The sequence below is a fragment of the Paraburkholderia metrosideri genome (assembly GCF_904848625.1).
GTDB classification, from domain to species: Bacteria; Pseudomonadota; Gammaproteobacteria; order Burkholderiales; family Burkholderiaceae; genus Paraburkholderia; species Paraburkholderia metrosideri.
Genome location: NZ_CAJHCP010000001.1, coordinates 572499 through 630169 on the forward strand (window position 1 = coordinate 572499; position 57671 = coordinate 630169).

General features: G+C 61.5%; 46 protein-coding genes and 1 pseudogene (1 of these 47 only partly in view). 26 read left to right on the top strand and 21 right to left on the bottom strand.

Annotated elements, in window-relative coordinates; translation table 11 throughout:
- The 3 genes from LMG28727_RS02445 to LMG28727_RS02455 all read left to right on the top strand — a co-directional run.
- Positions 1 to 309, top strand: the 3' end of a protein-coding gene (locus LMG28727_RS02445) for an MFS transporter (RefSeq protein WP_201640707.1). 1059 nt of this gene lie to the left of the window's left edge; 309 of the gene's 1368 nt are visible here — the last part of the coding sequence; its start codon lies beyond the left edge, outside the window; the stop codon is at positions 307 to 309.
- Positions 310 to 469: 160 nt separating this feature from the next.
- Complete coding sequence (locus LMG28727_RS02450) at positions 470 to 931, top strand: SRPBCC family protein (protein ID WP_201640708.1); 462 nt, start codon at positions 470 to 472, stop codon at positions 929 to 931.
- Positions 915 to 1301: an ArsR/SmtB family transcription factor gene (locus tag LMG28727_RS02455; protein ID WP_201640709.1), complete on the top strand. Its 387-nt coding sequence runs from the start codon at positions 915 to 917 to the stop codon at positions 1299 to 1301. The genes LMG28727_RS02450 and LMG28727_RS02455 overlap by 17 nt, the downstream gene beginning before the upstream one ends.
- Positions 1302 to 1388: 87 nt before the next feature.
- Here LMG28727_RS02455 and LMG28727_RS02460 read toward each other — a convergent pair whose 3' ends face one another.
- A complete protein-coding gene (locus LMG28727_RS02460) occupies positions 1389 to 2555 on the bottom strand; it encodes a porin (RefSeq protein ID WP_201640710.1) in 1167 nt (388 codons plus the stop codon).
- Between the two features lie 291 nt (positions 2556 to 2846).
- Here LMG28727_RS02460 and aldA point away from each other — a divergent pair, with 291 nt between their 5' ends.
- The 4 genes from aldA to LMG28727_RS02480 all read left to right on the top strand — a co-directional run bounded on the left by aldA (position 2847) and on the right by LMG28727_RS02480 (position 8704).
- Entirely contained in the window at positions 2847 to 4271 is a 1425-nt protein-coding gene (gene aldA, locus LMG28727_RS02465; protein WP_201640711.1) for an aldehyde dehydrogenase, read from the top strand.
- Positions 4272 to 4442: 171 nt separating this feature from the next.
- Positions 4443 to 5765, top strand: a complete 1323-nt coding sequence (locus LMG28727_RS02470; RefSeq protein ID WP_201640712.1) for an MFS transporter — start codon at positions 4443 to 4445, stop codon at positions 5763 to 5765.
- Entirely contained in the window at positions 5766 to 6983 is a 1218-nt protein-coding gene (locus LMG28727_RS02475) for a mandelate racemase/muconate lactonizing enzyme family protein (RefSeq protein ID WP_201640713.1), read from the top strand.
- 59 nt (positions 6984 to 7042) lie between these two features.
- Positions 7043 to 8704, top strand: coding sequence for a GMC family oxidoreductase (locus LMG28727_RS02480; protein WP_201640714.1), 1662 nt, complete (start codon positions 7043 to 7045; stop codon positions 8702 to 8704).
- An 88-nt stretch (positions 8705 to 8792) separates the two neighbouring features.
- On the opposite strand, the gene LMG28727_RS02485 is transcribed toward LMG28727_RS02480, so the two are convergent.
- From LMG28727_RS02485 to LMG28727_RS02500, 4 genes are all read right to left on the bottom strand, one after another.
- Positions 8793 to 9752, bottom strand: coding sequence for a LysR substrate-binding domain-containing protein (locus LMG28727_RS02485; RefSeq protein WP_201640816.1), 960 nt, complete (start codon positions 9750 to 9752; stop codon positions 8793 to 8795).
- 193 nt (positions 9753 to 9945) lie between these two features.
- Positions 9946 to 11424 carry a phenylacetaldehyde dehydrogenase StyD gene (styD, locus tag LMG28727_RS02490; RefSeq protein ID WP_201640715.1) on the bottom strand — a complete coding sequence of 493 codons (1479 nt, stop codon included), beginning with the start codon at positions 11422 to 11424 and terminating at the stop codon, positions 9946 to 9948.
- Positions 11425 to 11448: 24 nt separating this feature from the next.
- Positions 11449 to 12531 (bottom strand): hypothetical protein, encoded by a 1083-nt coding sequence (locus LMG28727_RS02495; RefSeq protein WP_201640716.1) that lies wholly within the window; start codon positions 12529 to 12531, stop codon positions 11449 to 11451.
- On the bottom strand, positions 12512 to 14497 hold the full coding sequence (locus LMG28727_RS02500) for a primary-amine oxidase (RefSeq protein ID WP_201640717.1): 1986 nt from the start codon (positions 14495 to 14497) through the stop codon (positions 12512 to 12514). Before LMG28727_RS02500 ends, LMG28727_RS02495 begins: the two co-directional genes overlap by 20 nt.
- Before the next feature lie 202 nt (positions 14498 to 14699).
- Here LMG28727_RS02500 and LMG28727_RS02505 point away from each other — a divergent pair, with 202 nt between their 5' ends.
- The 3 genes from LMG28727_RS02505 to LMG28727_RS02515 all read left to right on the top strand — a co-directional run bounded on the left by LMG28727_RS02505 (position 14700) and on the right by LMG28727_RS02515 (position 18737).
- Positions 14700 to 15695, top strand: a complete 996-nt coding sequence (locus LMG28727_RS02505) for an AraC family transcriptional regulator (RefSeq protein WP_201640718.1) — start codon at positions 14700 to 14702, stop codon at positions 15693 to 15695.
- A 309-nt stretch (positions 15696 to 16004) separates the two neighbouring features.
- Positions 16005 to 17456: an APC family permease gene (locus tag LMG28727_RS02510; RefSeq protein WP_201640719.1), complete on the top strand. Its 1452-nt coding sequence runs from the start codon at positions 16005 to 16007 to the stop codon at positions 17454 to 17456.
- 66 nt (positions 17457 to 17522) lie between these two features.
- Entirely contained in the window at positions 17523 to 18737 is a 1215-nt protein-coding gene (locus tag LMG28727_RS02515; RefSeq protein ID WP_201640720.1) for a porin, read from the top strand.
- A 65-nt stretch (positions 18738 to 18802) separates the two neighbouring features.
- Here the strand turns inward: LMG28727_RS02515 and LMG28727_RS02520 are convergent, their stop codons facing one another.
- Both LMG28727_RS02520 and tam read right to left on the bottom strand, forming a co-directional pair.
- Complete coding sequence (locus LMG28727_RS02520; RefSeq protein ID WP_201640721.1) at positions 18803 to 19168, bottom strand: hypothetical protein; 366 nt, start codon at positions 19166 to 19168, stop codon at positions 18803 to 18805.
- 163 nt (positions 19169 to 19331) lie between these two features.
- Entirely contained in the window at positions 19332 to 20126 is a 795-nt protein-coding gene (tam, locus tag LMG28727_RS02525; protein WP_201640722.1) for a trans-aconitate 2-methyltransferase, read from the bottom strand.
- Positions 20127 to 20270: 144 nt separating this feature from the next.
- Here tam and LMG28727_RS02530 point away from each other — a divergent pair, with 144 nt between their 5' ends.
- The 3 genes from LMG28727_RS02530 to LMG28727_RS02540 all read left to right on the top strand — a co-directional run bounded on the left by LMG28727_RS02530 (position 20271) and on the right by LMG28727_RS02540 (position 22444).
- The gene (locus LMG28727_RS02530) at positions 20271 to 21170 is read left to right on the top strand and encodes a LysR family transcriptional regulator (RefSeq protein WP_201640723.1); all 900 of its coding nucleotides are present in this window, start codon (positions 20271 to 20273) and stop codon (positions 21168 to 21170) included.
- A gap of 141 nt (positions 21171 to 21311) precedes the next feature.
- Complete coding sequence (locus tag LMG28727_RS02535; RefSeq protein ID WP_201640724.1) at positions 21312 to 21935, top strand: glutathione S-transferase family protein; 624 nt, start codon at positions 21312 to 21314, stop codon at positions 21933 to 21935.
- A gap of 227 nt (positions 21936 to 22162) precedes the next feature.
- A complete protein-coding gene (locus LMG28727_RS02540; RefSeq protein ID WP_236591561.1) occupies positions 22163 to 22444 on the top strand; it encodes a hypothetical protein in 282 nt (93 codons plus the stop codon).
- Between the two features lie 67 nt (positions 22445 to 22511).
- Here the strand turns inward: LMG28727_RS02540 and LMG28727_RS02545 are convergent, their stop codons facing one another.
- The gene (locus tag LMG28727_RS02545) at positions 22512 to 22871 is read right to left on the bottom strand and encodes a darcynin family protein (RefSeq protein WP_201640726.1); all 360 of its coding nucleotides are present in this window, start codon (positions 22869 to 22871) and stop codon (positions 22512 to 22514) included.
- Between the two features lie 115 nt (positions 22872 to 22986).
- Between LMG28727_RS02545 and LMG28727_RS02550 the strand changes: the two genes are divergently transcribed.
- Entirely contained in the window at positions 22987 to 23625 is a 639-nt protein-coding gene (locus LMG28727_RS02550) for a TetR/AcrR family transcriptional regulator (RefSeq protein WP_201640727.1), read from the top strand.
- Between the two features lie 81 nt (positions 23626 to 23706).
- On the opposite strand, the gene fabV is transcribed toward LMG28727_RS02550, so the two are convergent.
- Positions 23707 to 24903 carry an enoyl-ACP reductase FabV gene (fabV, locus tag LMG28727_RS02555; RefSeq protein WP_201640728.1) on the bottom strand — a complete coding sequence of 399 codons (1197 nt, stop codon included), beginning with the start codon at positions 24901 to 24903 and terminating at the stop codon, positions 23707 to 23709.
- A 160-nt stretch (positions 24904 to 25063) separates the two neighbouring features.
- Here fabV and LMG28727_RS02560 point away from each other — a divergent pair, with 160 nt between their 5' ends.
- Positions 25064 to 27598: a penicillin-binding protein 1A gene (locus tag LMG28727_RS02560; protein WP_201640729.1), complete on the top strand. Its 2535-nt coding sequence runs from the start codon at positions 25064 to 25066 to the stop codon at positions 27596 to 27598.
- A gap of 273 nt (positions 27599 to 27871) precedes the next feature.
- Here the strand turns inward: LMG28727_RS02560 and LMG28727_RS02565 are convergent, their stop codons facing one another.
- A complete protein-coding gene (locus LMG28727_RS02565) occupies positions 27872 to 29224 on the bottom strand; it encodes an MFS transporter (protein ID WP_201640730.1) in 1353 nt (450 codons plus the stop codon).
- A gap of 113 nt (positions 29225 to 29337) precedes the next feature.
- Positions 29338 to 31215, bottom strand: a complete 1878-nt coding sequence (locus tag LMG28727_RS02570) for a glycoside hydrolase family 15 protein (RefSeq protein ID WP_201640731.1) — start codon at positions 31213 to 31215, stop codon at positions 29338 to 29340.
- Positions 31216 to 31628: 413 nt separating this feature from the next.
- Here LMG28727_RS02570 and LMG28727_RS02575 point away from each other — a divergent pair, with 413 nt between their 5' ends.
- Positions 31629 to 31916, top strand: coding sequence for a hypothetical protein (locus LMG28727_RS02575; protein WP_201640817.1), 288 nt, complete (start codon positions 31629 to 31631; stop codon positions 31914 to 31916).
- 51 nt (positions 31917 to 31967) lie between these two features.
- Here LMG28727_RS02575 and LMG28727_RS02580 read toward each other — a convergent pair whose 3' ends face one another.
- The 6 genes from LMG28727_RS02580 to LMG28727_RS02605 all read right to left on the bottom strand — a co-directional run bounded on the left by LMG28727_RS02580 (position 31968) and on the right by LMG28727_RS02605 (position 38469).
- A complete protein-coding gene (locus LMG28727_RS02580) occupies positions 31968 to 33164 on the bottom strand; it encodes a porin (RefSeq protein ID WP_201640732.1) in 1197 nt (398 codons plus the stop codon).
- Positions 33165 to 33244: 80 nt separating this feature from the next.
- Positions 33245 to 34573, bottom strand: a complete 1329-nt coding sequence (locus LMG28727_RS02585) for a cytochrome c (protein ID WP_201640733.1) — start codon at positions 34571 to 34573, stop codon at positions 33245 to 33247.
- A 10-nt stretch (positions 34574 to 34583) separates the two neighbouring features.
- Entirely contained in the window at positions 34584 to 36188 is a 1605-nt protein-coding gene (locus LMG28727_RS02590) for a GMC family oxidoreductase (RefSeq protein WP_201640734.1), read from the bottom strand.
- A gap of 42 nt (positions 36189 to 36230) precedes the next feature.
- Positions 36231 to 36830, bottom strand: a complete 600-nt coding sequence (locus LMG28727_RS02595) for a sorbitol dehydrogenase family protein (protein WP_201640735.1) — start codon at positions 36828 to 36830, stop codon at positions 36231 to 36233.
- A gap of 507 nt (positions 36831 to 37337) precedes the next feature.
- Positions 37338 to 37784, bottom strand: a complete 447-nt coding sequence (locus tag LMG28727_RS02600) for a cupin domain-containing protein (protein WP_201640736.1) — start codon at positions 37782 to 37784, stop codon at positions 37338 to 37340.
- Positions 37785 to 37788: 4 nt separating this feature from the next.
- The gene (locus LMG28727_RS02605) at positions 37789 to 38469 is read right to left on the bottom strand and encodes an FMN-dependent NADH-azoreductase (protein WP_201640737.1); all 681 of its coding nucleotides are present in this window, start codon (positions 38467 to 38469) and stop codon (positions 37789 to 37791) included.
- A gap of 234 nt (positions 38470 to 38703) precedes the next feature.
- On the opposite strand from LMG28727_RS02605, the gene LMG28727_RS02610 reads away from it, so the two are divergent.
- The 4 genes from LMG28727_RS02610 to LMG28727_RS02625 all read left to right on the top strand — a co-directional run bounded on the left by LMG28727_RS02610 (position 38704) and on the right by LMG28727_RS02625 (position 43745).
- Positions 38704 to 39141, top strand: a complete 438-nt coding sequence (locus LMG28727_RS02610) for a MarR family winged helix-turn-helix transcriptional regulator (protein ID WP_201640738.1) — start codon at positions 38704 to 38706, stop codon at positions 39139 to 39141.
- A 99-nt stretch (positions 39142 to 39240) separates the two neighbouring features.
- On the top strand, positions 39241 to 40755 hold the full coding sequence (locus LMG28727_RS02615) for an efflux transporter outer membrane subunit (RefSeq protein ID WP_201640739.1): 1515 nt from the start codon (positions 39241 to 39243) through the stop codon (positions 40753 to 40755).
- Between the two features lie 43 nt (positions 40756 to 40798).
- Positions 40799 to 42064 (top strand): HlyD family efflux transporter periplasmic adaptor subunit, encoded by a 1266-nt coding sequence (locus LMG28727_RS02620; protein ID WP_236591562.1) that lies wholly within the window; start codon positions 40799 to 40801, stop codon positions 42062 to 42064.
- Positions 42065 to 42182: 118 nt separating this feature from the next.
- Entirely contained in the window at positions 42183 to 43745 is a 1563-nt protein-coding gene (locus LMG28727_RS02625) for a DHA2 family efflux MFS transporter permease subunit (RefSeq protein ID WP_201640740.1), read from the top strand.
- A 28-nt stretch (positions 43746 to 43773) separates the two neighbouring features.
- On the opposite strand, the gene LMG28727_RS02630 is transcribed toward LMG28727_RS02625, so the two are convergent.
- Complete coding sequence (locus tag LMG28727_RS02630) at positions 43774 to 44853, bottom strand: DNA-binding protein (protein WP_201640741.1); 1080 nt, start codon at positions 44851 to 44853, stop codon at positions 43774 to 43776.
- A 176-nt stretch (positions 44854 to 45029) separates the two neighbouring features.
- On the opposite strand from LMG28727_RS02630, the gene LMG28727_RS02635 reads away from it, so the two are divergent.
- Both LMG28727_RS02635 and LMG28727_RS02640 read left to right on the top strand, forming a co-directional pair.
- On the top strand, positions 45030 to 46250 hold the full coding sequence (locus tag LMG28727_RS02635; RefSeq protein ID WP_236591563.1) for a tyrosine-type recombinase/integrase: 1221 nt from the start codon (positions 45030 to 45032) through the stop codon (positions 46248 to 46250).
- 134 nt (positions 46251 to 46384) lie between these two features.
- Complete coding sequence (locus tag LMG28727_RS02640) at positions 46385 to 46945, top strand: hypothetical protein (RefSeq protein ID WP_236591564.1); 561 nt, start codon at positions 46385 to 46387, stop codon at positions 46943 to 46945.
- Between the two features lie 91 nt (positions 46946 to 47036).
- On the opposite strand, the pseudogene lptD reads toward LMG28727_RS02640, so the two are convergent.
- A pseudogene (gene lptD, locus LMG28727_RS02645) lies at positions 47037 to 47201 on the bottom strand (LPS assembly protein LptD); the annotation flags it as partial.
- Positions 47202 to 47461: 260 nt separating this feature from the next.
- Between lptD and bamA the strand changes: the two are divergent.
- From bamA to LMG28727_RS02665, 4 genes are all read left to right on the top strand, one after another.
- Entirely contained in the window at positions 47462 to 49831 is a 2370-nt protein-coding gene (bamA, locus tag LMG28727_RS02650) for an outer membrane protein assembly factor BamA (protein WP_201640742.1), read from the top strand.
- Positions 49832 to 50306: 475 nt separating this feature from the next.
- Positions 50307 to 50891: a DUF2760 domain-containing protein gene (locus LMG28727_RS02655; protein ID WP_201640743.1), complete on the top strand. Its 585-nt coding sequence runs from the start codon at positions 50307 to 50309 to the stop codon at positions 50889 to 50891.
- On the top strand, positions 50888 to 52735 hold the full coding sequence (locus LMG28727_RS02660) for an Hsp70 family protein (RefSeq protein WP_201640744.1): 1848 nt from the start codon (positions 50888 to 50890) through the stop codon (positions 52733 to 52735). The genes LMG28727_RS02655 and LMG28727_RS02660 overlap by 4 nt, the downstream gene beginning before the upstream one ends.
- On the top strand, positions 52732 to 55656 hold the full coding sequence (locus LMG28727_RS02665; protein ID WP_201640745.1) for an Hsp70 family protein: 2925 nt from the start codon (positions 52732 to 52734) through the stop codon (positions 55654 to 55656). The genes LMG28727_RS02660 and LMG28727_RS02665 overlap by 4 nt, the downstream gene beginning before the upstream one ends.
- A 52-nt stretch (positions 55657 to 55708) precedes the next feature.
- Here LMG28727_RS02665 and LMG28727_RS33960 read toward each other — a convergent pair whose 3' ends face one another.
- Positions 55709 to 56158, bottom strand: coding sequence for a hypothetical protein (locus LMG28727_RS33960; protein ID WP_236591565.1), 450 nt, complete (start codon positions 56156 to 56158; stop codon positions 55709 to 55711).
- Between the two features lie 207 nt (positions 56159 to 56365).
- Positions 56366 to 57358 (bottom strand): diguanylate cyclase, encoded by a 993-nt coding sequence (locus tag LMG28727_RS02675; RefSeq protein WP_201640746.1) that lies wholly within the window; start codon positions 57356 to 57358, stop codon positions 56366 to 56368.
- Positions 57359 to 57671: the final 313 nt, after the last annotated feature.

A 57671-nucleotide genomic window follows, 5' to 3' on the forward strand; every position in this document is an offset into this window, starting at 1 on the left:
GCGCTGCTGTTGTGCATGTACGTGGCGTTTGGCCTCGGCAATGGCGCAACCTTCCAGTTGGTGCCGCATCGTTGGGCGGGTCGCACCGGCTTGATGTCGGGCATCGTCGGCGCAGCGGGCGGCATCGGCGGGTTTTATTTGCCGGTCGTGATGGGTATCGCGAAGGAAAGCACCGGCAGTTATCAGATGGGCTTCGCGACGTTCGGCGCACTGGCCGCATGCGCGTTTGTGGCGATCGTCGCGCTGCGCCGTCCGTGGATGGCGTGGTCGATGCACACGGGCGTGGTGCATGCGCATGCTACGGAGTGAGACGTTGACACGTGTGACGGGTGCGTGATTTGCGCCGCTAGTCCTGTGGCGCGAGCCGGAACGGCCACAAGGGCTCGCGGCGCACACTCGAAGATCAATATGCAGTCAATTCCTTGCATATCGGCAGTCGCTCTCCTAATATGCAGTCAGGAGGCTGCATATGACCACATCGACCGATCGGATTGAAAAGCAGATTCTGTTGAAAGCGCCACGCGCCAGAGTGTGGCGCGCGCTGTCCAATGCCGAGGAATTCGGCACGTGGTTCGGCGTGAATTTCACCGGCAAGCAGTTCGTCGCGGGGCAGCCGGTACAGGGCACGCTCACGTATTCCGGATATGAACATATCGTCGTATCCGTCGCTATCGAACGGGTCGAGCCGGAACATCACCTGTCGTGGCGCTGGCATCCGGCCGCGATCGATCCATCGTATGACTACGCGTCGGAGCCGACCACGCTGGTCGTGTTCGAACTGACCGAGGTCGACTCAGGCACGTTGCTGCGAGTCGTCGAGTCGGGCTTCGACCGCATTCCCGCTTCACGCCGTGAAGACGCGTTCCGGATGAATAACGGCGGCTGGGACCATCAGATCGTCAACATCGAAAAGCATGTCGCCAACGGTTAAAACTGCTTCTGGCCGGTCCACCGGTGGCCAGTCCATCGGCAAACTGAATCCGTCGGCGCTGCGAAAATCCGCGCCGATCTTTGCAGCACTTGGCGACGAAACGCGTCTACGGCTGATCGCCGTATTGTGCGCGGGCACGGCCATGTCGATCGCGCAACTGACGGCCGGCACGGACATCACGCGACAATCGGTGACGCAGCATTTGCAGGTGCTGGCCAACGCGGGACTGGTGCGGGACGTGAAGGTGGGACGTGAGCGTCTGTGGGAATTCGAAGCCGCTCACCTCGACGACGCACGTCGCGCGCTCGATGTGATCTCGCAGCAGTGGGACCACGCGTTGTCGCGATTGAAGGCGATGGTGGAGGAGTGAGGCAGACTTAGGCAGACTCGGGCAGACCCAAATGAAACCGGTCTGCCCCGACCGGCGCGCTTTTCACACGCGCCGTGTTCGAATGCGTCAGAACTTGTGACGCAGCGCGACGCGCACAGCAACCTGGGTATCCGTCGATGACGGCGCCTGGGTGCCCGGAATAAACGCGTTGTCGAGAATCGACTGGGTCGAGTCGCCCGCGACCTTCTGATACACGCCCTGCACATAGACGTCGGTGCGCTTGCTGATGTTGTAGTCCGCCATCAGACCCACCGAGTGAATCTTCGGTTTGACGTTACCCGACGAAGCGTCGTAGTTCACCAGCGAGTACACATACTGCGCGCCGACAAAGAACGCCGGCGTGAGCTGGTATTTGCCGTTCACCTCGAAGTTCTGGTACCTCAGCGTATTCAGTTGGCCGCCCTCTGCGACGAGCGGCAGGCCGATGTAGCCATTGCCGGTCGGGTCGTTGTAGGTCGAGTTGGTGTACGCAAAACCCGCGGTTGCCGAGCCGAACGTGTAATTGATACCACCGCCAAATATCCGCATGCGTCCGGCGATAAAACTCGCGTCGTTTGCGGTGATCGCGCCCGTAGAGCCCACGCCCGGATTGTTCGCCTGCAGATAGGCCGCCGCGACCAGCAGGCCGCCGTTCACATACTGACCGCCGAAGCTGTATGCGCGGTTGTTCGCGAAGTTGGTGTCGTTGCTGAAGCTGTACACGCCGCCAAACTGGAAGCCCGCGATGTTCGGGCTCGCGTATTTAACGCTATTGCCAAGCCGGAATGAGTTGTCGGTGTTGTCGTTGTCGTACGGATGCGCAAACAGGTAACCAGCCCAGTTGCCGTTCGCCGTGGTCTGCGCAAGGTAATCGACCACCGAATCGTACTGCCGGCCGAGCGTCAGTGTGCCGTAACTGTCGTTACTCAGACCCACATAAGCCTGCCGCCCGAACAGCCGGCCACCCTGGCCGAGCTTTCCTGACCCGACGTCGAAGCCGTTTTCGAGCTGGAACACGGCCTTGTTGCCGCCGCCCAGATCTTCAGAACCCTTCATGCCCCAGCGGCTGCCTTGCGCATAGCCGCTTGCCATTTCCCAGACGGCGCCGCCTTTGACGTTATTCGTGTAGTCGATCCCTTCGTCGAGCACGCCGTACAGGGTCACGCTGCTTTGCGCAAAGGCGGACGTGGCCGCCAGCGACGCGAGCGTCGTGAATGCAGCGAGGGTGGCGCGGGCAAGTTGGTTCTTTTTCATCGAGAGCTCCAGATGTTGGTATGAGCGGCCCTTTGCGGCTTGAGCTGGCCTGATCCGGATCGAATCTGGCGGGCCGCTGCTTTTTTACGAAGCCCGGATTTTGCATATCGAGATGGGTTTCACGTATGAGGCAAATCCCTGGATAAACATGATTTTTTCGAATGTTTGTCCAGAAAATTATTCGCTTGTGGCCCGCGGTGCCGAGGAGAAAAATTCCAATCATTCCCCTTTGGCATGAAATCGAGTGCCAGGGACCATGCGGTTTTTGCACCCAGCATCTCAGGAGACGACATGCGACTCGATCGGAATTTTGCTAACGGCCGGTTTATTGAACCGGCAAGCGACGAGCTCATCGCCGTCTACAACCCGGCCACAGGGGCCGCCATTGCGCACGTCACGGGCGCGACGCAGGCCGAGGCGATTGCAGCCGTCGACGCTGCAGCCGTTGCACAAAAGGGTTGGCGCAAACTGCCTTCCGCCGAGCGCGCGGTCTATCTGCACAAACTCGCCGACGCGCTGACCGAATGCGCGCCGAGCATCGGCGCAGCGCTCGCGCTGGAGTCGGGAAAAAGCGTCGCGGACGCGACCAACGAGGCGATTTACGCCGGCCAGATCACCCGCTATCACGCTGAGTGGGCGCGCCGCATTGAAGGCGAAGTGATTCCGAGCGATACGCGCGACGAAAATCTCGTGCTGCATCGCGAGCCGATCGGCGTAGTGGCCTGCCTGATTCCGTTCAACTATCCGGTCTATACGTTCATGCGCAAGGTCGCGCCTGCGTTGATCGCCGGTAATACGGTGGTGGTGCGCCCGAGCAACAACACCCCGACCTCCGCATTCGAAATCGCCAAAGCCGTCGAGAAAGCCGGTTTGCCTGCGGGCGTCGTGAACATTCTCGCGATGAATCATGCAACCGCCGAAGCACTGTGCACGCATCCGAAGATCGGCATGATTACGCTGACCGGCAGCGTCGGTGCCGGTCGCAAAGTGCTCGATTACTGCAAGGCGAACATTGCGAAGCCGTCGCTCGAACTGGGCGGCAAGACGCCCGCGATCATCGAAGCGGATGCCGATCTGCAAAAAGCCGCGCGTGAACTCGTCGCGTCGAAAACCACCCACTGTGGCCAGCTTTGCACGGCCATCGAACGTGTTTATGTGCATGAAAGCGTGCATGACCGTTTCGTCGCGCTGCTGAAACAGCAGATGAGCGCGGTGGAATTTGGCGACCGCAGCGAACAGCCTTCGCTGATGGGACCGCTCGTCAACGAAGCATCGCGTCAAGCGATTCACGCAATGGTGAAACGCGCTATCGCAGAAGGCGCGAAGCTCGAAACCGGCGGCAAGCTGCCGTCGGGTGAGGGCTTTTTCTATCCGGCCACGTTGCTAACGAATTGCCATCAGGACATGGAGATCATCCAGGAAGAAACCTTCGGCCCGATCATGCCGGTCGTCAAATACAGCACGCTCGACGAGGCGCTGGAGATGGCGAACGACCACCAGTTCGGTTTGTCGTCGGTGCTGTATACGGAGAACTATCGCGGGGCGATGAAGGTCGCCAACGGCATCGAGGCAGGCGAGTTGTACGTGAACCGCACGCCTGCCGATCCGTATCAAGGCTTCCACGCCGGTTGGAAACGCTCGGGTCTCGGCGGCGACGACGGCAAGCACGGCATGCTCGAATTCACGCAGACCCGTCTCGTCGTCATGAAGTACTGAAAGCATTGAAGTACTGAAGTTCAAAACCGAAGCGGCGCGCGTCGCACTTACATCACAAAAATCCCGGCGCGCGCTCTTTTCAATCCCTGAAAACGCAGCCTGCGTGCTGCCAATCCAAAACAAAACACATTGGAGACCCGGCCTTTCGCTGCGTCTCTCAGGAGCGCTCACGTGTCGTCACAGCCCGTTCAAACCCATGCAGCGTCCGCATTAGGCGACGCACAAGCCGCGTTGGACAAAACCAAGGCGCAACGCTATATCCAGTTGATGCTGCTGGTGCTCGCCGCCGGCGCAATCTATCCGATCCTGTATCTGCGGCAGGTTTATCAGCCGACGATGCTCGAAGTGTTCCACATTACCGATAGTCAACTGGGCTATCTGTATTCGTCGCTGGGCACCATTTTTCTGCTGAGTTATCTGCCGAGCGGCTGGCTGGCCGACCGGATTGCACCGCGTCTGCTGATCTGCTTCTCGCTGATCGCGACAGGCCTGCTGGGGCTGCTGTATTCGACCGCACCGTCGTTTCACATCCTGATGCTGATCTTCGGCGGCTGGGGTGTGTCGACGGGATTGACGTTCTGGGCGGCTGTGATCAAGCGCGTGACGATGATCGCCGGTTCGCAGGAGCAGGGCCGTTTCTTCGGCCTGCTCGACGGCGGACGCGGGCTGATCGAAGCGATGCTCGCCACCATCGCCATCACGCTGTTTGCGTGGGTCACGCAGACTAAAGGCGAGCCGGTCGCAGTCGGCTTCAAGATGGTCGTCTACCTGTACGCGTTTCTTTGCATTGCACTGGGCGTCGTGCTCGCGCTGGTCAAAGATCCACAAGGTACGCAAGACGCAGTGGCCAATCGCTCGGCGCGCCAACGCAGCAACGTGCTGGTCGAATTGAAAGCACTCGCGTCCATTCCCGAGTTGTGGCTCGTCGCGGCCATCGTGTTCTGCGGTTATCAGGTGTTCTGGGCGACCTACAGTTTTTCCGCGTATCTGCATGAAGGCGACATCGGACTCACGGTCGTGATGGCCGGCACGATCACCACGTTGAAATTGTGGATGCGTCCTATCGGCGGCATTGGCGGTGGCTTTCTGGGTGACCGCTATTCGAAGGTATCGGTGCTGGTTATTGCGCTCTTTCTCGCCGCGCTGTCGTTGCTTGGACTGATGGCCGCGCCGCGCATTTCGAGCCATGTACTGCTGGTTTTCCTCGTGCTGTTCATCGGCATTCTGACTTACGCGATTCGTGGCCTGTACTGGTCGTTGCTCGATCGCTGCAATATTCCGGCTACCACGATGGGCCTCGCGATCGGCCTGATCTCCGTACTCGGTTATTCGCCGGATGTGTTCCTGCCGTTGATCAACGGCTATCTGACGCAGACGTTCCCCGGCGTCTTCGGCTATCAACTGTACTTCGGCTATGTAGCCGTCATGGCGGCGCTCGGCGGTTTTGCCGGGCTCGCGCTGAGAAACATGCTTAACCGTCAAGAAGGTGCGTAAATGAAAATTGTCTCGCTCGAAACGCATATCGTCGCTGTTCCGCCGCCGCACGTTGGCGGCATGTACTGGATCTTCGTCAAGCTCAAGACCGATTGCGGGATTGAGGGTGTCGGCGAAATCTATTCGGCGACGTTTCATCCGAAAGCGATGGCCCCCATCATCGACGACGTATTCGGCCGCTATCTGCTGGACCGTGATCCGCATCATATCGAGCGGCTCTGGCGCGAAGCGTATTCGAGCGGTTTCACGCAACGTCCCGATCTGACCATGATGGGCGTGGTTAGCGGTCTGGAAATGGCGTGCTGGGACATTATCGGCAAGGCGGCTAACAAGCCGGTGTATGAGTTGCTCGGCGGCATGGTGAATCAGCGGCTGCGTTCATACACGTATCTGTATCCGAAGAACAGTCGTGGCGAATACGACTACGACGATCCCGATCTCGCTGCCGAATGCGCGCTTGAAAACGTCAAGCGCGGCTTTACCGCCGTGAAGTTCGATCCGGCTGGACCGTACACCGCGTATTCGGGACATCAACTGTCGATGGAAGTACTCGACCGTTGCGAAACCTTCTGCCGGCGCGTGCGTGAAGCAGTGGGTAACAAGGCCGATCTGCTGTTCGGTACGCACGGTCAGATGGTGCCGTCGTCCGCGATCCGGCTGGCGAAGCGGCTCGAAAAATACGATCCGTTGTGGTTCGAAGAGCCGGTGCCCCCAGGCCAGGAAGGTGCAATGGCGCAAGTCGCGCAGCACACCAGCATTCCGATTGCCGCTGGCGAACGGCTCACCACCAAGTATGAATTCTTCAAACTGCTCGAAGCGGGCGCCGCATCGATTCTGCAATTGAACGTGGCACGCGTGGGCGGTTTGCTGGAAGCCAAGAAAGTCGCGACGCTGGCCGAGGTGTACTACGCGCAAATCGCGCCGCATCTGTACAACGGGCCGATTGGCGCAGCGGCGAGCATTCAGCTTGCGACCTGTACACCGAACTTCCTGATTCAGGAAAGCATCGGCACGTGGGACGGTTTCCATGCGGCCGTATTGAAGAAACCGATTCAATGGGAAGACGGCTACATCATTCCTTCGCAGGAACCTGGCCTCGGCGTCGAATTGAACATGGAAGTGGTGAAACAGCACACGCCGTATACCGGCGAGCGTCTGCATCTGCAAATGGCCGCACAACCCGCCGACGTGAAAGATCTCGCGCCGGCCAGGGGTTGAAGCCAGCCCACGCTTTTATACGCATTCAATAGATTGAGCGCCTGCGGGCGACATAGAGCATGAATTACGACTACATCATTGTCGGCGCGGGTTCGGCGGGCTGCATTCTCGCCAATCGTCTGTCGGCGTCGGGACACTATTCGGTGCTGCTGCTCGAAGCGGGCGGCAAGGACAGCTCGTTCTGGTTCAAGATTCCAGTGGGTTTCACGAAGACGTACTACAACGAAACCTACAACTGGATGTACTACAGCGAACCGGAAAAAGAACTCGACAACCGGCCGATCTATTGTCCGCGCGGCAAGGTGCAGGGCGGTTCAGGTTCGATCAACGCGATGATCTTCGTGCGCGGCCAGCCGCACGATTTCGACGATTGGGCTGCCGCCGGCAATGCGGGTTGGGCGTTTCGCGACGTGCTGCCGTATTTCCGCAAGCTCGAATCGCATCCGCTGGGCAATACGGAATATCACGGCGCTAACGGCCCGATCAGCATTTCGCCGATGAAAGACGCGGCGCATCCAATCTGCCATGTGTTCCTGAAAGGGTGTGATCAGGCGGGCTATCAGCGCAGTGACGATTTCAATGGCGCGCAATTCGAAGGCGCGGGTATCTACGACGTGAATACGCGTCGTGGCCAGCGCTCGTCGAGCAGCTTCGAGTATCTGCATCCGGCGTTGTCGCGCGAGAACCTGCGTGTCGAACGTGACGTGCTGGTCAACCGCGTGCTATTCGACGGCAACCAGCGAGCGATTGGCGTGAGCGTCATGCAGAACGGCGTCGCCCGGCGATTCGTGGCGAATCGCGAGGTGATCCTGTCCGCGGGAGCGGTCGATTCGCCGAAGCTGCTGCAATTGTCGGGTGTGGGCGACAGCGCGCTGCTAAACAGGCATCGCATTGCGCTCGTCAAGGACTTGCCCGCAGTCGGGCAGAACCTTCAGGACCATCTGTGCGTGAGCTTCTACTATCGTTCGAACATGAAGACGTTGAACGACGAGATGCGGCCATTGCTCGGCAAGCTCAAACTCGGTCTGCAATATCTGCTCACACGTAAAGGGCCGCTGGCGATGAGCGTGAACCAGTCGGGCGGCTTCTTTAAAGGCAGCGAGAAAGAGGCGCAACCGAATTTGCAGTTGTACTTCAACCCGCTGTCGTACCGGATTCCAAAGAGCAATAAGGCGAATCTCGAACCGGAGCCGTATTCGGGCTTTCTGCTGGCGTTCAATCCATGCCGGCCGACCAGCCGTGGCTCGATTGAAATCGCGTCGAATCGCGCCGAAGACGCCGCGAAGATCCGCATTAATGCGCTGACCACCGAGAAGGATATCGACGAGGTGATCCAGGGGTGCGAACTGGTGCGTAAGGTGATGTCGTCACCGGCACTGCAGGCCGTTACTATCGAGGAAATCTCGCCGGGACCGCAGGTGAATACGCGTGAAGGCTTTCTGCAGTATTTCCGCGAACAATCGGGTTCGATCTATCACCTGTGTGGTTCGTGCGCGATGGGTGACGATCCGCGTACGTCGGTGGTCGATGCGCGTTTGCGCGTGCATGGGATCAGCGGTTTGCGCGTGGTCGATGCATCGATTTTCCCGAACATCACGTCGGGCAATATCAATGCGCCAACCATGATGGTGGCGGAGAAAGGCGCTGAGATGATTCTCGAAGACGCGCTGAGCCAATCGGTGTGTCAACCTGTGGTGGCGGACATGGCGGCTGCGGCCTGACTGGCCCGCTTATTTCGTCTGAGGCAGAGGACTCAACTCAACGGACTCAACTCAACGGACTCAACCCAGCGGACTCAACCCAGCGGACTCAACCCAGCGGACTCAACTGACTCAGCGAACCCAACGGCGCCGATTCCGACGAATCGAGCGCCCGTTCACTCAGCCAGATTTCCTGTTGCAGCCAGTCGCGGAACAGCGCGACGTGCGGCAATTCTTCCTGTTTGTGCTTCTCGCGCGTCACCAGCCAATAAGACTGATGCCCATCAACGTGCGTATTCAGCACCTGTACGAGTTGCCCATCGGCCAGTTCCCGCGCGATCATGTGGCGATCGGCAATGGTGACGCCGAGGCCGTCAATGGCCGCACGAATCGCGTGATCCAGCAGATCGAATTCATAACCGCCGCGTGTGTCGACATTGTCGATGCCGGCTGCTTTCAGCCAGTGCTGCCAGGTGAGATAGCGCTGATCCGCACTCGCCAGCACGTGCAGTAACGTGAACTGATTCAGATCGATCGCTGCGCGGCCCGCCTGACGCGCGAGCAGACCCGGTGCGCACACCGCAATGTGCCGTTCGTTCATCAGCAGACGATTGTCGAAACCTTCCCATTCACCATTGCCAAAACGGATCGCGCAATCGAGTACGCCGGATTCGGCCAGGTTGTCGTCGATGCGTGTCGACAGGCTCAGTTCAAGATGGGGATACGCGTCGCGCAGGCGCCCAAGGCGCGGCATCAGCCAGCGGCTGGTGAAGGTGGGAGGCGCATTGATCCGCAGACGGTTACGGTGCGTTTTCTCCTGCAAACTGCGCACGGTCAGCTCGATCCGGTCGAACGATTGCTGGAGCGCTTGCAGCAGGATACGGCCCGCAGCCGAGAGTTCCAGATGATGATGGTGACGCTGCAAGAGCGTCTCGCCGAGTTGCGCCTCGAGTTGCCGCACTTGCCGGCTGACCGCGCTTTGCGTGACGTTCAGCAATTCCGCGGCACGTGTGAAGCTGCCCGTGCGGCCAGCCACTTCAAAGGCTTTTAGCGCATTCAGCGCGGGCATTTTGCGTTTCAAGATTTTCAGCCGGGGAGGGTGACGCGCGACGGCGCGAACTCCCCGTATTTTACTTGCTTGCCCGCGTGGCGCCTGACGGACCGTGCTGCGTGTTGTACATGTGCAGCATCGCCACGATCGCCACGCGTCGCGCGGGCAACGCGTCTTTCAACGCGTGCTCAGGCGGAACTCAGTAAGCGACTCAGTAAGCGATGCAGACCGACTTGCTTTCCGTGTAGGCGTCGATAATCGCCTTGCCATGCTCGCGGCCGATTCCCGATGCCTTGAAGCCGCCGAACGGCATCGCCGGATCGACCATATTGTGCGTGTTGACCCACACGGTGCCGGCTTCGATACCATCGACCAGTCGCAGCGCCTTGTCGAGCTGATTGGTCCAGACACTCGCGCCCAATCCATATTCGGAAGCGTTTGCCTGCGCCAGCACCTCATCGAGATCGTCATAGGGCATCGCGACGAGAACCGGACCGAACACTTCCTCCTTGACGACCGACAGCGGTTTGCACGCGCGATTGGCAATGACGGTCGGGCGCACGAAGTAGCCATTGCCGTCCACCCGCGCATCGTTCGACAGAATCTCGCCGCCTTCCTGTTTGCCTTGCGCGATCATGCCGGCCACCTTGTCGCGATGACGTGCGGAGACCATCGGGCCCATCTGGGTCGCTGCGTCGAAGCCGGAGCCCAGCGCGATACCGTCGGCCACGGCGGCAATCCCTTGCACCACGTCGTCGTAAATCGACCGCGCGACATACAGGCGCGAACCGGCCGTGCAAACCTGCCCATGGTTGAAGAAGATCGCGCCCGCCGCGCCTTCAATCGCCTTGCGCGGGTCGCAATCGTCGAGCACGATCACCGGACTCTTGCCACCCAGTTCGAGCGACGCACGCTTCAGATCTTCAGCGCATTGACGGCCGATAATGCGGCCCACCTCGGTCGACCCCGTAAACGTGACCTTGTTCACCAGCGGATGTTTGACCAGCGCCGCGCCCGCCGTCTCACCGCGCCCTGTGACCACGTTGAACACGCCTGCAGGAAAGCCGGCTTGGTGCGCCAGTTCAGCGAGCCGGATCGCCGTCAGCGGGGTTTCTTCGGCGGGCTTGAGCACGACTGAACAGCCGCATGCAAGGGCGGGCGCGATCTTCCACACGGCCATCAGCAGCGGGAAATTCCACGGAACGATCGCGGCCACGACGCCGGCAGGAACGCGCCGGGTCGATGCGTTATAACGGGTGCCGGGAGGAAACGGGATCGACAGATCGAAGGTCGTGCCTTCGACTTTCGTGGCCCAGCCCGCCATATAACGCAGCCATTGCACACTCCCCGAGACTTCGAGCATCTTCGAGAAGCCGATCAGCTTGCCCTGGTTCAGCGTTTCCAGCGTCGCGAGTTCGTCGGTGTGCTGTTCGACGAGATCAGCGAGTTTCAGCAGCAGGCGTTCGCGAGCGGCCGGCGGCATTCTGCGCCATGCGTCCGATTCGAATGCCGCTTTCGAGGTTCTGACCGCGTGATCGATATCCGATTCCGACGCGTCGGGAATCTGCGCAATTTCTTCTGACGTAGCCGGGTTGAATACCGGAAAAGTTTTGCCCGACGTGCCACGCGTTTTTTCGCCGTTGATGAACATGGTGTGCGGCAAGGTCACAGCAGGATGGTGATCGCTCATGGTGCTTTGTCTCCGTTGGGGGCGTTAGTGCATTGATTCAGGCGTGTGAGTGAGTGACGCATTGCTTGACTGGATGAATGCGCTTAGTGGTGGCAACGATTCGCGCGTAGCAGAGGCGGGTTGCCGCCCGCGCCAAAGCGTCGCTAACGATGCCGCGCATATCAGGTTTGCTGCTGCGCTGAGCGCGAACAGCACGACGAAAGCGTCGCCGAAAAAGTAACGGGAGGTCGATAACGCGGCACCTGTCACCATGCCGATGTGATGCAGGATGCCGGGACACGTCACGCTCAATGCGGTCGTTGAATTGCCGCGCAGATTCGCGAGCGCTGGAATCGTCAGGCAGTCGAGAAGCAGAAAGATCTTCGCTGCGAATGGTGCAAGCGCAGGCTTGTCGGCGGTGGCGAGTGCGGCGATCAAGCCGGCGCGCACGAGGTACAACATCATCAGCATGCCGTTGCTGTTGTTGCGCGAGCGGTCTGCCATGCAGGCCAATGCGCAGACGGCGGTGAACAGCAGCGCGATTTGCCATAACGGTTGAGCGCCACTCGCGCCGCACAACGCGAATAACTGGAAGCGCGCGAGACTGCCGCTCGATAGTCCCGCAAACAATGCGAGCAACGCGGGCATCACGGTCGCGCCGTTCAGACGAACTGCCGCAACTGACACGTCGACAGGGTGATGTGCGTTGAAGGCTGTGCGACCAGAATTCGATCGCAACCAGAACAGCAGCAGGATGCCGCCTGCGACGATCATCGTCACGGCAACGGCATGGCTATGTGGAAGACCGTTCAGATACCCCGGCACAGCGCTCATGGCGCTCATCGTGGCGATCAGCGTCGCGGCCGTTTTAAGCGTGGTGTAGCGGCTTGACGAGCGCGCGATGAGCAACGGCGCGCCCATCATCGTGACCAGAGCCAGCGCGCTCATCCACCTCGCGCTGGCCTGTTGGCCGAGACCGGCCTGCATCGACAACGCCGCGCAGCCGCTAGCGACAAGCACGCACGCCGCACTTGCGGCACCGGCCGCGCACGCCGCCAGCACGCCTGATTTGCCAACCGCGTGCTGCGCGCCGCGCATGACGCGCAGATCAGTGCTTGCAGCAGCCATGATCGGCGGACTTGCCATCTTCGACGCTGTTCAGATCGCGCTCGGCCGGCAGGTCCATCGTCGGGTTGGCCGAGAAGAAGTTGTTGGGCTTGAGCATGAAGCCGGCGTACTCGACCGGCATTACCGGAAAGTCCTCGGGCTTGCACACATGCGTGTGGCCAAAGCTGTGCCACAACACGAGGTCTTCGTTCTCGATATTGCGGTTTGCCTCGATATAACGCGGCAGGCCATCACCGCCCGAATGCTGATTCGGATAATCGCCACTCGCATAACGCTCAGCCGGATCGAACGGTGTAACCCAGACGTGACGCGTCGCAAAGCCGCCGCGTTGACGAACCTTCGACTTCTCGTCGGCGAGCATCAATGGCGAGTCGTTCACGATCAGCTTGTAGCCCGGATTCGCGCCGACCGCATTCTTCACATTCGGATTAGTGACTTTCCAGTAACGACCCGTTCTGCCGTTTGCGAGCCGTGCGGCTTCGCTTTCGGTTTTGAACACCTGCCGGGTCGTGTCGAATACGTTGCCATATGGATTCGATTCGCCCATCGGACGCGGTACGAATTCGTGTTCGGAGACGCTGTTGCGCTCGCCGTCCACCATCATGTGCATGCGTGCATTGAAGAAGTGCTGATGCGTCGGACCACCGAGGTTCGGCGTGATCATGCCGCCCCATGGATACGAGTCGCCGTCCGCCACCGCCGAGGTTTGCACGATGCCGGTCAGCTTGCATTCGAGTTGAATCGTGCCGTCCTGATACAGATACCAGTAGAAGCCGTAGTCGTAATTGCCGACCGTGGCAAAGAAAGAAATCACCAGACGCCTCGAACGGCGCATTTCGAACACACCCGTGCGGAATTCGTAGTGCTTCCACAGCGTGCCGTAATCTTCCTCGTGCATGCATACCGCGTTCTTCATCGTGAACGCATTGCCGAAATCGTCGGCGGAAGGAATGTCGAAATAGCGGATCGTGCCAAGACAATCGCAGCCGAGTTCGAGCTGGTTCGCGAGCTTGCCGAGGCCGTATTCGCCCGCATCGAATGCGCTTTTCCAGTAGTGATTCGTGGTCGGATCGGAATAGGGCACGCACATTTCCGTCACGCTCGCCCGATAGATAATCGGCCGGGTGCTCTTGCCGTCATCCCACGACAGTTGATGCAACACCAGCCCCTCGCGCGGCGTAAAGCCGACGCGAAAATTCCAGTTCTGCCAGTTGACATGCCAGCCGTCGATCGTGAAGCTCGGGCCGTCAGGTTGATCGATCGACAGCGGCTTGAGGGTCTTGCGTGGCTCGCCGAGACTTGGCGTGTCGTAGTTGTGCTTGGCGCGCGGAACCGGAATGATGCGGCCGTCGTCGACCAGTTCGATCACTTTCTTTTCCAGCAGATCGACCACCGCCATCACGCCTTCAATCGGATGCGCGTAGCCATTATCGGTCAGCGTGTCGCGGTAATAGCTCACGCAACGCACCAGACGGCGGCCGTTTTCGTTTTCGCGATCGAACGCGCCAGCCGAAAACGGATCGACCTGGACGCGCTCCAGATCCTTTTCACTGAGACCGCGCTTCATGATTGCCACGCGCCACGCTTCGTCGTTCTTGACGATCTGCTCGGCGTTCATGAAATCGTCGATCATGATCGGCGGCTGACCATAAGGCGCCTGATCGAACGGCATCACACGGCGCGACGCAATTCTTTTTTCTCTCAGGTCCACATCGAATTCGATCGTCGCGCCATTCGAGCGGTCAATGGCCAGCACGAAGGCCGTGCGCGAAAAGTACTCGCCCGTCTTGAACGCCACGACTTCCGCTTTCGGCGGCTCGCGCAATTCGACCATCGGAAAGCGCGCGTGCCCGTCGAGTTTTTCGGCGGCTTTCACGAGATCGCAGGCAAGCTGCATTTCTTCCCCGCTCAACGGATCGAGCGGATGAACAGGGGTGTGAGCAGCTTTCTTGGCATTCGTGTTCATAAGGTTCCCGTCAGGAAGTTTGCTGGACCGGACAGCGTGCTCGTGGACCGGAGTGACGAGCGGTGTACGCTGAGTCGATGGCAAATCGTAGGAACCCAATAATATTTTCGCGCTTGCTTAACGCGCCATTTGAACGATAAAGTGCGCCAGGAAGGGATGACCCTGGCAATCCACAAGCGAAGACTGGGAGGAGACGCTCGAGATGAAAAAAGTCACGCTGAATGGCAACTTCGCAATGGTCCGCGCCGCGGTGATGGGACCGGTATTGCGCGCACTGGATCAATCTGGCGCGGATTGCGACGCGCTGCTGGAAACTTTCGGCATGAGCCGGAGGCTGCTGTCCAACCCGTATGAAATCCTGCCGCTCACGCGTTATGTGGCCGCATTCGAACGCGCAGCGGAGGTGCTGGACGAAGCGTCGCTCGGCTTGCGGCTGGGCAGTGAAGTCCAATTGACGGAACTCGGGCCGGCGGGACTCGTGTTCCTGTCGTCGCCGACGCTGAACGCAGCGATGCGCAAGTTCACGCTCGCCCTCGCGTCGTGGCAGAACACGACGACCTGTGAAGTACTGCGCGACGACGAGTGGCCGATCTGGACATATCAGATTGCCAGTCCGCAAATCTGGCCGCGTCGTCAGGATGCGGAGTACAGCATTTCGACGATGTGCCACATGATCCGGCTCGTACGCGGCTCGGCATGGAATCCGGTCGAAGTGCATTTCGAGCATGCCGCGCCCGCAGATACGAAACCCTATGCGCGGATATTTCGCGTGCCGGTGCGCTTTCAACAGCCTTTCAACGGAGTGATTCTGCGTCCTCAGGATCTGGATGCTTCGCTGAAAAGCGCTGATACGCAGATGGCGCGAATGATGGAACGCCACGCGACCGACCTGATTGCGAACGAGGCGATCCAGCACGGCATCGTCGAGCAGGTTCGCGACCTGATTACACGACGGCTCGCGCACGAAAAGCTGATCGTCGCGGACATCGCGAAAGACCTTGGCCTTTCACAACGTTCATTGCAACGCCATCTCGCGGAGGAGGGCTCGTCGGTGCGCCAGATTCTGCGCGAGGAGCGGCAGCGCAGCGTCGCAGGACTGCAGGAACGCGACGGCCTGACTAACGCGGCCATTGCACGCGCAGTCGGTTATGCCGATGCAACCGTGTTGTGGCGTGCTACGCGTAACTGGAAAAAGTAAAAAGTATGCGATGCATGGAACCCTGCTTTCACGACTGAAAGCCCGCCAATTACAACAGCTTTCAAAACAAGGAAAATCCGGTTTCCTAAGCATTCATACGGCGATTAAGTACAAACCCGCGAAACCGGCAATCGCGCCACTATTGGCGCGGTTTATCGAAAATTTGGCGCGGTTCGCGAAGTCGTTTTATTTTTTAGCTACCTAACATGCGCTCAGCCCGAAGCATTTGACGTCGGTCAAACGAGCGCCATAACCAGCCTTTGTGGGGTTCTGGCGAGTTTCAGACTAGCCAATAACATAGAGGCAGCGATGAACGAACCCTATTCGCCGACCAGTCTGGTCGACGCGGAGAACCCCGTGGAATTGAAGGGCAATACGCTGGGCTTGTGGCAGATCGTGTTTCTCGTGATATCCGCGGCGGCGCCGCTGACCGGCATGCTGGGTGCGGTACCGCCCGCGATCAGCCTCGGCAACGGTGCGGGCATTCCCGGCGCCTTCGTGATTGCCGGGGCGATTCTGTTGATTTTCAGCGTCGGCTTTGCGTCGATGAGCCGGCACGTGGTGCGTGCCGGTGCGTTTTACGCGTACATCACCGCAGGACTTGGACGTCCGCTCGGCATGGCGGGTGCGCTCGTCGCGCTGATGTCGTACACCTTCATCCAGATTGCGCTGTACGGGCTATTTGGATTCTTCTGCACCGTCATCCTTTCGCCGCTTCTTCACACCGCGTTGCCGTGGTACGGATATTCGCTGATCTGCGTGGCGGTGGTGCAATTCACCGGCATTCGCGGCATCGATCTGAATAGCCGTTTGCTCGGCGTGCTGATGTGCCTCGAACTCGGCATCCTGTTGCTGCTGTCGATCGCGATCCTGATTCACGGCGGCGGCCCTAACGGTCTCACGCTGGCGCCGTTCTCGCCGGAACATGTTTTTAGCGGGCACCTCGGCATTGCGGTGATGTTCGCGTTCGCGTCGTTTATCGGCTTCGAAGCGACCGCAATCTACGGCAAGGAATGCCGCGATCCGAAAGTAACCGTGCCGCGCGCAACGTATGTCTCGGTTGTGCTGATTCTGGTGTTCTTCGCTTTCGTCACGTGGACAATTGTTTGCGCATACGGTCTCGCCGACGTGGTGTCGGTCGCCACCAAACAACCCGGCGACTTCTGGTTCATTCAGTCGGGCAAGTACCTGGGTGGCGCTGTGACGACGGTGATGAGTTTCCTTCTTCTCAGCAGTATTTTCGCGAGCCTGCTGTCGTTTCATAACACCCTGGTGCGCTATATCCACGCATTGAGTATGGAAGGCATCCTGCCGCAAGTACTCAACCGTGTACATGAAAAATACCGTTCACCGTATGTCGCCAGCTATCTGCAAACGCTGTCGGTGGTCGTGCTGCTCGGGTGTTATATCGCAGCGGGCAGCGACGTGTTCAACATCGTGTTTAGCTGGAGTTCGGCGCTCGGTACGATTGGTGTGGTGATGTTGCAGGCTGTCACGAGTTTTTCGGTGATCGCTTTTTTCCGCAAGACGCGCAAGGACACTCGCGTGTGGCACTCGTTGATCGCGCCGCTGCTCGGCGGGATCGGTCTGGTGTATATCGGCGTGATTCTGGTGCGCAATCTCGACGCGCTCAGCGGCTCCGATAGTCCGATCGTCAAGTCGTTTCCGTGGATCGTGTTCGGCGTGGCGGTGATCGGCGTGCTGATCGGTCTCATCCTGCGCAAGAAGCGGCCGGACATTTACGCAGGCTTCGGCCAGTAACCCGTCCGCGCAAATCCGCTCAACGTCCGCAGAAAAAGCAGCCCAACTCACTTCCGGCAGAAAACCATGGCAGACAAATTCGTCAAGCGCTCGGCGCTTGCGCTGGCCGCGCTCGGCCTTTCGATCGGCGCACACGCACAATCTTCAGTCACGCTGTACGGCACGGTGGACGCCGGCCTCGTCTACACCACCAACCAGCAGACGACACACGCGGACGGCAGTACCAGCGGCCACGCGAACTATCAACTGGCGGGCGGCAATCTGGTGCCGTCGCGCTGGGGCCTGATGGGCACCGAAGATATCGGCGGCGGAACGACCGTCAACTTCACCTTGGAAAACAGCTTTCTGACCGGCAACGGCGCGATGCTGCAATCGAACACGCTGTTCAACCGCAATGCGTGGGTCGGCGTCAGCAACGGCACGTACGGCTCGGTGACGCTCGGTCGCCAATACGATCCTTTCTCCGATTACCTCGGTGCGTACGCATCGAGCAATAACTGGGCGACGCTATACGGCTCGCATTTCGGCGACGTCGACAACCTGAACGAAGCATTCAACTTCAATAACTCGATCAAGTACATCAGCCCGAGTTTTGGCGGGCTGACGATCGGCGGATTATTCAGCCTCGGCGGCGTCGCGGGTAATTTCTCGCAGAACAAAGGCTGGTCGCTCGCCGCCAATTACGCGCACGGACCGTTGTCGTTGAGTGCAGGATATCTCGAGTTGAATCAGCCTTTGCAGGCCGCTTTGGGTGGCACCAGCGGATATATCGGCGACTTCAGTTGCGCGAATGCAAGCGCCTCGTATTGTCTGTTGCAGGACGCCAGCAAGGTGCGGATATTCGGGGCCGGCGGATCGTATGCGTTCGGCAAGGCGAATGTCGCGCTGACCTATACGCATACACGATTGTCGGAGAGCCAGTACTTCGCGACGGATGCGCGGCCCGACGGCGCGGATATTTCGTTCGACATTGCCGAATTGAACACGACTTACGCGCTCTCGCCCGATTTGCAATTAGGTCTCGCGTACATTTTCAACGACGCCAAACCGTCGGGCGGTTCGTCGACACGCATTCACCAGGTGAATCTGGGCGCCGTGTATAGCCTGTCGAAGCGCACGGCGGTGTACGCCGTGGCAATTGGGCAGAAATCGTCCGGTGCAGGGCTGGGAATCAATCCGTCGACGGGGGAAACGGAGAACCTTGCGCAGATTCCGAACCTCGTCAATTCGGACACGGATAAGCAGCTTTCCGTGATTGTGGGTTTGCGGCATAACTTTTAACGCGGGAAGGGCGCTGCACGCGGAGCGGGATAAAACGCCCGGTCAAAGCGTGCAGTGCCGGTCACTCAGTCCGCGATTCGCTTATCCGCCAATGCGTTCTGGCAATCCGCCAACACCTGTCTGAGCAGGCGCGCTTGCGGATCGAGTTCGTCGGTATCCAGTATTTCTTCGACCGCGTCGCGTGCCCAGTCGGTATCGACGAAGCGCGCGTGGCGTCTCGCGATTTCCACGGCGGTAGCCGACAGCTTCGCAATGCACAGCCAGTCGGCTTCGCGCGAGCGGCGGTCGAGCCATTTATGGGCCGCCTGCACGTGAAATGCCGCGTCGGGCCAGTCCTCATTCAGGTAATAAGCGCCAAGGCTTCCGCATGTGAGCCAGCACAACAGCTCCAGACGGTCACGGGGACTCAGATGGTGGCGTACATCACTCATGGCGACGCTCGCTGCTGAAAGTTGCTTCCGATGAGGACGGCGGATCGCCGTCCTTTGCTTACAGCAACAATATCACGCAGAATTAACTAGCGGCAATGCCTGAGCGCCCTTGGCCCGCCGTTGTCCCGCAAGCCTTGCGGCCATTGTGTTGGCTACCGCACGGCTAGCGCGTGGCGACGACGAAAAGCCGTGGAAACGGCAATAGCACGGTGCCGTCGGCGAGGGCCGGATAGGCGTTGGCGACCTCGTCGCGATAGCGCAGCAGAAAGGCCTCGCGTTGGGCGTCGTCGAGCGCGGCAAGGAAAGGTCGCAGCGCGCTGCCCTTGAACCATTCGACCACCGCGTCCGCCCCGCCTGCAAGCGGGTGATGGTAGACGGTGCGCCATACGTCGACCCGCGCGCACAGCGGTTTGAGCAACCCGTAGTACCAGTCGGCGCCGAGCCGCAGCGTGCGCTCCACGCCCTTCAGCTGGTCCGCCCATGGCCCGTGCGCGGCGACTTCGCGCATCACACGGTGCGCCGGTTCGTCGAGATTGTCCGGCATCTGCACGGCGAGGCTGCCACCCGGCGCGAGCTTTTTCACGAGCGATGGAAACAGCTGCTGATGGTCGGGAACCCATTGGAACACCGCATTCGCCAGGATAACGTCGTACGGTCCGGGGGCGTCCCACGTCGATACGTCGTGCATATCGAACTGGCATTGCGGCAGACGCTTGCGGGCCGCTTCGATCATGTCGGGCGAACTGTCGATACCGCTGACCGCCGCGCCCGGCAGATGCGCGAGAAGGACCTCGGTGGAGTTGCCGGGGCCGCAGCCGATATCGACCGCGAGGCGCGCGTCCGTTGCGGGGATGGCCGCGATCAGGTCTCTGACCGGCCGCGTGCGCTCATTTTCGAATAGCACGTATTGCCTGGCGGCCCAATCCGATGTCGTTGTCGTTGTCGATGTCGTGGTCATATCTCACTCCTGGGGACTGGACGATTGCCGGATCGTCTTCCGGAACCGGTTGGCGGCGATCCGTAGCAATCCAATCCGCTCATTCTCGATGGAGCGGGGAGCGGAGTAAAATGAATTTATCATTCCGATTCCTTCATTTTTCTAATGAAAATCGACACTCTCGGCGTCCAGGCCTTCGTCGCGATTGCGGATCGCGGCAGCTTCCAGAGCGCGGCCAATTCGCCGCACGTCACGCAAACGGCCATCACGCAGCGTCTGCGCAAGCTCGAAACGTTTCTCGGCGTCACGCTGATCGAGCGCACTACGCGTTCCATGGCGCTGACCGACATCGGCAGCAGTTTTCTGCCGCAAGCACGCCGCTTACTCGGCGAACTCGCGGACGCGCTGGTCGACATCCGCGAGACCGGTATGGCGCGTCGCGGCGACGTGTCGATTGCCTGCGTGCCGACTGTCGGCGTGCAGTATTTGCCGCGGATTCTTCAGGCGTATTCGGGGCGTTATCCGCATAACCGCATCAAGATTCTCGATCATGCGTCTTCCGCGGTCGAAGAGGCGGTACTGCGGCGGGAAGTCGAATTTGGCATCAATATCGCGCGCGATCATCATCCCGATCTGAACACTGTGCCGCTCACCGACGACCGCTACGTACTGATCTGTCACGAAGATCACCCGCTCGCGAGGCGGCGGCGCATTGGCTGGTCGCAACTGCAATCGTATCCGCTGATTTTCGCGGGCGAGGTCAGCGGCAATCGTGCGTTGCTCGACGTCGCGCTGGAAACGAGTGGTTTGGCGCTGCGTTCGTTCTATGAAGTGCAGCGCAGTTCTACCGCCGTGGGGCTGGTTGCTCAGGGCGTGGGCGCAGCGGTGGTGCCGGCGCTGGCGCTTCAGAAGGGCGCATATCCGACGGTGCGTACGATCGAGCTCACGCATCCGGCGGTGTCCCGCACGCTGGTGCTCGTTGCACGTAAAACCGCACAACTGTCGCCGGCAGCGCAGGCGTTGTACGACATGATTAGCGAGCAGGCGACGCTCAAAGGCCGCTAGCCACGCGTCGCGCACGCGCCTTTAGCCACCCTTTAGCCACCCTTTAGCCACCCTTTAGCCACCCTTGAGCCACCCTTGAGCCAGCCTTTAGCCACCCTTGAGCCACCCTCTAACTCCTTCAATCTCCGATACTCCACATCCATGCTACAGATACTCGGCAAGACCTCATCGATCAACGTCCGCAAGGTTCTGTGGACCTGTACCGAACTCGGGCTTTCGTTTGAACAGGAAGACTGGGGCGCGGGTTTCCGTTCACCGGACACCGCAGAATTTCGCGCGCTCAATCCGAACGCGATGGTGCCGGTGATCCGTGACGGCGATTTCGTGCTGTGGGAATCCAATTCGATCATCCGCTATCTGGCGGGGCGCTATCACGGCGAATCGCTATATCCGGCCGATCCGTACCGGCGGGCCCGCTGCGATCAATGGATCGACTGGCAGGCGAGCGAGTTGAATCGCGCATGGAGTTACGCCTTTCTCGCGCTGGTCCGCCATTCGGCGGCGCATCAGGACCCTCAGCAAATCGAGCTGTCATGCGCAAACTGGTCGAAGCACATGGCGATTGTCGAAAAACAGTTGGCGCGGACCGGCGCGTTCATCGCGGGCACCGCTTTCTCGCTGGCGGACATTCCGATCGCGCTGTCGATCAACCGTTGGCTCGAAACGCCCCTGAAACACGACGATTTTCCCGCGATTACTGCTTATATGACGCGCCTTGGCGAGCGGGAAGGTTATCGCACCTATTGCCGCAACGGGACGCCATAAACCGTGCAGGCCGGGCCGGCGCACACTGCCTGCATGCCGGCCTTTCTTACAACCATCCTTCCGTGATGCTTACGAATTCATGCGCACGCGGGTCTCGCTGCGCAGCGCCTGCCGACTCACCTACAATGGCGGTCTTTGCGACATAGATTGAAGGTTCGACGATGCGGGTTTCAAAATTTGCGCCGGCTTTGCTGACAGCGTTTTTCACTCTGAATGCGAGTGCGGAAATGACAGCCGCCCAGTACAAGAAATGGGCTCATGTTGATAACAACTCGGTCTACTCGGCCTACATTACCGGCACGATCAACGCATTAGGCTGGGCCAACGGCGATCTGTTGTCGAGAAAGCAGGCGCCGCTTTTCTGCCCGCCGCAAAATCTCGCGATTGGCAACCAGAACGTCTACCCGTTGCTGGACGAATTCTTCACGAATCACCCGGGCATTTCAGATGATTTTCCGATCGGCATTCTGATTCTCCGCGCGTTGCAAGGCGCGTTTCCCTGCAAATAAGCGCGTAGAAAACCGGCAGCGTGTTCGCGGCAACGCGCCGGTTGCGTCGTTTGACAACGCGCGCGTTTCAAGCCGCCGTCAGCAATTCACGCGTGCGCTCTGCGGCATCGAGGTTTTCCACGCCGGGCAGAATTTCTACGACTTCAAACAAACGATCCCAGATCGGCGTATCACGTAATGCTTCAACGAGCATCTCGTACGCGTGGTGGCTTTTTGCATCCCAGACCCAGATATCGCTGACGCGCGCCGAATAGAACTCGACGTCGTAATAGCGCAGGCTGATTTCACCCGCATGTTTTTTCAGAATCGGCACGAGGTGCTCGTTGAGCAGGCGAGCGCGCTCGCCGGCGGAACAGGCGAGCCATTCGGGCCGCGTTTTGACGAGCATGAATACGGTCAGTACGGTGTCTTTAGCGGATGAAGTCATGATGTCGGTTCCAGATCGAGGTCAGATAAGACCGGTTGAGTTGTGTTGTGCTGTTGTCGCGAGAACAGCGTTAGAATACGAGTGAACACTCATATTTGAAACTCGCATTTCAGCCATGACTAAATCGACTGCCGGACCTCCTCTGAAGCCCCGTAAATCACCGGTTCAGCGGCGCTCGGCGCAAACGGTGGAGGCGATCCTCGAAGCGGCGGCTCGCATTCTGGAGGCGCACGGTCTGAACGGCTACACGACCAATGCGGTGGCGGAGCGGGCGGGCGTCAGCATCGGCTCGCTGTATCAATACTTTCCGAATCGCGATGCGTTGACGGTGGCGTTGATCGAACGCGAAACCGCGCAACTGATGGCGGACGTGGAAGCGGCGGCGCTGCTCGACGGCTCGCACGACAGCGTTCAGGCCATGGTGCAGGCGTCGGTCGCGCATCAGATGCGCCGGCCGGAACTGGCGCGGATCATCGATTTCGAGGAGCGCAGGCTGCCGCTCGGCGAACGCGATCAGCGGGTCGCCGACACGATTCACGCGATGCTGGTCAACGCGCTGACGGTCAAGGCCGGGGCGCCCGAACTCGACGACGCGAGCCAGGTTGCGCACGATCTGCTGGCGATCGTGCACGGCATGGTCGACTACGCGGGCGAGCGCAGCGAACGCGATGCGGCGGTGCTGGAAGTGCGCGTGATGCGCGCGGTAGATGGGTATGTCGGACAGTCGCGCATCGTCCGCGGCGACCGGCAGTAGTGGCGGACCCAAAGAAAAAGGGCCCGCAGGCCCTTTGGACATTCACCGGCAAGCGAGGCCGTTAAAGCCCCGCAAAGCGCGTCAGACCTGCACCAGCTTCGGAATCTGCACGTCCGGATTGACGTCCGCTTCGTAATCCACGCCGGCAATCTCAAAGCCGAACAGACGCAGAAAATCGGTCTTGTAACCGGCGAAATCGGTCAGCTCGTAGAGATTGTCGTTCGTCACCTGGTCCCACAGCGCCAGCACCTTGCCTTGCACTTCCGGAGCGAGTTCCTTGTAGTCCGCGCGCAGACGGCCTTCGTCGTCGAGATGCGGCGTCGTGCCGTACAGGCTGTCCTTGTACAGCCCATAAACCTGCTCGATACAGCCTTCGTGCGTGCCTTGCTCCTTCATCACCTTGAAGAGCAGCGACAGATACAGCGGCATCATCGGGATTGCCGAGCTGGCCTGCGTCACGACCGCCTTCAGCACCGATACGCGCGCGTCGCCGCCGTTGGCTGCGAGCTTCTCGCGGATGCCCAGCACCTTCTGGTCGAGGTCTTTCTTGGCCGCGCCAATCGAGCCGTTCCAGTAGATGTCGTGCGTGATCTTTTCGCCGAGGTACGTGAACGCGGTGGTCTTCGCGCCGTCCGCGAGCACGCCGGCTTCGAGCAGCGCGTCGATCCACATCTGCCAGTCTTCCCCGCCCATCACTGCGACCGTGTGGTCGATTTCGGTCTGCGTGGCCGGTTCGAGCACGGTTTCGCGGATGACTTCCTTGTCCGTGTCGATGCCGCGCAGGTTCACGGCCTTGCCGACCGGCTTCAGCGTCGAGCTGAACGTTTCGCCGGTTTTCGGATGCGTGCGCTTGGGTGCGGCGAGGCTGTAGACGACCAGATCGACCTGACCCAGATCGCGTTTGATCACCTCGATGGTGCGCTGCTTGACGGCGTCGGAAAACGCGTCGCCGTTGATGCTGGTCGCGTACAGGCCTTTTTCCGTGGCGAATTTCTCGAACGCGGCGGTGTTGTACCAGCCCGCCGTGCCAGCCTTGGTTTCGCTGCCGGCACGCTCGAAGAACACGCCGAGCGTGTCGGCGTCGGAGCCGAATGCCGCGCTGATGCGGGCAGCGAGGCCGTAGCCCGTCGACGCGCCGATCACGAGCACCTTCTTCGGGCCATTCGCGATGGGACCGCGTGCCTTGACGTACTCGATCTGTTCCTTGACGTTGGCTTCGCAGCCGGTCGGGTGAGTTGTTACGCAGATAAAGCCACGCACGCGCGGTTTGATGATCATGAAGCACCTCTTGTCGGAATTGGCGACATTATAGTGGCCCGCGCTTTGCGCCGGATCGTTTGCCTGGGGATCGGGCCGGCGCAGCGTTCACCGAAGCAAAAATCCGCCGCGGCTGTGCGTCTTGGTAGGATTGCGCCTTTCCAGGCAGACGGTAGCAAGTGTGAAGCGCATCATCCCCCCCATTCTGGCGGCTCTCGACAAAGGGCTGACCCTCGCCAATCCGCTCGTCGCCCAGGCACTCTGGCACCTGCGCCATCCCACCCGGCGCGGCGTAGCGTGGGCGTTTGCCGCGCTGCCGGTGCTGTTGCTGCTGTACGCGCTGCTGCTGATTCCGTTCACACCCAGCATCGGCGATATTCGCAAGGCCCGGATCGAACAGCCGGCCCAGATCGTTTCCGCCGACGGCAAGCTGCTCGCGGAATTCAAGCCGTCCAACCGCGAGTGGGTCAAGCTGAAGGACATCTCGCCGAACGTCGTGAACGCGCTGATCGCGACCGAAGATCACCGTTTCTACCAGCATTGGGGGCTCGACTGGCGGCGCACCGCATCGGCGGCGCTGCACACGTTTTCCGGCGACCGGCAGGGCGGCTCGACCATCACGCAGCAACTCGCGCGCAATCTTTATCCCGACGAAATCGGCCGTGCGCCGACGCTCACCCGCAAGCTGAAGGAAGCGATTACCGCATTCAAGATCGAGGCGCTCTACAGCAAGGACGAGATTCTCGAAACCTATCTGAACACGGTGCCGTTTCTGTACAACGCGTATGGGATCGAGATGGCGGCCCGCACCTATTTCGGCAAATCGGCGTCCGATCTGAACGTGCTCGAGAGCGCGACGCTGACCGGCATGCTCAAGGGCAATAGCTATTACAACCCGGTGCTGAATCCGGACCGCGCGCTGGAGCGCCGCAATACGGTGCTCGGCCAGATGGTCAAGTACGGCAAGCTGACGCCGGCCGCGTATCAGACGCTGAGCCGCAAGCCGCTGCGGATCGATTTCGAGCGGCAGACCGAGCCGCCCGGACCCGCGCCGCACTTCGCGCAGCAACTGCGCAAGTGGCTTGCCGCATGGGCCGATCGCAACGACTACAACATCTACTCGGACGGGCTCGTGGTGCGCACCACGATCGATTCGCGTCTGCAGGCCATGGCCACCCAGGCGGTGACGTTGCAGGGCAATCAGTTGCAGGGTATCGCGAACTCGGCGTGGGGCGCGCGTTCCGGCTGCTCGGGCGCGAAGGATCTGATGCCTACTTTCCTGCGCGAAACGCCCGACTATCGCGCCGCGAAAGACAGCGGTCTGAGCGACGACGACGCGCTCAAAAAGCTCGCGTCGGATCGCGCGCTGGTGCAATCGGTCTGCGACACGAAAACCCGCGTGCAGGCCGATTTCCTTGCGATGGACCCGCGCAATGGCCAGATCAAGGCATGGGTCGGCAGCCGCGACTTCAGCCAGGACCCGTTTGATCACGTGCAGCAGGCGCGCCGGCAGCCGGGCTCGACGTTCAAGCCGTTCGTCTACGCGGCCGCTTTCGAGGCGGGCGCGAAACCGGACGAAACTTTCGTCGATAAACCAGTGGAAATTCCGCTGGCGGGCGGCGAAGTCTGGCGCCCGAACGACGAGGACGAGCCGAGCGGGCGCAAGATCAGTCTGCGTGACGGCCTTGCCTATTCGCGCAACCGCATTACCGCGCAGCTGATGGAGCAGGTCGGTCCGAACCGGGTTGCGCGTCTGGCTCGCGCAATGGGCGTGCGCGACAGCGAACTCGATCCGGTGCCGTCGCTCGCGCTCGGCACGAGCCCGGTCACGCTGAAGGAAATGGTGTCGGCGTACGGCACGATCGCCAATCTCGGCGGCTACGTCGAACCGGTGATGGTCACCCGTATCGAGAACCGTAACGGCGACGTGCTGGCCGATTTCGAACCGGTCGCGCCGCAGCAGGAGTTGCCGGTGTCGACGGCCCGCACGCTGGTCGACGTGATGCGCGATGTGGTGAGCCGGGGCACAGGCTCGGCCATCCGCACCCGGTTTGGCGTGCGCGGCGATGTCGCCGGGAAAACCGGCACCACGCAGGGCAACGCGGACGGCTGGTTCATCCTGATTCAACCGCAACTGGTCGCCGGCGCGTGGGTCGGTTTCAACGACAGCCGCGTGACCTTGCGCAGCGATTACTGGGGGCAGGGAGCCCATAGCGCGCTGCCTATCGTCGGCGATTTTTTCCAGCGCGCGCAGCGTTCGAGGCTGATCGATACCCGTCTGAAATTCGATACGCAGCAGGAACCGGGCTGGTTTGCCGAGCGCACGGGCAGGCTGCGCGACTGGTTCGAGCATCTGTTCACCGGGTCGGCAGCGAAGACGGACGCGAAGGTGGCGTCAAGAAGTCCGGCGCGACATGGGACGGTTGCGAGGCCGGCCGAGCCGGTCGTACCGGCTGGGCCGTCCGGCCCGGGTGGAACGGGTGGAACGGGTGGAACGGGTGGAACGGGTGCGGCGGCGGTCGAGCCGCGTGCACTGCCGCAGCCGCCGATTCTCCCGGCGCCTGGTTTATCCACCGTGCCTGCGAACCCGGCGGTCGACGGGGAAGCACACGGCGGTGGCGAACCGGCCCTTGCGCCGACGCCCACACCGGATGATGTCGTGCCATCGGAAGGGGGAAATTCAGGCGCGACGACGGGAGACAATAGCGCGCAGTGACTAGCGTGACTGGAAATGGCCGGCTGGCGGGCGCGATCTGAGTGGCGTCGTCAGCCTGCGAAGTTAATGCGGCGCTTTGGAGGCGCCGCATTCAAACGCATTGCGCATCTTGGGAGCGTGGTGACGCTCCGTTGAAGAGCAAGCCGGGGCGTCAGCGCATGTCGTCAGCGCGTGCGGAAGCGGAATAACCGCAAGCGCCCAAACCCCGACACCGTGACCGGGCAGAACCAGAAACCGCCCCACGGGCCGGGGTGTCGCGCCCTCCCCAGGACACTACGACCGCGCCACCTTCGCCCCTCCGGCAGTGGCCGGATCAGGCATGCCCGACGACGCTTCGAGCGACGGATCGTGATGCAGCAGCAACACCGCTGCCATCCCCACCAGACCCGCACCCGACAGGCACAACAGGCCCGCGCCGAATCCGCCCGTGCTGTCCTTGATCCAGCCCATCGCGAACGGCCCGAAGAAACCGGCCAGATTCCCGAGCGAATTGATCGCCGCGATCCCGCCCGCCGCCGCCGCGCCCGACAGGAACGACGCCGGCAAGGTCCAGATCACCGGCAGACAGCCGAAAATGCCAAACCCGGCAATCGACAGCGCGATCATCTTCTGCACCGGATTATCGAGCCCGGCGGCCGCCGCAATCCCGCCCGCCGCGACCAGCAGCGCAATCGCCACGTGCCATTTGCGTTCGAGCTTGCGGTCCGAGTGACGTCCCCACAGCACCATGCTGATCACCCCGACGATATACGGCAGCGAGGTCACGAACCCGGTCTGCAGATTGGTCAGGCCGAACGACTTCACGATCTGCGGCAGGAAGAAGCTCAGCCCGTAGTTGGTTGCATTGGCACCGAAATAGATCAGCGCGATGGCCAGCACCCGTGGGTTGAACAACGCTTCTTTCACGCTGAACGCATGCACGGACTCACGATGCGCACGCTCCTGCTGCTGGCGCGCGATCAGCCAGTCACGCTCTTCGTCGGCGAGCCAGTGGGCGTCGGCGGGCTTGTCGGTCAGATAGAGCAGCACGCCGAACGACAGCAGGATGGCCGGCATCGCTTCGATCAGATACAGCCATTGCCAGCCGGCCAGGCCGGCACGGCCGTCCAGCGACAGCAGCGCGCCTGAAATCGGCCCGCCGATCACGGTGGACAACGGAATCGCCGCCATGAAATAGCCGACCACGCGACCGCGATAGGCGGCAGGAAACCACAGCGTCAGCAGGAAGATGATGCCTGGGAAAAAGCCCGCTTCGGCAATGCCCAGCAAGATACGCAGGCCGAAAAACACATGCGCGGGTGAGATTCCCGTATAGCGCGAGATATTGGGAATAAATGCCATCGCACCGGCGAGAAGACCCCACGTGAACATGATCCGCGCGATCCAGCGGCGCGCGCCAAAGCGTTCGAGCAGCAGATTGGATGGGACTTCGAAGAAGAAGTACGCGATGAAGAAAACCCCCGCGCCAAAGCCGAAAGCGCTAGCGGAGAAATCCAGCGCCTTGTTCATCTGCAGTGCAGCAAAACCGACATTGACGCGGTCGAGATAGGCAATGAAATAACACAGCATCAGGAACGGCACGAGGCGCGTCATCACGCGTTTAATAGTGCGTGTTTCGAGCTCCATTGATGTCTCCTCCGGTTTAGCGTCCGGGTCATTGAAATGATGTCGTTACAGACTAGTCGCTTATAAGCATTTCCGGAAATCTTTTATGAGGGACGATGTGCCCCGGCCCACGCTTACGTCCATGGAATGTGAACCTTGTCCAGATTGCGATCCAGTTGATACGCGGCGCTGATGAGCGCGAGGTGCGTCAATGCCTGCGGAAAGTTGCCGAGTGCTTCGCCGCTAGTCGCGACTTCTTCGGAAAACAGGCCGACGTGGTTCGCGTACGCAAGCATTTTCTCGAACACGAGGCGGCCTTCGTCGACACGTCCCGCCCGTGCCAGCGCTTCGGCATACCAGAACGAACAGGCGCTGAAACCGCCTTCGACGCCGGGCAGACCGTCGAGGGTTTCGCCGCGCGTGTAGCGGAAAATCAGCGGGTCGACTTTCAGGCCGGCGCCAATCGCGTCGAGCGTACCGAGCCAGCGCGGATCGGTCGGGCCGATAAAACGCACCAGCGGCATCATCAAGGCGGCCGCGTCGAGCGTCTTCGAATCCGGTGTCTGCACGAACGAACGCAATTCGTCGTTCCAGAAATTTTCGTGGATGTCGTGATGAATCGCATCGCGCGTATCGAACCAGCGCTTGAGCGGTGCCGGCAATGAACGTTTTTCCGCCAGACGCAGTGCACGGTCGACCGTCACCCAGCACATCAGCCGCGAATGAAGCAGCGGCCGCAGGCCGTTGCGAAACTCCCAGATGCCGTGGTCCGGTTCGCTCCAATGCTCGACGACGTAGTCGACGGTGCGCGTGACGTCGCGCCAGCCATCGTGCGAAATCGCCGCGCCGTATTTGTTATACAGATAGATCGCGTCGAGCAACGCGCCGTACACGTCGAGCTGCGTCTGATCGCGCGCGGCGTTGCCGATCAGCGGAACAGCGGGGGTGCCGTTTGCGAGCGTGGCAACTTCGGTTTCCTCCGGCGGCTCGTTGCCGTCGACGGTGTACATCACGTTCAGCGAGCCGTCGGAATCGCAATGACGGCTGCGCTCGGCGATCCATTTCATGAAATGCCGGGCCTCGCCGGTATAGCCGAGACGCAGCAGCGCATAGACGGAAAAAGCGGCATCGCGAATCCACGTAAAGCGGTAATCCCAACGGCGCGAACCGTCGAGCGCTTCGGCGAGACCGAAAGTCGGCGCCGCCACGATCGCGCCGTATTCGCTGGAACTGAGCAGCTTGAGCGTCAGCGCCGAGCGCATCACGACTTCCCTATAGCGTCCGCGGTAAGTCGATTGAGCGGACCAGCCTCGCCAGTAACGGACCGTATCGGCCAACGCAGTTTCGCAGTCGAATGCGGCGTCGCGCAGCGCGTCGGCCTCGCCGAAGACGAACCCAGCCGACTCGCCGTCGTGCAGTTCGAACTCGCTGTGCGCGGCGCCCTGGCTTTTGTCGATGGAAAGCGGACCGGTGCTGTTGAGCCGCAGCCGCAGATTGCCTTCGCCGCTGGTGAATTCCACCGCGCGGTCGTCTATCAGATTGGCCGCGGTGTCGCTGCGCGCGTAGGTAAAGCGCGGCTCGCAACGCATTCTGAAGCGCATGCTCCCGTGCACCATCCGCGCCACGCGGATCACGCAGTTCGGCAGCGACGGGGCAGCATTTGCCGGCTCCCTGTCGGGGCCATCGTCATTGCCACCGGCGGGCACCGGCATGAAGTCCATCAACTCGCACACGCCTTCCACCGTCATGAAACGCGTCAGCAGCACGTTGGTATCCGGCAGGTACATCTGCTTGACGTTGGCGGCGTCATCCGCCGGCGTAATCGAAAAAGCGCCGCCGTGCGACGGCTCCAGCAGACCCGCAAAAACGGACGGCGAGTCGATGCGCGGAAAACACATGAAATCGATCGAGCCGCGCAGCGACACCAGCGCGGTCGTTTTCATATTGCCGATCAGCCCGCGGGCATCGGGCGGCAGAGCGGGTCTTGGCGGGATGGGGCGCTCGTCGGGCATAAATGCACACTCCGTGAAACTGCAATGCAGACGGCCTCGCTAGAAATGGAACGGCCTGCCGGGACGCTGCGTCGATGGGTTTGGGTTCGGCACGGCAAGCGCCGCGTTCTATGCAGGCACGCGCCGTGCAATCAAGCCGATGAAGTGAAAAGTGCCGCGCCCGCCGATGTATAGCCTTAGCAACGGCCGTGCCGCGCGGAGCGACGCGGACTTGATTGTTCAAGTGTCCGCAACAGTGTTTCCGTATGAATCGGCTGATCTCTTACGCGCGATTACGGATAATTTGAGATTTGGCGAACGCCTGGAGCGCAAGCGGGTGTGACATGATGAATTGGGATTCAAACGAGATGGATGACTTATCCACGGACAACGTATTGGCCGCGCCGAAGTGGCGAACCCTGTGGCCGGTCCGCATGCAAGGGCTGGTGGCGGCGATCGCCGTGTGTGCGAGCCTCGCAGGATGCGCATCGGGAAGCGACGTGGCTTCCACCAACCAGCCCGGCGTCTACACGGTAGCGGCAAGTGCGACCGGCGGCCGGATGGCATGGGCTCGCGCGCATGAACACGCGATCAACGAAGCACGTGACTATTGTGAGCAACGAGGGATGCAGAGCAGCGTGACGACGGAAACCGTCAGCGGCGTGCAGATGATGGAAGCGCACGCATCGTCGGTGAGCTTCGAGTGTCATCCAAAGTTCTAATCTGAAGCGTGCGTCGCGCTTGATGTGCGCGCCGCACGACCTGCAGCACGTTTAGAACGTCACTGCGATCCCGAGCATGCCGACAAGCTGCGAGTTCGTCGACGAAGGCGTGAGGTTCTGCGAATCGCCCACCACCGGCGCTGCGTCGATCACTGCGCCGGTGCTGTCGAGCGTCTGACCGCTCGCATGCTGCCACGCTTCGACGGCATACAGCGTGGTGCGCTTCGACAGGCGATAGCTCTGCTTGAGCGACACCTGCTGATAACGCGCGGCGTTGGCCACACCATTTCCTTTCGACGCAAACGTGTACGAATAGCCAGCCGCTACGTCGGCAGCGGGCGTGATGGTCCAGCGCGCGAACGCGCCATACGTATTGAACGCTTCGGTATCGACGAAAATCGAATGCGAGCCCGGCAGATAACGCACGTTCGAATACGTGAGACCGGTCAGCACCGAACCGAACTGATAGTTCGCCGAGATCGCCGCATGACGCACCGAACGCGCGGTCACGTAGCCCTGATTCAGCGCAGACACACCAAAGCCGGTCGTCGACGACGAATCGAATGCCGCGCTCGTTGGGCTCGTGTTCGCGTTATCCATTTGCAGATAACCCGCCGCGATCGCAAACGGACCGTTCGTGTAACGCAGCGCGCCGCTCCACGTCTGTCCGCGTCCCGTACTGCCGGCAATGCCGCCGAACGCATACATCGCGCTGGCCTGCAGGCCGAACCATTGCGGCGACACGTAGAGCACCGCGTTATTCGTGCGGATCGTCGTGTCGAGTCCGTCGATATCGCCAGGATGTGCGCCGGTCGCGCCCGTCAGGAAGGTGCTCGATGCGAGCGGCCCGACGAACTGGAAATATGCGGTGTACTGGCGTCCCAGCGTGACAGTGCCGTAGTCGCGGTTGGAGAGTCCCACGAACGATTGCCGATTGAACAGCAATCCACTCGATGAGCTCGCGCCGGTGTTCGGATCGTAGCCTGCCTGGAGGTCGAAGATCGCGGACGTGCCACCGCCGAGATCTTCGCTGCCCTTGATACCGAATTTCGACGAATACAGATTGCCCTGCCGAAGATAAACGTTCGAATGGCCTTTCTGATTGTTCACGTAGGTGAGGGCATCGTCGACCACGCCGTACAGTGTGACGCTGCTTTGTGCACTGGCGGGGAGCGCTGCCGCGCCGGCGGCGGCAGCAAACAACGTGTTGAGGATGACGTTGCGGGTATTACCTTGTTGTTGTTTCATCTGTCCTGCTGCTTATTACCTGTTGCGTGTTACCTGTTGTTGCTTTGCCTGCGCGGCCCGGGTGAACCGCGCAGGTGCGCTCAGCGCATTTTTGCCACGTTAGCCGCGCTCGTCGTGGCGGCCGGGTTACCAAACTGCATGGACAGGAAGTTCACCAGCGTGGCAACGTCGGCATCGCTCAACTGATCCGCGAAACCGGGCATGGCGACGTGAACCTGATTGGTCTGGCGGCTCACACCGTGCAGGACAACCATGGTCAGATTGTTGGGCGTCGCAGCGCCGAGAGCGGTGTTGTGCAACAAAGACGGATAGGCGCCCGCGGAATCGCCACCCACGCCCGTGCCTTGCCAGCCGTGGCAGCTCGCGCAATTGCCGTTGTACAGCGTGCGGCCGTCGGCGGGAGCACCGCCGCCCAGCACCGTCAACGCCTGGTTGCGAAGCTGGCTGACCGACTGGATCGGCGAACCGAACGAGAAGCGCGGCTGCGTTTCGCCGTTGTTGCGCGCCGGGACTGTGCCCAGATAGACGGCCATCGCCTTCAGGTCTTCGGGCGTGAGAAAGCGCGTGCTGTTCTCGACGACTTCCGCCATTGGCCCCGCGGCGTTGGCCTTGCCAGGCGCTGCGCCGTCGCGCAGATACGCGATCAGTTCAGGTTCGGTCCAGCCGCCGATCCCGGCGTTCTTGTCCGGCGTGATGTTGAACGCGGTCCAGTTGCCCAGTTCCGCACCTGCCAGCGCCTTGCTCGACAAACCCTGCATGAAGTTGCGCGGCGTATGACATTCCTGGCAGTGCGCAAGCGCGCCGACCAGGTATGCACCCCGATTCCACTCCGCGCTCTTCGTCGGGTCTTCCTGGAAGCGGCCCGAGCTGAAGTTGAACAGATTCCAGAACATCATCGCCCAACGCTGGTTGAACGGGAACGATAGCGTGTTTTCGGGTGCAGGCTTCGCAACCGGCGCAACCGTGCGCAGATACGCACGAATCGCGAGAATGTCCGCATCGGTCAGTTGCGTGTACGACGTGTACGGCATCGCCGGATACAGACGCTTGCCGTCCTTCGACTTGCCTTCGCGTACCGCGCTGATGAAGTCCGCGTCGCTCAACTGGCCGATACCGTGTACCGGATCCGGCGTGATATTGGTCGAGTAGATCGTGCCGAACGGCAGATTGAACGGCACGCCGCCCGCGAAGGGCTGCGCCTTGTTCGACGTGTGGCACGCAATGCAGTCCGCCGCGCGCGCGAGGTATTCGCCATGCTTGATCTGCGCGGTGTCGTCGGCATGAGCGACGCCGGTGAACGCGAAGCTCGCCAGCGTGGTCAGCGCGGCCGCCGGCAGCCATTTCAGAAGCGCACTGGAAAGCGCGTTGGGAAACCCTTTAAAGGCGCGCCGAGGTTGTGTGTTTGTCATTGTTCGCGCCTCACGCATGCTTCATTTCGTCGATCAGCTTGTCGGCCAGGCGCATCGACAGTGCGGCCAGCGTCAACGTGCAGTTGACCGTGCCCGCGCTCGCCATCGTGCCGCTCGACGCGATGAAGAGGTTGCGGTGATCGTGCGAACGCAGATCCTTGTCGACCACGGAGTCGCGCGGGTCATCGCCCATGATCAGCGTGCCCATGATGTGGTTATTGTTGAAATACGTATCGTCGAACCGTACTTCGGTGCCGCCGAACAGACTCGCGATATTCGCGTAGTGTCCACGCGCTACCTTCGCTGCACGGTTGATGTAATCGTCGATGTGGTAATGCACTTCCGGGCGCGGAATGCCCATCTTGTCCTTGAACTCGGTGCTCGCGGTAATGCGGTTTTCCGGGTCCGGCAGAATGTCGAAGAAGCTGTTCACGACGACCCAGCGCGAGCAGTACTCGCGAATCTTTTCGTCGAGTTCCGCGCCGTACACGCCTTTGCCAATCAGGTAGTCGGTGACTGCGCGCATTGGCGAATAATTGCCGACGTTGATTTTCATCGACGAGTAGTCGGAACGGGTCGGACCGTCGCGCAGATTGTTGATGCACGATAGGCGCATCGGGCCGCGACCGGGCCACATCGGCTCAGCGGAGAGGAACGTGACCGAGGTACCCGGGTGATCCATCAGATTACGGCCCACCTGGTCCGAGCTATTGCCAATACCGTTGGCGAACTTGTCGCTCTTCGAGATCAGCATCAGCTTCGGCGTTTCGATTGCATTCGCCGCGAGCACGAAAATCTTGCCCGTCACGCGATGCGTGGTGCCGTCCGGGTCCTTGTAATGCACGGCGACGATCTGCGCGTTCGCATCGTGTTCGATCCGGTAGACCACCGCGTTTGCCAGCAGGCGAGCTTTCGCGGCTTCGGCTTTACGGATCGCCGTTTCACCGGTGTATTGCGCTTCAATCGGACAGATCGGCATGCAGTTGCTGTTGCCGCAGCACGCGGGGCGGCCGTCGAACGGCGCGGTGTTGCGCGCGGCGGGTTCGGTCACGTGTGCATAGCCAGCTTTCTCGACCACTTCCTTGAAGCGCCGGTCGAAGTCCGACAGCGGCAGCGCCGGGTGAGGGTAGGGCTTCGAGCGCGGCGAACCGAGACCTTCATCGGGACCGCCCACGCCCATTTCGACTTCGGCTTCGTAGTAGTACGGCTCGATGTCGTCGTAACTGATCGGCCAGTCACGGCCCACGCCGTACATCGTCTTCAGCTTCATGTCGTTGGGCAGCAGGCGCCACGATTGCGCGGACCAGTGCCACGTCGTGCCGCCCACCATCCGCAGATAACCCGCCTTATACGGCTCCGGCCCACGCTGAATCAGGTAGTCGTTATTCGGCGAGTACTGCGGATGCGGCGCGTGCTCGGTCGGCGGATACGGCGACTGGAAGTCGGACTTGAACGGGCTGTTGCGATAGTTCTCGACGACACGCCAGCGCTCGATGCGCGGACCGGCCTCGAGCATCAGCACGTCGATGCCGGCTTTGGCGAGTTTCTGCGCGATCTGCCCGGCGGCGATCCCGGCGCCGACGATCACGACGTCGGCAGAGTTATTCGATGGCATGGCGGTTCAGACTGGATCAGGAATGGGGATCGGATTGCGCGATCACGATTGCAGCAAGCGGGGCGGTTGCGCCCAATAGCCAGGGACGCCGCGAGCGAAACTCGGCATCACGATGACGTCGGCGATCGGCGGATACATCAGCGCCTGTTCATACGCGACAGTCCGTGCCTTCGCGCCGGTGCCGACCACGCCCAGATACCACGCGGGCATGATCCGCTTCGGCACCGTCGCAAGCGCCGGCTGGCTGCTGTCGAGCACCTGTTGCAGGCCGTTCGCAGGCGTCTTCGAACTGGCGACGAAGTCGTTGAGCTGCGCCACCTGCTGGGTGAAATGCGGATCACCGTCGACGAGGTTCGCGAAAATCGCGTGGCCAATTTCGACGTCGAGCGTGTTCTTACCGGTCAGGTATTGCGATAGACGCATGAACGCTGCGAAATCCGCGTTGCCGGTGCTGCCCGCAGCGGTCTGCGCGACAGCGCTGCCGAGACCGGGCAAGCCGGTATGGCGCGCCAGGCCAACCAGACCGGCGGCGGCAACGATAGCGGAGCCGACAATGAATTGCCGGCGCGAAGGCGTGAATGACGGCGTCTGCGAAGGCGTCAATGGCGACGGCGAATTGCCCGGAGACTCATTCTTTGGCATTTCGATTTCTCGTGAGAAAGGGGTGTCCAGCTATACGGGCGAGATGCATCGACAATGCTCGACAGACAACCGGACAGCATCGGGATTCGCTCGCGCGGTGGTTTAACTGGTTAGTACACGGACGACGGCCCGCATTCTACGTGAAGCGAAAAGATGATGCACCGCGCAAAACATGGAAATGATTATCGCGAAATCCGTAAAAATACAACGACGTATCTGAACGAAGAGACGCTCGCGTACCAACGCCTATATAGAGGAGGCCGTGGCGCGTAATAGCTGGAAAATTAGCTGGAAAATTCAGTCTAGGAAAAAAACGGACGCTATGGCAACTCTCCACGCGACGGTAAAAAACAACAGACTGGTTGTTTTTTTAATTGACGTGGCGACCTTAGGGGAATGCAGCGGTGACGGGAAGCGTAGGTAATTGATGGAAAGCATTCGGGGCGCTCAGCGCGCCCCGACAACTACTGGATTTTAAATTTGAAGTCAGCGTGTCTTCAAATGGGTTCAGTTCTTATCGAACGTGACGAGGTTTTTATCTTTCGTGTCTGCCACGAAAATGGCGAGCAGCCTGGCGGGTTCGGTCGCGCTCGCATTTTCGCTGACCGTGTGATGAGCGCCCGGCTTTTCGGTCCAGGATTCGCCCGCGTGATAGACGCGTGCATCGCCGTCGTTGACCTGGCTGCGGATCGCACCCGACAGCACGTAGCCCACCACAAAAGCCTGTCCATGACGATGCGACGCCGACTTGCCACCCGGCGCATAGTCGACGACCAACGCGGTCATGGTCTTGCCCGGTACGTTCGCGATGGCTTCGGCGAACGCGGGGGTGATCGTTTCGCGGGCGACAGGGGCGCTGGTTGCGTCGGTGGCGGCAGCCGCTGCCGGGATTGCGCCGGCCATGATCGATAAACCTGCCAATGCCGCTGCTGCGATGAGTGTGCGCATGTTCATGGCGTTACTCCTGACAGGCTGTCATGACTTCATCGTTCGTTTCGACGCTCGATGAAGACTTCGCCCACTCCACAGCCACCGCGTCCAGTTCCGCATGCGCCCGCTCCAGCGCTTCAGTGCGCGCCTCCGGGTCGGCAAACTGCAGCGGCTGCGCGTCGACGAACGTCGGATCGGCTACGCCAAGAAAACCGAACGCCGCTTTCAACGCAGGCGTGAGCGCGTCCATCGCCGCATAAGGCGAGCCTGCACGCAGATCCGCGCCCCGGCTGGTGATGAACAGCACCTTCTGACGCCCGAGTTGGCCGGCCGTGTGGCCGTCGTCGGTGAAAACGTAAGTCAGGTTGGTGCGCGTTACGCTGTCAATGAACGCCTTGAACGCCGACGGCATCGACCAGTTGTACATGGGCATCGCGAAGACCAGCGCGTCGGCAGCAAGCAGGCGCTCGCACAGTGCGTCCGACGAAGCCAGCGTGGCCTTCATCGCGTCCGTGCGCTGGTCCGCCGGCGTGTAGGTCGCAATCGCAAACGCTTCGGTAACATGCGGCGGGGTATCGACCGTGACATCCAGATAATCGATGTCCAGATCGACATGCTGTTCGCGCAGGCGCTCGAGAAAATAGCGGCTCAATGCGCGGGAATTGGATCGCTCGCGCTTCGCGCTAGCGTCGACGTGCATGATCTTCATGATTTCGTCCTTCCGGTAGTGACTTGACCTGACCGCAGATTAGACGCTCGACTGGCTTTAAGAAATGACCGGTTTTGTCTAATTTCAGGTGACCACTTTGACGGGAGGCTGCAACCGCAGCGCGCTTTGGCGCGCGCCACAATGCGCTGTTACTGAAACACTGAAGTGTCAAAATCAATTTTGACACTATCTGACTTTGCAGATAAAGTTCGGCGCATCAATCTGGAGGCTCCGATGAACCACTACTCGCCGGAAAATTTCACCCTGACGCAGAGCGTGGGGTTCTCGATCACCAAAGCACGCAACCTGTTGATCACCGAGATGGACGCAGCGCTCAAGGAACTCGGCATCACCAGCCAGCAAATGGGCATTCTGTTGTCACTCGCCCGCGGCCTTGCGACCACGCCGTTCGAATTGTCGCGGCTGCTTGGCATCGACACCGGCCTGATGACGCGCATGCTCGACAAGCTGGAAACGAAGGGCTTGCTGGAACGCTCGCGCAGCGTTGAAGACCGCCGCGTCGTCAACCTGACGTTGACGACAGAAGGGGAGGCCGTTGCCGCGCACATTCCGGCAATAGCGCCAGTGGTTCTGAACCGGCGCCTGAGAAAATTTACCAAAACCGAATTTGACGAATTGCGTCGCCTGCTCAACAAGTTTCTCGCCGATTAGGCACGGCCCCATGCGGCACGACGCGAAAGCGTAAAGCAGGGCAATCCGCTGCGACCACGCGCAGCGATTTTTACACCCAATTATCTGACAGGTCAGAAAATGAACGAACAGTTAATTCAGCAGACAACCGGGTCGCGGGTCGCAAGGGCCGGTGTGTCGGTGATCTTCGCGGCCGTACTGTCGGCCTGCGCGAATTACGCCGGTATTTCGAGCGACAAACAGATGGCGCAGCCGCAGACCTACGCGACGCAGCAGAGCATTGCGCCAGACAACGGCCATTGGCCGGCCGCCGATTGGGCCGATCAGTTCGGCGATGCGCAACTGAAGGCGTTGCTCACGGAAGCGCTGCAGGGCAATCCGTCGATCGAGCAGGCAAGGGCCCGGGTCGCCGCCGCCGCCGCGTACAGCGACACGGCGAAGGCCAGCACCATGCCGCAGGTTGGCGCGAGCTATTCCTTCACGCGACAACAGTATTCGAGTACCGCACTGGTGCCGCCGCCCTATGCCGGTTCATGGCAATCGGAGAACAAAGGCCTGCTCTCCGCTTCGTACGATCTCGACCTGTGGGGCAAGAATCGCGAAGCGTTGAAGGCGTCGTTGTCGCAATTGCAGGCCAGTCAGGCGGACGCCGAAGTCGTCAAACTGTCGCTCACGTCGGCCACCGCGAGGGCGTATAACCAGCTCGCGCGGCTCTATGCTTTACGCGACATCGCGCAGCAGGAAATCACGCAACGCGAACAGATCGACCGCATCACTGCGCAGCGCATTGCCAACGGGCTGGACACGCAGGTCGAACGCAAGACCGCGCAGGCCAATCTCGCCACCAGTCGCGCGACTCTGGCGGCCATTGACGGCAGCATTCTCACCACGCGCTATGAGCTAGCGGCGTTGCTTGGCGCTGGACCTGACCGCGGACTGGCGATCAGCCGGCCCGCGCTGGGTGTCGGCGATGAAGTGCGTCTGCCGGACAATCTGCCCGCCGATCTGGTGAGCCGCCGTCCCGATCTGGTCGCCGCGAAATGGCGCGTGGATGCGTTGACGCACGACGTGAAAGAGGCGAAGGCCGAGTTCTATCCGGACATCAACCTGAGCGCGGCGATCGGACTCGACGCGTTTGGCTTCGGCCGGTTTCTGACGGCGGCGAGCCGCACGGCATCGGCGGGTCCGGCAATCCATCTGCCGATCTTCGACGGTGGCCAGTTGCGTGCGCAGTTGAAGGGCCGTTACGCCGATTTCGATTACGCCGTCGCCACCTACAACCAGACGCTGATCACCGCGCTGTCCGAAGTCGCGACACAGCTCGCGCAGATCCGCTCGACCGACCAGCAACTCGGCGACGCGCTGGCCGCCCAGGACGCCGCCAGCAGCGCCGACCAGCTGGCGTTGACGCAGTACAAGGCGGGCCTCGCGAATCAGTTGACCGTTCTGAATGCGGACACGACCGCGCTGGCCGCCGACCAGCAGGTCGCCAATCTCAGCATGAACCGGCGCGATCAGCAGATCGCGTTAGCGGCGGCGCTTGGCGGCGGCTATGTCGATAGCGACGACGCGGCCCGTTCTGTTGCGTCAGTGAAATCAAAACAATCCATTCAACCCGTCGTCGCCGCGCGCTGACACGCAATCGCGACACTTTCCTATCCTGTCAGGAGCTACAAAAATGAGCGATACGATCGATGCCATCCGCGCGAAGGAACCGGCGGACCAGGCCCATCAAGCAGACCCTCAGACGGCCGATGAAGCGCAGCCGTCCACCAAACGCAAATTGCTGCTCGGCCTGCTCGCTGCGGGCGTCGTGCTGGCGGGCGCGGGTTATGGCGCGTACTACTTCACGGTGGCCCGCTTTTACCAGTCCACCGACGACGCGTACGTCAGCGGCAATCTCGTTCAACTGACGCCGCAAGTGACCGGCACGGTCGTCGCGGTGAATGCCGATGACACGCAGATCGTCAAGCAGGGCGCGCCGGTCGTCACACTCGATAACGCCGACGCGAAAATCGCGCTGTCGAACGCGGAAGCGACACTCGGCCAGACAGTGCGCCAGGTCAGCGGTCTCTACGTGAACAACGATTTCTACGCGGCGACAGTCGCGCAACGTCAATCCGATCTCACGCGCGCCAACGACGACCTCAAGCGCCGTCAGGCGGTGGCCGATACCGGCGCAGTGTCCGGTGAAGATATCGCCCATGCCCGCGACGCGGTCAGCGCCGCGCAGGCCGCGCTCGACGCCGCTCGCCAGCAGGCCGAAGCCAATCACGCGCTGACCGACCGCACGTCGATCGAACAGCATCCGAACGTGCAGGCTGCTGCGTCTAAAGTGCGTGACGCCTACCTGAATTACGCCCGCAACACGTTGCCCGCGCCGGTGACCGGCTACGTCGCGCGACGTTCGGTGCAGGTCGGTCAGCGCGTCGCGCCCGGCACGCCGCTGATGGCGATCGTGCCGCTCAACGGCGTGTGGGTCGACGCCAACTTCAAGGAAGGCCAACTCAGGCACATGCGTATCGGTCAACCCGTCACGCTTTCCGCGGACGTGTATGGGTCGGGCGTCAAGTATCACGGGCGGGTGGTGGGCTTTTCAGCGGGAACGGGCTCCGCATTCGCGGTGCTGCCCGCGCAGAACGCGACCGGCAACTGGATCAAGGTCGTGCAACGGTTGCCCGCGCGGATCGAACTCGATCAGCGCGAACTGGACGCGCATCCGTTGCGGATTGGCCTGTCGATGCAGGTCGATGTCGACACGCACGAAGAGTCGGGCGCACAACTCGGCGCAGCGGTCAATACGTCGTACCGCACCGATGTATTCGCGCAGTACGGCGACGAGGCGGACGCGGAGATCGCTCGAATCATCGAGCAGAACATGCCGGCAAAGCGCCAGGCGTTAGCGGGCACGGCATCGAAAAACACGGTACGTAAAGCAGGTTAGTGGCCCCGCAGGCGGTTTCAAGCGCACATGAAGCAGAAATCGCAGTTATACGGGGCCATGTTTTTTGCCCATTTAACTGATACGTCAGATAGTTTTATCTTTGTCGACAGGTGATGAAATGAATGGATCGAGCAACGCATCCACGCTGCCGCCCTTGACCGGCGGCAAGCTCGTGCTCGCAACCGTGGCCGTGGCGCTGGCCACCTTTATGAACGTGCTGGATTCGTCGATTGCGAACGTCGCGATCCCGACGATTGCGGGCAACCTGGGCGTGTCGGTGGACGAGGGCACCTGGGTGATTACGCTATTCGCCGCGGCCAATGCCATCGCGATTCCGTTGACCGGATGGCTCACGCAACGCGTCGGGCAGATCAAGCTGTTCGTCTGGGCGATCCTGTTATTCGTGCTGTCGTCGTGGCTGTGCGGCATTGCGCCGACTCTGCCGATCCTGCTCGGCGCGCGAATCCTGCAAGGCGCGGTGGCCGGTCCGCTGATTCCGCTGTCGCAAGCGATCCTGCTCGGTTCGTATCCGAAGGAAAAAAGCTCGCATGCGCTGGCGTTATGGGCGATGACCGCGACTGTCGGCCCGATCGCCGGCCCGGCACTGGGCGGCTGGATCACCGACAGCTACTCGTGGTCGTGGATTTTCTACATCAACATTCCCGTGGGACTGTTTGCCGCGAGTGTGACGTGGATTATCTACCGTCACCGCGAAACGCCGACCAAACGCTTGCCGATCGACAAAATAGGGCTGCTCTCGCTGATCGCATGGGTCGGCTCGCTGCAGATCATGCTCGACAAGGGCAAGGATCTCGACTGGTTCAACTCGCCGGTGATCGTCGCTTTGACCGTGTTCGCCGCGATCAGCTTCGTGTTCTTCGTGATCTGGGAGCTGACCGAAAAGAACCCGATCGTCGATTTGAAATTGTTCGGAAGACGAAACTTTCTCGGCGGCACGATTGCGATTTCAGTGGCCTATGCGGTGTTTTTCTCCAATCTCGTGTTGTTGCCACAATGGATGCAGGAGTACCTGAACTACCGTTCCGTCGATGCGGGTCTCGCCACCGCGCCGCTCGGCATCTTCGCGGTGATTCTCGCGCCGGTGATGGCGAAAATCATGCCGAAGTCGGACGCGCGGGTGCTGGCGACGTTGGCGTTCCTGGGTTTTGCAGGCGTGTTCTTCATGCGCTCGCACTACACCACTGGCGTGGATACGTGGACGCTCGTGTTGCCGACCTTGCTGCAAGGCGTGCCGACCGCACTGTTCTTTGTGCCGCTCACCGCGATCATTCTGTCGGGTCTTCCGGCCGCCAAAATTCCGGCGGCGGCGGGGCTGTCGAATTTCGCGCGCGTGTTTGCCGGCGCGGTGGGGACATCGCTGGCAGCGACAGGCTGGAACGATCGGACGATCCTGCATCACGCGCAACTGGCTGAGCAAACCAGCGTCAACAATCCAACTTTCGTTGGCGCGCTGGATTCGCTGCAACACTCGTTAGGCGGCAGTGCATCGCAGGCGATGGCGTTCTTCGAGCAATCAATGAACGCGCAGGCGGCCATGCTTGGTCTGAACGATATTTTCTGGCTCTCGTCGGTGATCTTCGTGCTGATCATTCCGCTGATCTGGGTGACGAAGCCCGATCAGTCGAGCTCAGCTGCGGCTGCGGGCGCAGGTGGGCATTGAGTGTGAGCGAACCGCAGCCAAAGCGGGATCATGGCTTCTGACCGGACGGGCGCCTCACAAACGGACCGCCCGATAAATCGATCGACGCCCGCCCTTGCGCGTCTGCTTTGACGCGCGAGCGTGAGCGGCGGCCAAGGTGAGGGTGAGGGCGCCCGAGCGTTGTGTCGGCCCGCGCCGCTTCCAGCCGCAGCGCCAACGTGTCGACACGTTGGCGAAGCAGTTCGCTCGCAGCAAGACGCTCGGCCAGCAGCGCGTCTTTTTCGGCAGACAGTGCGTCGATCTCCGAACATCGTGCCGCCGATGCCGCCAGTTCGGCCTTCGCGGTAGCCAGCGCGTCCCGCAAAGCATCGCGCTCGGACCGATGCTCGGCCTCGACCAACGTCGTCCGTTCATTGATGGCCTGCCATTCCTTGCGCACGCGGGCCGCCGCCGCCCGTTCGCTTTCAATCTCGAGCAGCGCCCGCTTTTCAGCCGCCGCGAGCCGCTGCTCGTTCTGATCGTGCGATTGACGCAGCTTGGCCAGTTCCTCGGCGAAGTCGCGCCTTGCATCGGCCAGCGCCACGGCGCCCGCCGCAATTTCTTCCTTCGATAACGCGAGTTGCTTCGTCAGCATGTCGTTAGCGGTTTGAAGCTCGACCAGGCGCGCCTCGAGCGCACCGATCTGCTGTCCCAGCGCGACGGCGGTGTCCGCCGCCTGTTCGGCTTTCCGGGATGCTTCGGTGCGTTGCAATTCTGCGTTCGACGCACGTTCACGCGCCGCGGCCAGTTCAGCTTGGGCATCCTGCCTGAACACCTCCAGACCGGCGTTCGCGGCATCGCTCGACAAGCGCCACAGATTGGCCGCCAGCTCGCCAGCCGCCGCCGCGACTTCGGCCGGCAAATCTGGACGACCGACATCGACCCGGGTTTTCTCCCGAACCTCGACCCAGAAATCCCGCAGCGCCTTGGCCGGCGCGCTCATGCTGCCTTTACGCACGAGCTGGTACAGGCGGTTGGCCGTCGGCGTTTCGCCGTACCGGAAGAACATCAGCGCACAAACCTCCCTATATAGCGCCTGCGTGTCGGAAACGCGTTCTCGGACCATTTCGATGTCGGATTCAAGTGTCATGGCGGGATGGTGTGGAGACGTAGCGAAGATATGTTGATAATACAACGTATTTTATAAAATTCGCTACTTTCCCCATGTTGATACACGACATTAGTACTATAATGTCGTGTATTGTATGTTGTGGTCTAATCTGACACTTCCACCGCATTTCCCCAGCCATCTGGAGCCTTCAAACCGTGTCCAATGCCCAGCTCGCCACCGTGCAGCCCGTCGAAACGCTCGCCGTGCCCGAAAGTCTCGACGGCCGCGACGGCACCAATCGCGGCGCGATCGAAACCTCGCAGCTCTCGGCCCGCAACGATCTGGACGCGGTCCGCGCGTGGCTGTCGAATTACGCGGATACCAAAACCACGCTCGACAACTACCGCAAGGAAGCCGAGCGATTGTTGCTGTGGGCGGTCGTGCAACTCGGCAAGCCGCTGTCGTCGCTCACGCATGAAGACCTGCTGGTGTTCAAGACCTTTCTGACCGACCCGCAGCCGGCCAGCCGCTGGGTGTCGGCCAACGGCGGCAAGTATCCGCGCAGCGACGAACGCTGGCGCCCGTTCAACGGGCCGCTGTCGCCAGCCAGCCAGCGCCAGGCGCTGATCATCCTCAACGCGATGTTCACGTGGCTGGTCAGCGCCGGGTATCTGCGTGGCAATCCCATGGCGCTGTTGCGGCAACGGGCCAAGCGCTCCGCACCGCGCGTCACCCGCTATTTATCGACATCGCTGTGGGATGAGGTCAAGTTGTTCGTCGAACAACTGCCGCAAGACACCGACGCGCAACGCGCATACTACGCGCGCTGCCGCTGGCTGACCACGCTGTTCTATCTGCAAGGCATGCGAATCTCGGAAGTGGCCGGCGGCCAGATGGGCAGTTTTTTCAGGCGGCTCGGTACCGACGGCAAAGATCAATGGTGGCTGGAAACGCTGGGCAAAGGCGACAAGGAACGGATCGTTCCGGTATCCGTCGAGCTGATTCAGGAACTGCGCGGCTATCGTCTGGCGAACGGCCTCGCTGCCCTGCCCGTGCGGTCCGAGGAAATCCCGCTCGTGATTCCGTTCAAGGGCAGAAATCGCTGCCTGTCACGTTCCGCGATTCACGATGCGATCAAGGGCATTTTCAGCGGCGCGGCACTCTGGTTGCGCACCAAGGGTTCGGAATTCGCCGACCGCGCCGACGAACTCGAACGGGCCTCGGCGCACTGGCTTCGCCACACCGCAGGTTCCCATCAGGCGGACGGCGGCGTCGATCTGCGCACGATCCGCGACAACCTCGGGCACGTGTCGCTGAACACGACCAGCCTGTACCTGCACACGGAAGACGATGCACGGCACACCGAGACCGTCAAACGTCACCGGATGAACTGGGGCGCCCCTGACACCACAGACGACACGACGGGCGACGTATAGCGCACGCAACACCACGTAATAGCCCGTAATTTTTACGATTGGCCAGAACGCAAGCGTTGCTATCAAGAACCCCGATCCGTGTCCGTTATTAGTAAGTCGCTCGACAAAAAATAATCAGACACACGGGAAATAAATTGAAAACGCTATCAAAAGCGCTATTGGCTTCGGTTGCATGCGCCAGCGTCCTGGCAGGATGCGCGACCAACGGGCAGGGCCAGCTCGTTGTCGATCCTCGGGTCAATGCAACGATCACGACGGCGCTGATGCCGGCACCCGCGCCAGCCGTCGTGGTCGAAGAGGCGTATCAGCCTGTGCCGACCGATATCTATGTCGCCAATGTCGCCGAGCGCGACGTCTTCATTTCGGGCGGCAACACGTATTTCTGGGTCGTCGGACCGGATGGCGTGCGGCATCGTCACTTCTACGCGCGTGGCGATCATCGTGCCGACGTGTTTCATCGCCGCGACGAATTGCATCGGGTGATGGCGAATCATCAAGGGCATCTGCCGGATCACGCGATTGCCGGGCACCCGCAGATGGCGGGTCCGGGAGCGCATGGCGGCCCTGCTCCTTCTATGGCGGCACACGGTCAGCCCCGCCCCGGCGCTGCTCCAATGATGCCTGTCGCGCACGCTGCGCCGCCGGCAAGGCCGGCACCGGCAGCCAGGCCGTCGAAGGACCCGAAGAAGTCGTAACGACGTAGCAACGGGCAGCGATGCTGCTGCAGTCGAATCAAAGCCGGACCACTGAACGGGTCCGGCTTTTCTATTTGCGCTTGCATTACGGACGCGTGCTCAATGCAGCCGTCACGCGATTGGCGTCCCACACTCTGTCGTTGCCGACCAAGCTGTTCGGCATGAACAGCTCCGTCAGCCCGAAGTCAACCGTTGCGGTATCGAAGAGCGGCACGAAGTTCTGATTGCGATACGGCGTGTACACATAGAAGAGCCGGTTACACGCGCACTACGCTGACGCCGGTTCTGTAACGCTTTATTTCGAGTCGTGCATCGCAAACGCCGCGCACAGGCTGATGAGCGCGCTGCGCCCATTAGCAACCCTAATGGGCGGAAAGTTTTCAGTAACGAGCGGACGAACACCCGTCCCTATACTTCGCGCTTTCCAGAGCCTCGGGATCTTCGTTTTACAGACGCGACTCCCCTTCTGGCGTTCCCGTTTGCGCTGCGCGCGCCGCATCAGGACTGATACCTGAGATGAAATTACAAGTATTAACCAGCCGGATTGCCGGCCACCGGATCGCCGGCCACCGGATTGCCGGCCGCCGGATTGCCGGCCACCGGATCGCCGGTGCGCTTTCGCTTGCCGGCATCACGCTGGCGACCGGGTCGGCCCATGGCGCGGAGACCTTCGTCGTACAGGACATTCGAATCGAAGGCCTGAAGCGGATTGAACCGGGCACGCTGTTCGCGTATCTGCCGATCAAACAGGGACACACATTCAGTGCCGATAAGGCTTCCGAAGCAATTCGCGCGCTCTACGCAACGGGCTTTTTCAACGACGTGCGTATTTCGACCGAAGGGAATGTTGTCACCGTCTATGTTCAGGAGCGTCCTGCAGTCGGCACGATCGACTTTGCGGGCATCCACGAGTTCGACAAGGACAACCTTACCAAGGCGCTCAAATCGGTAGGGCTCTCGCAAGGGCAGTACTACGACAAGGCGCTGGTCGACAAGTCCGAGCAGGAACTGAAGCGCCAATACCTGACGCGCGGCTATTACGCCGCAGAAGTCACGACGACGATTACGCCAATCGACCGTAATCGGGTGGCGATTCTCTTCTCGGTGGCCGAAGGTCCGAGCGCGAAGATCCGTCAGATCAACTTGATCGGTAATCGGGCGTTCACCAGCGCCACCTTGCTCGACGAAATGCAACTGTCCACGCCGAACTGGTTCTCGTGGTACACGAAGAACGATCTGTATGCGAAAGACAAGCTCACCGGCGACCTCGAAAACGTCCGCTCGTATTACCTGAATCGCGGCTATCTCGAGTTCAATATCGATTCGACGCAGGTGTCGCTAACACCTGACAAGAAAGAGATGTACCTGACGATCTCGCTGCACGAAGGCGAGCCGTACACGATTTCGTCGATCAGGCTGGCCGGTAATCTGCTCGATCGCGAAGCGGAGTTGAACAAGCTCGTCAAGGTCAAGGCCGGGGACCGCTTCTCCGCGGAAAAGCTGCAAGCCACCACCAAGGCGATCGTCGACAAGCTCGGTGAATACGGCTACGCATTCGCGACCGTCAACGCGCAGCCGCAGATCGATCAGCAGCATCACACGGTCGATCTGACGCTGCAGGTCGACCCAAGCCGCCGCGTGTATGTGCGACATATCAACGTGGTCGGCAACTCGCGGACGCGAGACGAAGTGATCCGCCGCGAAATGCGTCAGCTCGAAAGCTCGTGGTTCGATTCGAACCGGCTCGCGTTGTCGAAAGACCGGATCAACCGTCTCGGCTATTTCACCGACGTGGACGTGACCACCGTGCCCGTGGAAGGCACGCCGGACCAGGTGGACATCGACGTCAAAGTAAGCGAAAAGCCGACCGGTGCAATTACATTAGGCGCGGGCTTTTCGTCGACGGACAAGGTGGTGTTGTCGGCGGGCATTTCGCAGGACAACGTGTTCGGCTCCGGCACGAGTCTCGCGCTGAACGTCAACACGGCCAAAACCTATCGCACGTTGACGGTGACGCAGACCGATCCGTACTTCACCGTCGACGGGATCAAGCGGATTACCGAAGCTTATTACCGCACCACCTACCCGCTCTATTACAACTCCGACACGAGCTTCCGGATTCTCACGATCGGCGCGGACCTGAAGTTCGGCATTCCGTTTTCCGAAGCCGATACGGTCTATCTCGGCATGGGGGTCGAACAGAACCGCATTTCGACGGACTCGACGACGCCGCAAAGTTACCTGGACTACGTTTCCGAATTCGGCCACGTCGTGAATAACGTGCCGCTGACCGCAGGCTGGGCACGTGACAATCGCGACAGCGCACTCGTGCCGAGCCGCGGCTATTTCCTGCAGGCCAACGCCGAAGTCGGCACCCCTGCCGGCGACACCGAGTACTACAAGGGCGATCTTCAGGCGCAGTATTACTACTCGTTCGCACGTGGCTTCATTCTTGGCCTGAATCTTCAGGGCGGTTACGGCAATGGCTTTGCGGGCAAGGCGTATCCGATCTTCAAGAACTATTACGCGGGAGGGATCGGTTCAGTGCGAGGCTACGAGCCGAGTTCGCTCGGCCCGCGCGATACGACGACCGGCGACCCGATTGGCGGCTCGCGGATGGTCGTCGCGAACGTCGAAATGACGGTGCCGCTGCCCGGCACCGGCTGGGACCGCACGCTGCGGGTGTTCAGCTTCGTCGATGCGGGCAACGTGTGGGGCAGCGAGGGCGACAGCACCGGGGCCAACGGCTTGCGCTACAGCTATGGCGCGGGTCTCGAATGGATTTCGCCGATTGGGCCGCTCAAATTGTCGGTCGGTTTCCCGATCATCCGGCACGCGACGGATCAGTATCAGGTCTTCCAGTTCCAGATCGGCACGTCGTTCTGAACTGCCCGCGTGGCCGTCGATCCGCTTTCGGACATGGACCGGTGCCCAGGCGCCCGGGCTTGAACGCTCCATTCCTGTCACGCCGATAGAGCTCGCCCCCCGTGCGTCTGTCGCCAGCGGTAAACCAGGGTATCCCTTCCAGACCCGGCGAAACCTGCGCAACCTGCGCAACAGCGAGCGCAACAACCCGCACCCTCGCCCGCCGCCCCGCCCCACAAACCGCCAATCTCGCCCCATTGCCCGCTAGAATGCCCGGTTTTGGCCGCCCCGGGCGCGTCACAAGGCAAAATACGGGTTTGCGCGTCCTGCGACGCGCGCGACACCGGATGCATCACGCGTCGGCGGCAGGCATGCCCCCGGCCTTCGACAACCCGCCCGATAACGGCCGCACCCCGCCCTGACATGGGCCGGCGGCCCGTGACGGGCGGCGCAGCCAGGACAGCTCGTCCTTTAACAGAGCACCTCAGGAGCATTGATGACCGATTCGAACCCATCCTTCCTCGGCAGGATTTCGCTTGCCGTGGGCACGTTTTTCAGCATCCTCGGCGATGGTAAATTCGCCGCCGACGTGTTGCGTCTGCGTAACGGCGCTGCAGCCCCAGCGCCCGCACCGGCACCCACACCGGCGCCCGCTGCTGCTCCGGCTCCGGCCCCGCAGCCCGCACCTGTGCTGAAAGAGGCCACGCCGGACGCCGCGCTGCAATTGCTCGGCCTGCTGCAACGCGACGCACGTCTGATCGACTTCGTCGAAGAAGACATCAAGAACTACAGCGACGCCGACATCGGCGCCGCCGCACGCCTCGTTCACGAAGGCTGCCGCGCCACGTTGCGCGAGCACTTCACGATCCGTCCGGTGCGCGACGAAGCCGAAGGCAGCCGCGTGACGCTGGCCGAAGGCTTCGACGCAAGTTCGATCCGCCTGACCGGCAATGTGGTCGGCAAGGCGCCGTTCAATGGCAGCATCAGCCATCGCGGCTGGCGCGTCGACGAAGTGCGTCTGCCGAAACTGACGGACAGCCACAACGCGAAAGTGATCGCTCCGGCGGAGGTGGAACTGTGAGCGACGCCCGTTATTCGATCGGTATCGACCTCGGCACCACACACTGCGCGCTGTCCTATGTGGACACGAGCGTGAGCGACGGCGAAAAAACTGCGCAACAGGTGCTGCCCATCGCGCAACTCACTGGCGCGGGCGCGGTCGACTACCTCGATCTGCTGCCGTCATTCCTCTATCTGCCGCACCCCGACGAACTCGCTGCCGGCGACCTGCACCTGCCGTGGACCGGCGAGCGCCAGTTCGCGGTCGGCGAGTTCGCCCGCAGCCGCGGCGCGGCCACGCCGATCCGGCTGGTGTCGAGCGCGAAAAGCTGGCTGTGCCACCCGGGCGTCGACCGGCGCGCCGCGATTCTGCCGAACGACGCACCGCCCGAGGTGGCACGCGTGTCGCCGCTCGAAAGCTCGGTGCGCTATCTGACGCACCTGCGCGAAGCGTGGGATCACGCGCATCCGGACGCGCCGTTCAGCCAGCAGGACATCACGGTGACGATCCCCGCGTCATTCGATCCAGCCGCGCGCGAACTGACCGCCGAAGCCGCGGAAGCCGCCGGCTACGGCCGCATGACGCTGCTCGAAGAGCCGCAAGCCGCGTTGTATAGCTGGATCCAGAAGAGCGACGGCCAGTGGCGCAAACAGGTCAAGCTCGGCGACATCATCCTCGTGGTCGACGTGGGCGGCGGCACGACCGACCTCTCGCTGATCGCCGTGATCGAACGCGACGGCAATCTCGAACTCCATCGCATCGCGGTCGGCGAACATATTCTGCTCGGCGGCGACAACATGGACCTCGCGCTCGCGCACGTGGTCGCCCGCAAGCTCGCGGCCCAGGGCACTCAGGCCGACGCGTGGCAGTTGCGCGCCCTCACCTACGCGTGCCGCTCCGCGAAAGAGACGCTGCTGAGCGACCCAGCCACCGACACCGTGCCGCTCGTGGTGCCGAGCCGCGGCTCGAAGCTGATCGGCGGATCGATCCGCACCGAACTCACGCGCGCCGAGCTGACGCAGACGATTCTCGAAGGCTTCTTCCCGCAGGTGGACAGCGCAGCGCGTCCGGTGACGCGCGCGCGGGCCGGTCTGACGCAACTTGGTCTGCCGTACGCGCAGGATGCGGGCATCACCCGTCATCTGGCGGCGTTTCTCGGACGTCAGGTCGGCGCGCTGGCCGAGCTCGAGGGTCTGCGCGATCAAGCCGCCGAAGGCGCCACCTTCCTGCACCCCACCGTCGTGCTGTTCAACGGCGGGGTGTTCAAGTCGGCGCTGCTGGTCGAGCGGATCATGAGCACGCTGAACCACTGGCTCACGGCGGAAAACGCAGCGCCGGCCCGCCTGCTCGAAGGCGCGGACCTCGATCTCGCGGTCGCGCGTGGCGCCGCCTACTACGGCTACGTGCGACGCGGCCAGGGCGTGCGGATTCGCGGCGGCACCGCGCGCGCGTACTACATCGCGATCGAGTCGGCGATGCCCGCCGTGCCCGGCCTCGAACCGCCGATCCAGGCGCTGTGCGTCGCGCCGTTCGGCATGGAAGAAGGCACCGACGCCGACTTGCCCGCGCAGGAGTTCGGCCTCGTGGTCGGCGAGCCGGTGCACTTCCGTTTCTTCGGATCGTCGGTGCGTCGACAGGATCAGGTGGGCACGCTGCTCGACTTCTGGGGCCCGGAGGAGTTGCAGGAACTGGAGGAAATCCAGGCCACGCTGCCCGCCTCCGGACGCACGGCCGGTGAGGTCGTGCCGGTGAAGCTGCATGCGCGCGTGACCGAAGCGGGCACGCTCGAACTCGAAGCGATCCCGCGCGGCTCCGACGAGCGCTGGAAGGTCGAGTTCGACGTTCGCGGCAACGCGAATGCATGACTGAGATGAAGCGGTACAGCGTCGGGATCGACCTTGGCACCAGCAACACGGTGCTGGCGTACGCGCAGACCGGGTCGACGGCGGACGGCGGTTCGCCGCCGATTCGCGTGTTCCCGATCGAACAACTGGTGAGTCCCGGCGAGGTCGCCGCGCGGCCGCTGCTGCCCTCGGTGCGGTATCAGCCGGCCGACGGCGAGCTAAGCGAGGGCGATCTGCAATTGCCGTGGACGGGGTCTGCTGCTGACAACGCTGACGCTAAAGCGCCAGCGTTCGCGCAACCGCAACCGGTCGTGGTCGGGCGCCTTGCGCGCTTGCTCGGGGCTCAGGTTCCCGGACGGTTAGTTGCAAGTGCGAAGAGTTGGTTGTCGCATGCGTCCGTTGATCGCGTCGCCCCCATCCTCCCGTGGGGCGCCGCCGACGACGTCCGCAAAGTCTCGCCGGTCGAAGCCAGCGCGAGCTATCTCGCGCACGTGCGCGCGGCGTGGAACCAGCAGTTCCCCGACGCACTGCTCGAACATCAGGACGTGGTGCTCACCGTCCCCGCTTCTTTCGACGAAGGCGCTCGCGCGCTCACCGTCGAAGCGGCGCGCATGGCCGGCCTGACTACCTTGCGCCTGCTGGAAGAACCGCAGGCCGCGTTCTACGACTGGCTGTTTCATCACCGCGAGCGGCTCGCGGACGAACTCGCGCACACGCGCCTCGTGCTGATCTGCGACGTGGGCGGCGGCACCACCGACCTCACGTTGATCGAAGTCGGCCCGGACAGCGGCGCTGGTCAGCCGCAACTCACGCGCATCGGCGTCGGCAATCATCTGATGCTGGGTGGCGACAACATGGATCTCGCGCTCGCGCATCTGGTCGAAGCGCGACTGCCGGGTAGCGACGGGCGTACGCGTCTGTCGGCGGCGAGTCTGTCGCAACTGGTCGAGCGCTGCCGTGGCGCCAAGGAACAACTGCTCGGGCCGCAAGCGCCTGATTCCGCGTCGATCACACTGCTTGGCGCAGGCTCGAAGCTGATCGGCGGCGCACGCACGGCGCAGGTCACGCGCGACGAAGTCGAGCGGGTGATCGTCGACGGCTTCTTTCCGAAGGTGGCGCCGAACGAACGGCCGGGCAGACCGCGTGGCGCGATTGTCGAATTCGGCTTGCCCTATGCGACCGACGCCGCCGTCACGCGTCATATCGCAGCATTCCTGAGCCGTTTCGCCGCGCAATCACGTAAGGCGCTGGGCCTGCCTGATGCGCCCGCCGCGTCCAGCGACGGCAACGGCGCTGGCGCTGGCGATGGCGGCTCATTACCGATCCCGGACACATTGCTGCTCAACGGCGGCGTATTCCGTGCCGACGCCCTCACCCGACGCCTCGCCGATACGCTCGGCGAGTGGCGCGGCGAAGCGCTCAACGTGCTGCATAACGACAACCCCGACGTCGCGGTTGCGCGTGGCGCGGTGGCCTACTCGCTGGCGCGCGCGGGCAATGCGCCGAAAATCGGCGGCGGCTCGCCACGCAGTTACTTTCTCGTACTCGACGAAACCGGCGAGCGTAAGCAGGACACCGGGCAGGACGCCGAAGCCGCACCCCGCGGGATTTGCCTGCTGCCGCGCGGCACCGAAGAAGGCCACGAAATCCTGATCGCGGATCGCACGTTCGCGCTGCGCCTCGGGCATCCGGTGCGCTTTCACCTGGTGTCATCCAGTGCGGACACGGTTTATCAACCCGGAGAACTGGTCGATCTCACCGGCAGCGACTTTATCCGCCTGCCGCCGATCGCCACCGTCGTGCAAGCGCACCGCGAACGCGCCGCGCGCTCGGAAACCCGGGTGCAGATCGCCACATCGCTGACTGAAGTGGGCACGCTCGACGTGCACTGCATCGAACTCGACAATCCCGCGCAACGCTGGCTGCTCGAATTCCAGTTGCGCGGTGACAATCCGCAAGTGGATTTGTCGACCGATGACCCCACCGCAGCACAACACCCGTCGCTGGATGCTGCGCTCGAACAGATCGACCGCTGCTTCGGCTCACGCGCGCAAAAGATCGACCCGAAAGAAGTCAAACGTCTGCGTGCACAACTCGAACAGTTGCTCGGACCACGCGACACCTGGAACAGCGCGTTGCTGCGCGAACTGTTCGGCGCGCTGTGGGAACGTGCGCGCCGTCGCCGGCGTTCGGCGGATCACGAACGGCTGTGGCTCAATCTGGCCGGCTATTGCGTACGCCCCGGTTTCGGCTATCCGTTGGACGAATGGCGGGTCGAGCAACTGTGGTCGCTATTCGACGACGGCATTCAGTATGTCAACGACAGCCAGGTCTGGTCCGAATGGTGGACGCTATGGCGCCGCGCGGCAGGGGGTCTCGACGAAAGCTCGCAATTGCGTGTGCTCGATGCAATGGCCTATCTGCAAACGGCAGCGCAATCGCGTCACAAGCTGCCGTTCGACGTTGCCAAAAGCGGTCTCGCCGATATGCTGCGCCTCAGTGCGTCGCTCGAACGCATTCCGGTCGAACGCAAAATCGAACTCGGCGAGGCGGTGCTGACGCGGCTGAAAAAGCCGGCTGAGAATCATCAAAGCTGGTGGGCGGTTGGGCGCATTGGCGCGCGGCGGCCTTTCTACGGCAGCGCGCATAGCGTCGTGCCACCGGAGATTGCCGGTCGGTGGTTGAACGCGATCCTCGCGCTCGACTGGAAGAAGGTCGATCCCGCCGCATTTGCCGCCGTGCAGATTGCGCGGATGACCGGCGACCGCTCACGCGATCTCGCCGACGATTTGCGTCACACGGTGCTGCGACGGCTCGAAGCGTCCAACGCACCGCGCGCGTGGATCACAATGGTCAGCGAAAACGTGGAACTCGATAACGCCGACGAAGGACGTGTGTTCGGCGAGTCGCTGCCGGCGGGGTTGAAGCTGATCGCAAGTTGAGATGTGCGCGTCAGGCGCTGGCGGGTCGCGGCGGCCCTGCTGCTGGATCCCGCTATTGGAAATCGAACTTCAGCACCGCCTGCGCCGCCAGCGGATGGCCGCGTTTCTCCAGACTTTCCGCCAGCAGATCGCGAAACATCAACGCATTGTCCGCGCCGTGCTGCAGGCGAAATTCGCGCAATACCTCGGCAATGGCGTTGCGCTGCGTCACCGGTGTCAGCGTGCTGGCAATGAACGAACTGCCCCGGGCCAATTCCATCAGATAGGTTGATCTGAAAAATGCCTCGGCCTGCTGGCCGGATTTGCTGCGTGCTTTGGGTTCTCGGGGCATCGTTGTTGTTTTCTGCCGTTTCGTTGCACGTACCGGAAGCAGGCGTTTCCTGTCTCCTTTCACGCCCTGCAGCGCTGACTTCGACTCACTGCAACTATCTAAACAGCAAGTTCTTAAGGAAACCTTACGCGCGAGCAAAGAACGATCCAGGCGGGTGCGATGGACACCCATCGCCGCTTCTCACGCATTGGGTCCAGGTCGTAAATACCTGCAGCGCTGTCGTTTGCCTGAGCGCGCGCGCAAACAGGCCGCGACTTTCAACCTCGTTGCCGGACCGTGCCGACTCGCACGCTACGGCAAACAGGGCCGAGTCATCGCCGGCCACGCAAACGGGTTGCTACGCGAATCGTCAGGATGCCTGATGGCGGGACTCGCACTTCATGCCATCGTCACCAGATTCCGGCCGCGATGTTTCGAGCGATACAGCGCACTATCCGCGCTCGCAAACCCGTCACGATGCGCGGGCCGCGGCGACTCCGTGATGCGCGTCAGCGATGCCCCCACGCTCACCGTCACCACGCCGAGCGGCGACGCGCGATGTTCGATCGCCAGATCCTCGACTCCCTGGCGCAGCGCGTTGAGGGTGTCGGCGAGATCCGCGGACTCCGCTCGCAGCACCAGCAGCCCAAACTCTTCACCGCCCATGCGTCCGACGACGATGCGCTCGCCATCGGCCGCCGCCTGCATCACCGACGCGACCGCGCGCAGACAGTGATCGCCCGCCGGGTGGCCGTAGGTGTCGTTGTATTGCTTGAACCAGTCGACGTCGACCACCACAGAGCCCATCACCTCGCCTTCCTGCGCCTCTTTCCAGCGGCGCGCAATGGTCTCCAGCAGGAAACGGCGGTTGTACAACTGCGTGAGCGGGTCGATTGCCGTGGCCGTGCGCATCTTCAGATCGTTCTCGATCATGGCGCGCAGGTGGTAGAACACGCCGCGCTGCCCGGCGTCGAGCTTGCCGGGCGAGGGATCCATCGCGCACAACGCGCCGACGATCTCGCCATTCGGCGCGCGCAGCGCGATCGCCGCGTAAAAGCGCACGAACGGGTAGCGCTTCACCAGCATGCATTCGCGAAACCGGCTGTCGTCGTGCGCATCTTCGATCACGAACAGCTCGGCGTCACGCACCGCATAGTCGGCCAGCGATCGGGCCCGCGTCACCAGCGGCATCGACATGCCGACCTCGGCGCGATAGTGCTGATACTCCTCGTCGAGCAGCGTAATCGCGGTGATGGCCGCGCCGGTCACGCTCTTGAGAATTTCCGCCGCGTGAATAAAGCACTCGCGCATCACCTGATCGTCATGTAACAGCCACTCGATGACAGACGACTCCACTTCAGGTTCACCAGAGGCGGACGAATCAACTGCCATTCGACTGGCCAGACGGTCGTTACTGTAAGCGAGTTGCACGGCGAGGTTCCAGAATGTAATTAGCTTATGTCAACGGCATCAGCATCCGAAACTTGAGTGTCCGGCGTGAGTTCCGCGCAATTTCTACAGGGTCTGGCGCCCTGTACGGGGTCAACCCAGGTGAAAGGACGCGGATGACCCACGAAGTACAATTCACCCGCACGTCGCTGCCCGCTTTCGTTTCGCTGAAAAAGGGGTCACGTGAATTATTCAACAGACCAATGCAGTGCCGGCCGTTAGTCTCTGTTCGTGGCCGTCAAACTGCGAAGTCCAT

Coding starts and splice junctions, on each gene's coding strand:
- LMG28727_RS02450 (WP_201640708.1), top strand. CDS start 470: ATGACCACATCGACCGATCGGATTGAAAAGCAGATTCTGTTGAAAGCG.
- LMG28727_RS02455 (WP_201640709.1), top strand. CDS start 915: ATGTCGCCAACGGTTAAAACTGCTTCTGGCCGGTCCACCGGTGGCCAG.
- LMG28727_RS02460 (WP_201640710.1), bottom strand. CDS start 2,555: ATGAAAAAGAACCAACTTGCCCGCGCCACCCTCGCTGCATTCACGACG.
- aldA (WP_201640711.1), top strand. CDS start 2,847: ATGCGACTCGATCGGAATTTTGCTAACGGCCGGTTTATTGAACCGGCA.
- LMG28727_RS02475 (WP_201640713.1), top strand. CDS start 5,766: ATGAAAATTGTCTCGCTCGAAACGCATATCGTCGCTGTTCCGCCGCCG.
- LMG28727_RS02480 (WP_201640714.1), top strand. CDS start 7,043: ATGAATTACGACTACATCATTGTCGGCGCGGGTTCGGCGGGCTGCATT.
- LMG28727_RS02485 (WP_201640816.1), bottom strand. CDS start 9,752: ATGCCCGCGCTGAATGCGCTAAAAGCCTTTGAAGTGGCTGGCCGCACG.
- styD (WP_201640715.1), bottom strand. CDS start 11,424: ATGAGCGATCACCATCCTGCTGTGACCTTGCCGCACACCATGTTCATC.
- LMG28727_RS02495 (WP_201640716.1), bottom strand. CDS start 12,531: ATGGCTGCTGCAAGCACTGATCTGCGCGTCATGCGCGGCGCGCAGCAC.
- LMG28727_RS02500 (WP_201640717.1), bottom strand. CDS start 14,497: ATGAACACGAATGCCAAGAAAGCTGCTCACACCCCTGTTCATCCGCTC.
- LMG28727_RS02505 (WP_201640718.1), top strand. CDS start 14,700: ATGAAAAAAGTCACGCTGAATGGCAACTTCGCAATGGTCCGCGCCGCG.
- LMG28727_RS02510 (WP_201640719.1), top strand. CDS start 16,005: ATGAACGAACCCTATTCGCCGACCAGTCTGGTCGACGCGGAGAACCCC.
- LMG28727_RS02515 (WP_201640720.1), top strand. CDS start 17,523: ATGGCAGACAAATTCGTCAAGCGCTCGGCGCTTGCGCTGGCCGCGCTC.
- LMG28727_RS02520 (WP_201640721.1), bottom strand. CDS start 19,168: ATGAGTGATGTACGCCACCATCTGAGTCCCCGTGACCGTCTGGAGCTG.
- tam (WP_201640722.1), bottom strand. CDS start 20,126: ATGACCACGACATCGACAACGACAACGACATCGGATTGGGCCGCCAGG.
- LMG28727_RS02530 (WP_201640723.1), top strand. CDS start 20,271: ATGAAAATCGACACTCTCGGCGTCCAGGCCTTCGTCGCGATTGCGGAT.
- LMG28727_RS02535 (WP_201640724.1), top strand. CDS start 21,312: ATGCTACAGATACTCGGCAAGACCTCATCGATCAACGTCCGCAAGGTT.
- LMG28727_RS02540 (WP_236591561.1), top strand. CDS start 22,163: ATGACAGCCGCCCAGTACAAGAAATGGGCTCATGTTGATAACAACTCG.
- LMG28727_RS02545 (WP_201640726.1), bottom strand. CDS start 22,871: ATGACTTCATCCGCTAAAGACACCGTACTGACCGTATTCATGCTCGTC.
- LMG28727_RS02550 (WP_201640727.1), top strand. CDS start 22,987: ATGACTAAATCGACTGCCGGACCTCCTCTGAAGCCCCGTAAATCACCG.
- fabV (WP_201640728.1), bottom strand. CDS start 24,903: ATGATCATCAAACCGCGCGTGCGTGGCTTTATCTGCGTAACAACTCAC.
- LMG28727_RS02565 (WP_201640730.1), bottom strand. CDS start 29,224: ATGGAGCTCGAAACACGCACTATTAAACGCGTGATGACGCGCCTCGTG.
- LMG28727_RS02570 (WP_201640731.1), bottom strand. CDS start 31,215: ATGCCCGACGAGCGCCCCATCCCGCCAAGACCCGCTCTGCCGCCCGAT.
- LMG28727_RS02575 (WP_201640817.1), top strand. CDS start 31,629: ATGCAAGGGCTGGTGGCGGCGATCGCCGTGTGTGCGAGCCTCGCAGGA.
- LMG28727_RS02580 (WP_201640732.1), bottom strand. CDS start 33,164: ATGAAACAACAACAAGGTAATACCCGCAACGTCATCCTCAACACGTTG.
- LMG28727_RS02585 (WP_201640733.1), bottom strand. CDS start 34,573: ATGACAAACACACAACCTCGGCGCGCCTTTAAAGGGTTTCCCAACGCG.
- LMG28727_RS02590 (WP_201640734.1), bottom strand. CDS start 36,188: ATGCCATCGAATAACTCTGCCGACGTCGTGATCGTCGGCGCCGGGATC.
- LMG28727_RS02595 (WP_201640735.1), bottom strand. CDS start 36,830: ATGCCAAAGAATGAGTCTCCGGGCAATTCGCCGTCGCCATTGACGCCT.
- LMG28727_RS02600 (WP_201640736.1), bottom strand. CDS start 37,784: ATGAACATGCGCACACTCATCGCAGCAGCGGCATTGGCAGGTTTATCG.
- LMG28727_RS02605 (WP_201640737.1), bottom strand. CDS start 38,469: ATGAAGATCATGCACGTCGACGCTAGCGCGAAGCGCGAGCGATCCAAT.
- LMG28727_RS02610 (WP_201640738.1), top strand. CDS start 38,704: ATGAACCACTACTCGCCGGAAAATTTCACCCTGACGCAGAGCGTGGGG.
- LMG28727_RS02615 (WP_201640739.1), top strand. CDS start 39,241: ATGAACGAACAGTTAATTCAGCAGACAACCGGGTCGCGGGTCGCAAGG.
- LMG28727_RS02620 (WP_236591562.1), top strand. CDS start 40,799: ATGAGCGATACGATCGATGCCATCCGCGCGAAGGAACCGGCGGACCAG.
- LMG28727_RS02625 (WP_201640740.1), top strand. CDS start 42,183: ATGAATGGATCGAGCAACGCATCCACGCTGCCGCCCTTGACCGGCGGC.
- LMG28727_RS02630 (WP_201640741.1), bottom strand. CDS start 44,853: ATGACACTTGAATCCGACATCGAAATGGTCCGAGAACGCGTTTCCGAC.
- bamA (WP_201640742.1), top strand. CDS start 47,462: ATGAAATTACAAGTATTAACCAGCCGGATTGCCGGCCACCGGATCGCC.
- LMG28727_RS02655 (WP_201640743.1), top strand. CDS start 50,307: ATGACCGATTCGAACCCATCCTTCCTCGGCAGGATTTCGCTTGCCGTG.
- LMG28727_RS02665 (WP_201640745.1), top strand. CDS start 52,732: ATGACTGAGATGAAGCGGTACAGCGTCGGGATCGACCTTGGCACCAGC.
- LMG28727_RS33960 (WP_236591565.1), bottom strand. CDS start 56,158: ATGGGTGTCCATCGCACCCGCCTGGATCGTTCTTTGCTCGCGCGTAAG.
- LMG28727_RS02675 (WP_201640746.1), bottom strand. CDS start 57,358: ATGGCAGTTGATTCGTCCGCCTCTGGTGAACCTGAAGTGGAGTCGTCT.